This is a genomic window from Ruegeria sp. AF5, from assembly GCF_056541905.1.
The window spans coordinates 339653-397323 of sequence record NZ_JBQFYZ010000001.1 but is presented as its reverse complement, the minus strand read 5'-3'; the positions used below and the strand labels follow the sequence as shown (position 1 = coordinate 397323).

Below are 57671 nucleotides of genomic sequence, written 5' to 3'. Positions count from 1 at the left end.
ATCCTCGACCTGCTCGCGGGTCAGGCCCTGACTGACCATCATCAGCGCCATGTCACCAACAACCTTCGACGAGGGCGTTACCTTTACGATATCACCGAACATCTGGTTCACATCGGCGTACATCTGCGCGACCTCGTGCCAGCGCTCTTCCAGACCCAGGCTGCGTGCCTGTGCCTTGAGGTTGGTGAACTGACCACCCGGCATTTCGTGCAGATACACTTCGGACGCCGGGGCCTGCAGGCTTGATTCGAAGGCCGCATATTGGCCACGCACAGCCTCGAAGTAATCGCTGATCTCGCGGATCGCCTTGATGTCCAACCCGGTGTCACGGTCGGTATGGCGCAGTGCCTCGACCACAGTGCCCAGCGTTGCCTGGGACGTGTTGCCGCTGAAGCTGTCCATCGCGCAATCCACCGCGTCCACGCCCGCCTCAGAGGCGGCAAGGATGGTCGCGCTGGCGATACCGGCCGTGTCATGGGTGTGGAAGTGGATCGGCAACCCAACTTCTTCCTTCAGCGCCCGGATCAGAATCTTGGCCGAGGCAGGTTTCAGCAGGCCCGCCATATCCTTCAGACCCAGAACATGCGCGCCTGCGTCGCGCAACTCCTTGGCCATTCCGACATAGTATTTCAGGTTATACTTGGCGCGGTCAGGGTCCAGAATATCGCCGGTATAACAAACGGTGCCCTCGCAGATCTTGCCGCTGTCGATAACAGCATCCATCGCAACGCGCATGTTCTCGACCCAGTTCAGCGAGTCGAAGACGCGGAAGACGTCGATGTTTTTCGACGCCTGGCGCACGAATTCCTGCACCACGTTGTCGGGATAATTGGTGTAACCAACCCCGTTTGCGCCCCGCAGCAGCATCTGTGTCATCAGGTTCGGCATCGCCTCGCGCAGATCGCGCAGACGCTGCCAGGGGCATTCCTGCAGGAACCGGTAGGCCACGTCGAACGTCGCACCGCCCCAGCACTCGACCGAGAACAGCTGCGGCAGGTTCGCGGCATAGGTTGGCGCCACCTTGATCATGTCGATCGACCGCATCCGGGTCGCCAACAGCGACTGGTGCCCGTCGCGCATGGTGGTGTCGGTGATCAGCAGCTGCCGCTGCGCTTTCATCCAGTCCGCCACGGCCTGCGGGCCTTTCTGCTCCAGCAGGTTGCGCGTGCCCATCCGCGGCTCGGCCTTCTGCGCGGGGGGCTTGGCGACTTTCAGGTCGGCGCGCGGCTCGGGGCGGTCCTTGGTTTCGGGATGACCATTCACCGTGATATCGGCGATATAGGTCAGAACCTTGGTGCCCCGGTCGCGGCGGCGCTTGAAGGCAAACAGATCCGGCGTCGTGTCGATGAATTTGGTGGTGTATTCATTCGACAGGAAGGTTGGGTGCTTCAGCAGGTTGATAACGAAATCGATATTGGTGCTGACGCCGCGAATACGGAACTCGCGCAGGGCGCGGTCCATCCGGCTGATCGCCTTCTCGGGCGTCGGCGCCCAGGCGGTGACCTTTGTCAGCAGCGAGTCGTAATACCGCGTAATGACACCGCCCGCATAGGCCGTGCCGCCATCCAGACGAATGCCCATGCCCGTGGCCGAGCGATAAGCGGTGATCCGGCCATAATCGGGGATGAAATTGTTCTGCGGGTCTTCTGTGGTGATCCGTGTTTGCAGCGCGTGACCGTTCAGATGCACATCGGCCTGGCTGGCGGCGCCGGTGGCTTCGGCCAACGTTTTGCCCTCGGCGATCAGGATCTGCGCCTGAACGATGTCGATGCCGGTGACCTCTTCGGTGACCGTGTGTTCGACCTGCACGCGGGGGTTCACCTCGATGAAGTAGAACTTGCCCGTCTCCATATCCATCAGAAACTCGACAGTGCCCGCGCATTCATAGTTCACATGGGCGCAGATCTTGCGGCCCAATTCGCAAATCTCAGCGCGCTGTTCTTCGCTCAGGTAAGGGGCAGGGGCACGTTCGACGACCTTCTGGTTCCGGCGCTGGACCGAACAGTCGCGTTCATAAAGGTGATAAATCTCACCATGCTTGTCACCCAGAATCTGAACCTCGACATGGCGGGCACGGGTGATCATCTTTTCCAGATAGCCTTCGCCATTGCCAAAGGCGGCCTCAGCCTCGCGGCGGCCTTCCAGAACCTTTTCTTCCAGCTCATCCTCCGACTGGATCGGGCGCATCCCGCGCCCGCCGCCACCCCAGGACGCCTTGAGCATCAGCGGGTATCCGATCTCGGCGGCCTCCTTGCGGATCGCGTCCATGTCATCACCCAGAACTTCGGTGGCTGGAATGACAGGCACACCGGCCGCGATGGCCACGCGCCGCGCGCTGGCCTTGTCGCCCAATGCGCGCATGGTCTCGGCCCGGGGGCCGATGAAGGTGATGCCGTTCTTGACACAGGCATCCACGAAGTCCGGGTTTTCAGACAGCAGGCCATAGCCCGGATGGATCGCATCCGCGCCGCAATGCTTGGCCACGCGGATGATCTCGTCAATCGACAGATACGCCGCGACCGGACCCATGCCCTCGCCAATCTGATAGGCCTCATCCGCCTTGAACCGGTGCAGGCCCAGTTTGTCTTCTTCAGCGTAAACAGCGACGGTGCGTTTGCCCATCTCGTTTGCTGCGCGCATGACGCGGATGGCAATCTCGCCGCGATTGGCGATCAGGATCTTGTTGAAGTCTGTCATATCAGGTCCCGGTCTTTGGTGTTTGGGCGTCTTATTGGGCGGAGAATACGCACAGGTACATCCGTTCTTCTGGGTAGAACCGGCATGTTATCGCTCGCAAACGCCCTTTGGCCTCGGCACACTTATAGGGATGCCGCGTTGCAGCATCAATAATTTAGCGTTTCGTCTCAAACTGACATAGATCGGTCAGTCCCATCTGACCCATATTCGCGTGCAGATCCTGCCTCAGGATATCGATCACATGCGCAGGGCCTTTAGCGCCAAGTGCCGCAAGACCGTACAAAAAAGCACGCCCCAGCATGACAAAATCCGCGCCCAGCGACAGCGCACGCAGGATATCCAGCCCGCCTTCGACACCGCTGTCGAAAATCAGCGGCAGGCGGGTCGCGCTCCGGATTGCGGGAAGAACCTCGACGCTGGCCGGGGCTGCATCGAACTGCCTGCCCCCGTGATTCGACACCCACAGGGCGTCCACACCCACCTGCTCCAGCCTGTCTGCATCCTCGGGACGCAGGATGCCTTTCACGACAAACGGCCCTTCCCAATGATCGCGCAGCCATTTGACGTAATCCAGATCCGGCGAGGTTCGCAGCAGGTATCCGACATGGGCCGTTGGCGGCAGATCACCAGGGTCATCTATATACTTGTCCAGAGTGCGCATGTGCGGAACACCGCTGCGCAGCATACCCAAAGCCCAGGCGGGTCTTTGAGCGATCTGTACCAGCAGGCGCGGTGTCAGTTTCGGCGGCTGCCGCAGGCCCGAGCGCGTCTGCCGCTCCCTACGCGAGGCAACAGGGACGTCAGCGGTCAGAACCAGAGTTCGAAATCCGGCCCCGCGCGCCCGGTTCAGCATGTCCATGCGAATTTCTGGGTCCCTTGGCGGATACAGCTGGAACCACGCGTTCTCTCCCAGATAGGGGGCCAGGTCTTCGGGGCTCTGACTGGCCACCGTCGACAACGAATAGGGAATGCCTGCCTTGGCTGCGGCCTGCGCCAGCAGTCGCTCTGCATCAGGCCAGACAAGCCCGGACATCCCGATCGGCGCAATGCCGAAGGGCAAAGGGCAGGTGCCGCCCAGGATTTTCACCGACGTATCGAATTCAAGGTCCCCATGCAGGATCGAGGGGCTCAGACGGACATCATCCAGTGCCTTGCGATTGCGATGCCGCGTCGTTTCAATCCCGGTGCCACTGTCGATATATTCCCACACGAAGTGCGGCAGCCGACGGCGTGCGCGGCGTTTCAGATCGGGAATACCGGGATAGGTACTGTGCAGGTCCATAAGGATTGATCCGGCCTGCGGGGCGATTCGGCAAGGTTTTCAAGCGGCTTCCGGCGATGGGCGTTTACCCGTTGCGGGAACGCGCCTGGCCTGCTCCAGCGCCCCGGCGGCGACGTGAACCTGATTGCGCCCCTTGTCCTTGGCGACATACAGCGCATCATCCGCGGCTCGCATCAGATCCTGCGGCATGGTGCCGTGGGCGGGGTAATGCGCGACCCCGACCGAGATTGTGATACGGGGCAGGGCCTTTTCGCCATAGCGGACAATGACCGCCTCGACCGACTGGCGCAACTGCTCGGCCCGGGTCATGGCATCTTCGGGGCTGTTGTCGGGCAGGATCAGCATGAATTCCTCACCGCCGATGCGGCAGGCGATCTCGTCCCGGTCGCAGCCCTGTTCCAGCGCCGCGCCGACCGCGCGCAACACCATGTCTCCGGCGTCATGACCATGCGTGTCGTTGAATTTCTTGAAGTGATCGACGTCCACGGCAATCAGGCTCAGCGCGGCGCCGGTCTGCTGGCTGCGGCTGATGGCCTTGCGCAATGTCTCAGTCATGTGGCGGCGGTTGAACAGCCCGGTCAGCGGGTCGCGCACCGATTGGTCATGCAGCTGATCGCGCATACGGACATTGGCGATTGCCATGCTGATCTGTTCGGCGCACAGCTGCGCCAGCTTGCGGCTTTTATGGAAACAGGCCTCTCGCCCCTCAGCCGCGCGGAGATGCAACAGACCAACGGTTTCCCCGTGGGCCAGAATGGGAAAACAGAAATAGGGCCGCCCGTCATGCGGTTCGGCATGTTCGCAGACAAAATCGATCTCAGAGGCACCGAACTCATAAGTCCGGCCGCGCCTCAAACCCCAGCATCCTTCCGGATGGATATGAGATTTATGCGTTCCCCCGTTCCAGCTGGCACACCCGTCCAGCACATCGCGCGAGTTGGAATAGACGTACACGCTCCCCTCGGCCTCGGGCAGGATATGGGTCATAAAGCGCGCGACCATGTCGAAAAGCTCATCCAGTGAGCGGCTTGATTGCAGCCACTCGTTCAACTCGCCCAGCAGGCGTACCTCACGCGCCAGGCGAAGCTGCTCTCCCATCAGTTCGCGTTCTTTCACGGTGCGCTTGTGTAGATCACGCATCTGACGGCGGTTGGTGCGGTGGACAATCAGGATGACCGTGGTCAGCGCCAGCAATGCGACACTGCTCAGCAACGCCAGCGACAGGCGCACGCGCGTGATGAACAGGGTTCTGACATTGGTGATGTCCGAATAAAATTCGATAGCGCCAAGGAAAACGCCGTCCCTGACGATTGGTGTATAAACCTCGGCCACATGTCTGGTGTTTGGGCTTGCATGTCCGGCTGGGTCATTGTCGATCGAGTCAACCTCTGCCGCGGGTTTTTCCGCGTGATTGTAATAAATGCTTCCGGCGGCGACGACCGACTGGAAGTACGGTTTTGTATTCACGGCCCCCACATCGCTGGCACGGGTCGACCAGAACACCTGACCGGACGCATCAAACAGTTTGAACCGGTAGATGTCCGAGGTTTCGGGCAGCAGCATCAGGAATTCCGCGTCATGCTCGTGCAGCTCATGGTACCGAAACGTTGCATCCAGATCGTCCAGATGGCTTTCGACCTGACGGCTTAGCTGCATGGCGTCTTTTCGCAAATCCGATTCCAACATGCGGTCCACAACCGGGGCAGGGGCCGCATAGATGCCCCATCCCGCTGCTGCTGTCAGCCCGATCAGAATCAGGGTAACGCCCACAAGTTTCAGCCGTGACGACCCGCCCGTCAGTTCCTTCGCTTCCATCTGTTCCACTCCCGCAGCAATGGGGTCAGCATCCGGGCCAGGACTTGACAGAGGGTTAACAGCCCCACAGGGCAGCGGCATCTTTGTTTAGAATTGAATGCAAAAAGACGTGAAAAATCCTTGCGAACAAGCCGTGAACAAACTCTTTCCCTCGGCCTCCATCCGGCGTAGTTTGGGGTCATGAGCAGTTTTGACGAAATGGACGCCTTCGAAGGCGCATCCCTGTCGGCGCGGGCTATGGCCGTGCGCCCTTCGCCCTATCTGGATGAACTGAACCCGGCGCAACGTGACGCGGTCGAACGTCTGGACGGCCCGGTTCTGATGTTGGCCGGGGCGGGGACGGGCAAGACCAAGGCGCTGACGGCCCGGATTGCGCATCTGCTCAACACGGCGCGCGCGCGCCCGAACGAGATACTGTCGGTGACCTTCACCAACAAGGCCGCGCGCGAGATGAAGGAACGAGTGGGCCGCCTGCTTGGCCAGCCCGCCGAGGGGATGCCATGGCTGGGCACCTTCCATTCCATTTGCGTCAAACTACTGCGCCGCCATGCGGAACTGGTCGATCTGAAATCGAACTTCACCATTCTGGATAGCGACGATCAGCTGCGCCTGCTCAAGCAACTGGTTCGGGCTGCCAACATCGACGACAAACGCTGGCCCGCGCGGATGCTGGCGGGAATTATCGATGACTGGAAAAACCGGGCGCTGACGCCCGACAAGGTGCCTGCGGCGGATGCCGGGGCCTATAACAACAAGGGCATCGAACTTTATGCCCAGTACCAGACCCGCCTGCGCGAGCTGAACGCGGTGGATTTCGGTGACCTGCTGCTGCACATGGTCACGATTTTCCAGACCCACCCGGATGTTCTGGAACAATACCAGCGCTGGTTCCGCTACATCCTTGTGGACGAGTATCAGGACACCAACGTTGCCCAATATCTGTGGCTGCGCCTGCTGGCCGGGGGGCACAAGAACATCTGCTGCGTGGGCGATGACGACCAGTCGATCTATGGCTGGCGCGGGGCCGAGGTCGGCAACATCCTGCGGTTCGAAAAGGACTTTCCCGGTGCCTATGTGGTGCGGTTGGAACAGAACTACCGATCAACCCCGCATATTCTGGCGGCAGCCTCCAACGTCATTCGGGGGAACGAAAGCCGTTTGGGTAAAGAGCTATGGACCGATGCCAAAGACGGCCACAAGGTCAACCTGATCGGCCATTGGGATGGCGAGGAAGAGGCCCGCTGGATCGGCGAGGAAATCGACGCGATGCAGGGCGGGACGCGCGGTATCCGACCGATGAATCTTGATGAGATGGCGATTCTCGTCCGCGCCAGCCACCAGATGCGCGCGTTCGAGGACCGGTTCCTGACCATCGGTCTGCCCTACAAGGTGATCGGCGGCCCGCGTTTCTACGAGCGGATGGAGATCCGCGATGCCATGGCCTATTTCCGGCTGGTGACCAGCCCCGAGGATGATCTGGCCTTCGAGCGGATCGTGAATACGCCGAAACGCGGACTGGGCGATAAGGCGCAGCAGACCATTCAGATTGTGGCGCGTGAGAACGGCGTGTCTCTGGTCGAAGGTGCGCGGATCGCAGTCGACAACGGGCTGATTAAGGGCAAGGGCGGCAAAGCCCTGCGCGAATTGATCGACGGGTTGGCCCGGTGGAATGCGATGACACGCGGTCCCCGGATTGAAGTCGATGATGACACGGTTATTGATGACGGGGTTTCGCCGATCCGCTATGGCGCGCCCGAGCATACGCATATTGAGCTTGCACAGATCGTCCTCGACGAATCCGGCTACACGGCCCATTGGCAGAACGACAAGACCCCCGAAGCGCCGGGGCGTCTGGAAAACCTCAAGGAACTGGTCAACCAACTGGACAATTTCGAAAACCTGCAAGGGTTTCTGGAACATGTCAGCCTGGTCATGGATAATGAACAGGACGGTGACGGGGCCAAGGTCTCGATCATGACCCTGCACGCGGCCAAGGGGCTGGAGTTTCCCGTCGTCTTCCTGCCGGGGTGGGAAGACGGGCTGTTCCCCTCGCAACGGTCGATGGACGAAACCGGCCTCAAGGGGCTCGAGGAAGAACGCCGTCTGGCCTATGTCGGTATCACCCGCGCCGAAGAGGTTTGTACGATTTCCTTCGCCGCCAACCGGCGGGTATTCGGGCAATGGCAGAACTCGATGCCGTCACGGTTCATTGACGAGTTGCCCGAGGACCATGTCGAGGTGCTGACACCTCCGGGCCTTTATGGCGGTGGGCATCAGACGGCAGGCATAGAAACCCGCGCGGCCGAAGCCAACGTCTATAACTCGCCGGGTTGGAGACGGTTGCAGGCGCGGCAGGGCCAATATGGCATGTCGCAACCCCGCGAAAGCCGCAACACGGTGATCGACGCCACCGCACTGGCCAGTTTCACGCTGGGCGAACGGGTGTTTCACCAGAAATTCGGCTACGGCGCGGTGATCGGGATAGAAGGTGACAAGGTCGAGGTCGATTTCGACAAGGCGGGCATCAAGAAAGTGGTCTCGCGTTTTCTGACCAACAAGGATGACGTCCCGTTCTGAGGCGTCATATCCCGTCGACCAGAACCAGATTGGTGGTTGCGGTGGCCTGTCGGATCTTCGCCAGTTCGATGTAATCCGGGTCATCCTTCCAGGATTTCGCTGCTGCAAGATCCGGAAACTCCATCAACACAATCCCGCCTTCGGGCCAATCGCCTTCAATCCGTTCGACCGGTTTGGATGAGACTGTCAGCAGGCGACCGCCGTGGCGGTCGAAGATCGGCATGAAACCCGCCAGATAGGCCTGGTACCCGTCCGGGTCGTGAATGTTGATCTGTGCAATGAAATAGGCGGCCATGGCATCCTCCGCATCAGAAGTCAGGACGCCATCCTACACCAGTGTCCGAAAAACAAAAAACGGCGGTTCCCAGGGAGGAGGAGAGGGAACCGCCGTCTTGTCAACATCAGAGCAGGGAGGAGGAGAGCCCTGATGTATGCTAGCCCGGGTTGGAACCCGGTATGAGGAAGACGCGGCGATGTCAGGGAGGAGGAAGACATCGCCGCGCGCTTTCAACATCAAGGCAGGGAGGAGGACGCCCCGATGTATCCGTGTCCGGCAGGTTGAGGCCGGTATAAGGTGCGGCAACGTCAGGGAGGAGGAAGACGTTGCCGCTGATTACAGACCCTAAGGGAGGAGGAAGGGCCTGATCTCAGTATGCGTTTCGCGCTTACCGCGCGGTTTGTTCGTTTGCCGCCTGCAGCGCAACACGGCGGATCATCGAGCGGTGCAGGCCAAGATCGGCCAGCTCGCGGTTCGACAGAGCGGACAGTTCATTGACGGTCTGGCGGTACAGGCGATAGCGTACGAACCGGGTCTTTGCGTTTTCCATAACTGCGCCAAAACCGAACGCCGGTGCGTTCTTTACTGCTGTATGCGTGCTTGCGACTGCCATGCTCATCATCCGTATCTTTTTTGTCTTGCCGGTATCGTCCGGCCCTTGCTTGAGATTGAAGATAGGCAAATGCTGCAATTGCACAATAGGTCACGACATCAATGCTGCTATGCAGCAAATGCATAGATTGGCTCAGTTTTTTCTTCTTGCCGCGATGCGCCTTGAAAATATGGGGTCGACCCTAGGTAAGCTTTGTCGGCGGCATCTGGCCCTTCCCGATGGCCTGCCTTTGAATTGAGCGTACTCGGCGGGAAATTGGGCAAAACATATCCGTTCCGATGTTGACAAGGCTTGGGTGAATCGCACGTGGGAAATCATGGGGCGATGTGGTCGCGTGGGGGAGATTGCCGGAAAACGACCCGAAATTCTGAACGATTCGAAGGGTTGATTGTGCATTTGAGGCCAAAATTTCCAGTCCAAAAGAAAATCGGGCAAAATTCTTGGGAAATCGCGGGAAAAATTTAAGCTGAAAAATTCTCCTATATATAGGGGTTGCTTTTTCATCATCCGCTAAAACTGGTATCACGGGCCTCGAGTCCTTCAATGATATTCCGCTCTGGCCGTGTTCCTCATGACGCGCTGCGCAAATTTCCTATTGATTTCCATAAAATCCCATGTCATCCCTAATACATCCGATGAGGACGAGGCAGCAGGGGCACCAAACGACCCCGACCAAAAATATTCAGGTTTCATACAGGCATCTCGCTTTCATCAACCAAGAGATCCGGCGCGCGGGCGAGCAGACATCCCCCCAGGTGGCGCGCGCAGCTGGACATCCCGCAAAGCGGGTCAATGCGGCGGGTTGATCAGTGGCAGCAGATCAACCCGCCGTTTTTCATCCGGGGGGAACGTGAATTCAAGGTGGGGCGCAAGCGAAAGGGACAGTCGTCTTGGCGCGCAGGTTTAGAGGTGAAAGCCACCACAAGGTGGATACGAAGGGCAGGGTGTCGATCCCGGCCTCGTTTCGCCGTGTGCTTGAATCGTCCGATCCCAACTGGCAGCCCGGTGACAACCCCGAACTGGTGATTGTCTATGGTGACCACCGCCGCAAATACCTTGAATGTTATACCATGCAGGCGATTGACGAGGTTGATGCCAAGATCGATGCCCTGCCGCGCGGCTCGATGCAGCGGCGGATGTTGCAGCGCATGTTCCATGGTCAGTCCTTCCCGACCAACGTGGACGAAACCGGGCGCCTTGTGCTGCCCGCCAAGCTGCGCAGCAAGATCGGTCTGGAAGGCGAGGCGTTCTTTATCGCCGCAGGCGACACCTTTCAGATCTGGAAGCCCGAGACCTACGAGGTCGAGGAACTGGCCAAGACCGAAGAATGGATGGATGATCTGCCGGACGATTTTGATCCGATGCAGTTCCTAGACGGCACCGGGGATGCGTAACGGCATGGCCGGCGCTGCGTCCTCATCTGAAAAACCACATATCCCCGTTCTGCTGCGCCCCTTGCTGGCTGCGGTTGCGCCGGTCACGGGCATCTGGCTGGACGGCACGTTTGGCGCGGGCGGCTATACGCGCGGGCTGTTGGAGGCCGGGGCAGACAAGGTAATCGGTGTAGACCGTGACCCGCTGGCCTTTGAAATGGCGGCAGATTGGGCGCAGGATTACGGCGACCGGCTGGTGATGCAGCCCGGCGTATTCTCGCGCATGGACGAATACGCGCAGGATCTGGATGGCGTTGTGCTGGATCTTGGCGTGTCCTCGATGCAGCTGGATCAGGCCGAGCGCGGGTTTTCCTTCATGAAGGACGGTCCGCTGGATATGCGGATGAGCCAGCAAGGCGAAAGCGCCGCCGATCTGGTAAACACAGCGACCGAGGCGCAACTGGCCGATATCCTGTTCCACTATGGCGAAGAACGCGCCAGCCGCCGGATTGCCAAGGCGATTGTCCGGGCGCGAACCGAGGCGCCGATCACAACCACCCTGCGTCTGGCCGAGATTGTCGAATCCTGTCTGCCGCGCCCGAAACCGGGGCAATCGCATCCCGCAACGCGCAGTTTTCAGGGTCTGCGGATCGCGGTGAATGCCGAATATGAAGAGCTGTTTCAGGGCCTTATGGCCGCCGAACGTACGCTGAAACCCGGTGGGCAGCTGGCCGTTGTCACCTTCCATTCCATCGAAGACCGGATGGTCAAACGGTTCTTTCAGTCGCGCGCGGGCAAAACAGGGCGTGCGAACCGCTATGCGCCCGAGATGGAACAGGACCAGCCGCAATTCACGCTGAAGACCCGCAAGGCCGTAGGACCCGACGAACAGGAATTGCAGGAAAACCCGCGCGCGCGCTCGGCCAAGCTGCGTGTCGTGATCCGCACCGATGCTCCGGCGGGGGAAATTGAGGCCCGCGCCATTGGAATGCCTCAACTTGGGGGAAGGGCAAGATGAAGAGTGTTTTGTATGTGTTGACTGCTCTGTCCGTGTTCGGATTGGCGCTTTGGGCCTATCAGGAGAATTATCGCACCCAACAGGTGGTGAAGGAAACGCAATCCCTGCAACGCGAGATCGGCATGGCGCAGGTGCGGCTGGCGGTCCTGAACGCCGAATGGGCTTATTTGAACCGCCCCGACCGGCTGCGAGAGCTGGCGGACCTGAATTTTGAACGCCTTGGTCTGCTGCCTCTGCGGGCCGAACAGTTCGGGCGCGCCGATCAGATTGCCTTTGCCGAAGACCCGGACCTGCCCATCGTTGACCCGATTGAATTGCAGGCCATCACCGACATTCAGGCATTGGGCGAGGTGCAGATCCCATGACACGCACGCCCCTTCGTCCACTGGCCCGTATCCTTGACGCCCGCGCCCGTGGCGAAAACCCAAAGGCGATCGAGCGTGAAAACATCCGCAAGCGCCACGAAGACATGAAAGACCGCGCCCGCGCCCGCGCCGAAGGGCGTCTGCTGGTGCTGGGGCTGTTCTTCTTCTGCGCATTCTCGGTGGTTGGCGTCCGCATGGGCATGTTGGCAACGTCCGAGGTGCAGGAGCCACTGGCCAATGCGCCGGGGGCCGCGATTGCTATGCAGCGCGCCAATATCGTCGACCGCGAAGGGCGCATTCTGGCCACCAATCTGGATACCTATTCCGTCTACGCGCAGCCGCCACTGATGATCGATCCGATTGCGGCAGCAGATCAGCTGGTCGCGATCTTCCCCGATCTGGAAAAAGAGCGTCTGGTCAAGGATTTCACTGGCAAGCGCAAGTTCCTGTGGATCAAGAAACGCATTTCGCCCGAACAGAAACAGGCCGTGCACGACATCGGTGATCCCGGCATCCTGTTTGGCCCGCGCGAGATGCGCCTCTATCCCAACGGCAAGTTGGCCGCGCACATCCTGGGCGGCTCCGGTTTTGGCCGCGAGGGCGTCAGCGCCGCCGAGGTGATCGGTGTGGCCGGGGTGGAAAAGCAGTTTGACGACTATCTGCGCGACCCGGCCAATGGCAACAAGCCGCTGCAACTGTCGCTGGACCTGACCATTCAGGCCGCGGTCGAACAGGTGCTCTATGGCGGTATGAAGATCATGAACGCCAAGGGCGCATCCGCGGTTCTGATGAATGCGCATACGGGCGAGGTTTTATCCGCCGCCTCGCTGCCCTCATTCGATCCCAATGATCGTCCGCGCCCGCCGACCTCGGGGTTTGATCCCTCGGACAGCCCGCTGTTCAACCGCTATGTGCAGGGTGTGTACGAGCTGGGATCGGTCTTCAAGATTTTCACCGCCGCGCAGGCGGTTGAACTTGGGCTGGTAAACTCGAACACCATCATCGATACATCCGGCCCGATGAAGATCGGGCGCTTCCCGATCGGAGAGTTCAACGGCAAGAATTACGGCAAGATCAGCGTGGCGGATGTGATCGTCCACAGTTCGAACCGTGGCACCGGGCGTCTGGCGTTGCAGATCGGCGCGCAGCGGCAGCAGGATTTTCTGAATGCGCTTGGCATGTTCGACCCGACCCCGTTCGAGATTGTCGAGGCCACGGGCGGTGTGCCGCTGAAGCCAAAGAAATGGGGCGAGCTGAGCACTGTGACCATTTCCTACGGCCACGGCCTGTCAACCAGCCCGATGCACCTTGCAGCGGGATATGCGGCGATCGCCAATGGTGGGCACTATGTCAGCCCGACCATCCTGCGCCAGAACGGTCCACAATATGGCCCCCGCGTGATGTCGCAGGGAACCGCGCGTCAGGCGCAGAAAATGCTGCGCAAGGTGGTGACGGATGGCACCGCCAGCTTTGGCGAGGTGAAAGGGTATGACGTGGCTGGCAAGACCGGCACGGCAGACAAGCCCAAGCCACGCGGCGGGTATTACGAAGACAAGGTCATCGCCACTTTCGCAACGATCTTCCCGGCCTACGATCCGAAATATGTGCTGATCGTCACGCTGGATGAACCCTCAATCGTGGCATACGGCGAAAAACGCCGCACCGCAGGCTGGACCGCGGTGCCAGTAGCTGCCGAACTTATCGGTCGCGTGGCACCTCTGCTGGGCTTGCGTCCCCGGCTTGAGCCTGAGGCGGGCGCTGCTATAACGCTGACCTCAAACTAGGCTGTCCGGCAAGAGGTGGGTCATGGGCACAAGGACAAAGAAACTCAGCCAGCTGGCCCTGACCGCGCGAGGCGGGGTTAACCCCGAGATCACCGGTCTGGCCGTTGACAGCCGCGAGGTGAAAGACGGTTTCCTGTTTGCAGCCCTTCCCGGCACGCGGGTTCATGGCGGCACGTTCATTCAATACGCCCTGCGCATGGGGGCCGCCGCCATCCTGACAGATGCCGAAGGGGCGAAAATCGCAGCAGCTGATCTTGCGGCGTCGGACGCGGCGCTGGTGGTTGTCGAAGACCCGCGTCAGGCACTGGCCGGGGCCGCCGCCCTATGGTTCGGTGCGATGCCGCAGACGATTGTCGCGGTCACGGGAACCAACGGAAAAACCTCAGTTGCCACCTTTGTGCGCCAGATCTGGACCGAACTGGGCCATGCCGCCGTCAACCTTGGGACAACCGGTGTCGAAGGGGCATGGACCGCACCGCTGGCCCATACCACGCCCGAGCCAATCACCCTGCATCGCTGTCTGGCGGAAGCCGCCGAAAACGGTGTGACCCACGCCGCGATGGAGGCCTCGTCCCACGGCCTCGAACAGCGCCGCCTGGATGGCGTGCACCTGACCGCTGCCGGGTTTTCGAACTTCACGCAGGACCATCTGGATTACCACGAGACTTTTGAAGCGTATTTCGCAGCCAAGGCCGGGTTGTTCGACCGGGTTCTGCCGCAGGATGGCACCGCGGTCATCAATCTGAGCGATCCCAAGGGGTCTCGGGTCCGCCGGATCGCCCAGGCGCGCGGTCAATCGGTGCTGACCGTCGGGTTGGGCGACGCCGATCTGTGCCTGATCAACCAGCGGTTCGATGCCACCGGGCAGGATCTGCGATTTGCGTGGCAGGGCCGGACCTTCCAGACACGCCTGAACCTGATCGGAGGGTTCCAGGCCGAAAACATCCTGCTGGCTTGCGGGCTGGTGATTGCCGCGGGCGACAGCCCCGAACGGGTTTTTGAAACGCTGCCGCATCTGACCACCGTGCGCGGGCGTATGCAGCTGGCCGCAACCCGCGAAAACGGCGCGACGGTTTTTGTGGATTACGCGCACACCCCCGACGCCGTGGCCACCGCTCTCAAGGCGCTGCGTCCGCATGTGATGGGTCGTTTGATCGCCATTGTCGGCGCGGGCGGCGACCGCGATGCCACGAAACGCCCGCTGATGGGAAAGGCAGCTGCCAACCACGCAGATATGGTTTTCGTCACCGACGACAACCCACGCAGCGAAGACCCCGCCGCCATACGCGCCGCTGTCATGGCAGGTGCGCTCGAGGCAGCGGGCGACGTCAGCGTGACCGAGGTCGGCGACCGCGCCGAAGCCATTCTGCGCGGCATCGATGCCCTGCAACCCGGCGACGCACTGCTGATTGCGGGCAAGGGCCACGAAACCGGGCAGGTCGTCGGCGATCAGGTGCTGCCCTTCGATGATGCCGAACAGGCCAGCATTTCCGTCGCCGCGCTGGACGGGAGGGTCGCATGACGCTCTGGACAGCATCCGAGGCTGCTCAGGCAACGGGTGGACGGGTCACGACCGACTGGACCGCTGATGGTGTCTCCATCGACACGCGCACCCTTCAACCCGGTGATCTGTTTGTTGCGCTGAAAGCGGCGCGGGACGGGCATGAGTTCGTGGCCCAAGCGCTTGAGAAAGGCGCGGGCGCGGCTTTGGTCTCGCATATTCCCGACAACGTATCGCCAGACGCACCACTGCTGATCGTTGATGATGTGCAGGCGGCGCTCGAGGCTTTGGGGCAGGCAGCACGCGCCAGAACGAATGCACGTGTGGTAGGGGTGACCGGCAGTGTCGGTAAGACGTCGACCAAGGAAATGCTGGCCGTGATCCTTGAAACGCAAGGCAAAACCCATGCCAGCGTGGCCAGTTACAACAACCACTGGGGCGTTCCGCTGACCCTTGCACGGATGCCGCGCGACACTGAATTCGCGGTGATCGAGATTGGCATGAACCATCCGGGCGAGATTGCCCCGCTGGCCCGACAGGCCCGCCCGCATGTGGCGCTGGTTACAACCGTGGCGGCGGTGCATCTGGAAGCCTTCGAGTCAGTCGCTGGCATCGCCCATGAAAAAGCAGCGATCTTTGAAGGGCTCGAACCCGGAGGCGCGGCAATCGTCAACGCGGATATCGAGCACGCGGACATCCTGCGCCAAACGGCGCTTGGGCAGGGGGCCGGGATCGTGGATTTCGGCCAAGGCGCAACGGATTACCGGCTGACCGACGTTCAGCAGGGGGCGAACACCGTGACTGCCGAAGCTGCCGTTGGTGATCAGGTACTCCGCTTTGCGGTGAACTCTGCCGGTACGCATTTCGCCATGAACGCGCTGGGGGCCTTGGCTGCCTGCGTGGAACTGGGTGTCGATCTGGATGACGCTATCGCGGGGCTGCGTGCATGGTCCCCGGTCAAGGGGCGCGGTGTACGGGAAAGCATTCTTCTGCCCGGCGGCGGGCAGATCGAACTGCTGGATGACAGCTATAACGCCAACCCGACCTCGATGGAGGCCGCGCTGGACGTGCTCGCCGCCTCACAAGGCAAACGCCGCATCGCCTTTCTGGGCGATATGAAAGAGCTCGGCACGCAGGAAGAGGCGATGCACGCCGCCATGGCCGATGCCAATGCGATGGCGCATGTCGATCAGGTGCATTGTATCGGCCCGTTGATGCGGGCACTGCACCACGCGCTGCCTCCGGCGAAACGCGGCCTCTGGTCTGAAACCAGCACCGAGATGGCCGAACGGTTGCCTTCGCTGGTCGGGGACGGCGATACTGTGCTGGCCAAGGGCTCTCTCAGCATGGGATTGGCCTCGATTGTTGACGGTCTGCGCAAAATGGGGCAAGGGGGCGCGCTTGATGGGTGATCACGCCCATGCGCCTCGTGTGAGAAAGGTATTGTCATGCTGTACTGGTTGACCGCCCTGTCGGATGGCGGGGATTTCTGGAACCTCTTCCGGTATATCACCTTCCGCGCAGGCGGTGCCTTCATGACGGCACTGATCTTTGGGTTCATCTTCGGAAAACCGCTGATCAACGTACTGCGCAGAAAGCAGGGCAAGGGCCAGCCGATCCGTAATGATGGCCCCGAGGGGCATTTTTCCAAGGCAGGCACGCCAACAATGGGCGGTTTGCTGATTGTCGGGGCTCTTGTGACCTCGACCCTTGTCTGGGCGCGTCTGGATAACCCTTATGTCTGGATGGTGCTTTTCGTGACCCTGTCTTATGCGGCCATCGGATTCGCGGATGACTATGCCAAGGTGTCGAAACAGAACACCAAGGGCGTACCGGGGCGGATGCGCCTCGCATTGGGCGTGATTATTGCCGTGCTGGCTTCGCTTTGGGCGACGTTGCACCACCCCGAAGCGTTGCAGAACCAGCTGGCCGTGCCGGTGTTCAAGGACACGCTGGTCAATCTGGGCATCTTCTATATTCCGTTTGCGATTGTCGTGATCGTAGGGGCCGCCAACGCAGTAAACCTGACCGACGGTCTGGACGGGCTGGCCATCATGCCAGCGATGATCGCCGCCTCGACGCTGGGCGTGATTGCCTATGCGGTGGGCCGCGTCGACTTTACCGAATATCTCGACGTGCATTACGTGCCGGGCACCGGTGAGATCTTTATCTTTACCTCAGCGCTCTTTGGTGCGGGTCTGGGGTTCCTTTGGTACAACGCCCCCCCGGCGGCGGTCTTCATGGGCGACACCGGATCGCTGGCGCTGGGCGGCGCGCTGGGCGCCATTGCCGTTGCCACCAAGCACGAGCTGGTTCTGGCCGTCGTCGGCGGGCTGTTCGTGGTCGAGGCGCTGAGCGTGATCATTCAGGTCCTCTACTTCAAACGCACCGGCAAACGGGTCTTCCTGATGGCCCCGATCCATCACCATTATGAGAAAAAAGGCTGGGCCGAGCCGACCATCGTCATCCGCTTCTGGATCATCTCGCTGATCCTGGCGATGATCGGTCTTGCAACGCTGAAGGTGCGGTGACCAACCGCCGAATTGTTTTGTCAGGATGTTCCAGCGGAGGTAAGTCAACCCTGCTGCAGGAAATGGCGAAACGTGGCTACGCAACGGTTCCTGAACCTGGTCGACGTGTGGTCAGGGCCGAGCAGGATAGCGGTGGGAACGCGTTACCGTGGAATGACCCCGAGGCGTTTTGCAGAAAGGTGATCGGCACGGCTTTTGACGACATGGCCCATGCTCCAGCTGGTCTGGTTCTGTTTGACAGGTCGGCGCTGGATGCTCTGATCTGGTTCGAGCGCACGGGCACAAATCTTGAAAATGCACTGCGTGATAAGATTCTGCGGCTTGACTATGATTGCCGGGTGTTCCTGTTTCCACCATGGCCTGAAATCTATGTTCAGGACAGCGAGCGACAGCATGATCTGTCTGACGCTCTTGCGGAATATGAAGCTTTGTGCGACCGCTTACCGAAACTTGGTTTCCAGACAGTCCTTGTCCCGAAACGGCCCGTGGTCGAGCGGGCAGACTGGCTTGAAGCGCAGCTAGGCAAAGGACACATGAAATGATCCCGGTCAAAGGCTTTTCAGGGCAGAAAGTTGCGGTTCTGGGATTGGGCCGGTCCGGTCTTGCAACCGCACGCGCCTTGCGCGCAGGCGGGGCGGAACCGGTCTGCTGGGATGACAACCCCACAGCCCGCGCCAACGCCGAGGGCGAAGGGTTCTCCTGTGCCGACCTGCGCAAACAGGGGGCGTTTGACACCATTGCCACGCTCATCGTTTCACCGGGCATTCCGCATCTTTATCCCGAACCCAACCCCGTGGTTGCCGCAGCTTTGGATGCAGGCGTGCCGGTCGACAATGATATCGGCCTGTTCTTCCGCTCTTTTGCGGGGCCGGAATGGAGCAACTATGACACTCCGCCACGGGTCATCGCGGTCACCGGCTCGAACGGGAAATCCACCACCGCGGCGCTGATCCATCACATCCTGACCGAGGCCGGGCGCGAGGCGCAGTTGGCCGGAAATATAGGGCGCGGTGTTTTGGATATCGATCCGGGTGGCGATGGCTCGGTCGTGGTGCTGGAACTTTCCAGCTATCAGACGGAACTGGCCCGTGCGCTGACCCCGGATGTGGCGGTGTTCACCAACCTTTCGCCAGATCACCTGGATCGCCACGGTGGCATGGGCGGATACTTCGCGGCCAAACGAAGGTTGTTTGCCGAAGGCGGCCCGGACCGCGCGATCGTTGGCATCGATGAAACCGAAGGCGCCTTTCTGGCTGGCCAGCTGGCCGAAGGGCCGGCGGATGATCGGGTGATCCGTATCTCGGTAACGCGAAAGCTGACCGGGCCGGGATGGCAGGTCTTCGCGCGCAAGGGGTTTTTGTCGGAATACCGCAAAGGGCGGCAGGCCGGGTCTATCGACCTGCGCGCGATCAAAGGCCTTCCCGGTGCCCACAACCACCAGAACGCCTGTGCGGCTTATGCGGCCTGCCGGTCGCTGGGCCTAGCGCCGCGCGTGATCGAGGATGCGCTGCACGCGTTCCCGGGCCTGCCGCACCGCAGCCAGATCATCGCCGAGGCGGACGGGGTAACCTATGTCAACGACTCCAAGGCGACCAATGTCGATAGCGCCCTGAAGGCGCTGACTGCGTTCAAACAGATCCGCTGGATCTGTGGCGGGCTTGAGAAAGAAGGCGGCGTCGCAGCCCTGAACGCAGCAGCGGATCAAGTGATAAAAGCCTATGTCATCGGTCGTGAGGCGGCGGGCTTTGCGATGCAGCTGACGGTCGACGCGCAGGTCTGTACCACGATGGAGGCAGCAGTGGCGCATGCCATGGCGGAAGCCCAGGCGGGGGAGACCGTTCTGCTCGCTCCGGCGGCGGCAAGTTTCGATCAATATGACAATTTCGAACAGCGTGGCGACGATTTCACGGCGCAGGTGCAAAAACGGCTGTGCTAAGGCCGCACCTGCAACAGCCCGCCGGTAGATGTGGACATTTTTCAATCAGATTGACACTTTGTGGGAATTGAGGTTGCGTCACCTCCAGGTCAATAAAGAGGAAGCGGAAATGTCTGCACGCAAAATTCTCTCCATCCTTCCCGTCGTTGCGCTGGCCGGGGCCTGCGCCAATAGCGGGGCGAATTATGTTCCTATCATCGACGGGCCTGTGGGTCCGAACTACCAGTCCGATCTGGCCAATTGTCAGGCGCTGGCCCGGTCTCGCCCGACGCTGGACAGCAACACCGCGGGCGCTGCCGCCATCGGCGCGGCTGGTGCGGCGGCAACCACAGCGATTATCGACAACAGCGCCAGCGATCTGGGCCGTGCGGCGGCCGCCGGTGCTCTGGTCGGTGTGGGTGCCAGCGCGATCAGCAACACCCAGAACCAGGAAGTGATCGTGCGCAACTGCATGCGCGGTCGCGGGTATAACGTCGTCGGCTAATGCCGCGCAAAACGGAAGTGTAGGTTAAATCTTGGCGGCAATGGCAACACCTGCGGCATGGCCTGATGACCACGCCCATTGAAAGTTGTAGCCGCCCAGCCACCCGGTGACATCCACCGCTTCGCCAATCGCATAGAGGCCAGGGACATCCTTGGCCTCCATCGTTTTCGACGACAGATCATCGGTATCTATTCCGCCCAACGTCACCTCGGCGGTGCGGTACCCTTCGGTTCCCGACGGTACCAGCCGCCAGTCAGACAGGGCCGCGACCAGATCAGACAGTTTCGCGTCCGATTGATCGGCCAGATTGCCGGACATCGGGATGATTTGGCTTAAATACTCGACCAGCCGGGACGGCAGATGCCGCGCCAGTTCCGTTGTCAGCGCCTTGCGCCCTGCATTTTGCCGTTGTGCGCGCAGCAGATCGAACAGGGGCAGTTCGGGGATCAGGTTCACGCCGATCTCCTCGCCTTCGCGCCAATAGGAGGACAGCTGTAAAACGGACGGTCCGCTGAGGCCGCGATGCGTGAACAGCAGCGCTTCGTCAAAACTTGTGCGGTCATTCGACAGCCGCACGGGCAGGGAAACACCGGACAGGTCCTTGAACCGGCCATCCGAAAAGGTGAACGGCACCAGCGCCGCTCGGGTGTCGGTCACCCGCAGGCCAAACTGCCGGGCAATGTCATAGGCCAGCCCGGTCGCGCCCATCTTGGGGATGGATTTGCCCCCCGTGGCCAGCACCAGATTGGCGCAGGTCAGATGCAGGCGCTGCCCCTCACGCTCAACCTCCAGCGCGAATCCGGTGTCCTCCTTGCGCAGATCACGCAGCGCGGTCTGCACCCAAAACTCGGCGCCGGTGCGGCTCATCTCGTCCAGCAACATCTGGATGATCTGCTTCGAGGAGCCGTCGCAGAACAACTGCCCCAGCGTTTTCTCATGCCATTTGATGCCGTGCCGGTTCACCAGGTCAACAAAATCCCACTGCGTAAACCGGGCCAGCGCGGATTTGCAGAAATGCGGGTTTTGCGACAGGAAGTTGCCCGGCCCCGCATACATGTTGGTAAAATTGCACCGCCCTCCGCCCGAGATGCGGATTTTCTCGCCCGGCGCCTTGGCGTGGTCGATTACCAGCACCCGCCCACCGCAACGGGCCGCACACATCATGCCTGCCGCTCCGGCGCCCAATATGATCGTATCGAACCTCATGCACCGCCCTTGGCGTGGATTTTCGGCGATGACAAGGGTGAAACCCGGCGCACCGGGCCTGAGGCAAAGGATTTAGTTGTCAGGTGAATGATTCCCGGAAAATCGGGGCCTGCGGGCGGTGACACCCTTGCACGGGGGCCGGTTTGGGCTGGTTGTCGGGATTATGCGCGCGCGTCGCGGGGCGGGGTTGGAAGGGTGCAGATCACAGAAAACCACGCTCTGGTCCGGTCAAATTGCGGCACCGTTCAGGTTGTGCAGGGCACCTGGTCCCGCCAAATGTTGGGCCACCGAACAGGGTGGCGACTGGCTTGACCGGCTGAAACGGTGCGGGCCGGGCAACGTTCGGATACTTTTTGGAGAATCGATTTCCGGAACCAGTCAGCCGAAACTGTGTTGGGCCATCCGCTTGGTTCAAAAGTATCGGGCCGGTTCAATGCCAAAGGCTTGACCGGGATCAGCCCTCGCGCACTCCTAACGGGAAGTCTTGCCGCATCAGCCCGTCTTGCCCGCCAAGCACCAAGCGCCACAGGTGCCGGGTAAATTGGCCAAATTACACCGAAAAATATGTTCAAAAATAAAAATATGTCGACGGAAGTTCACTAAAACAATACAATAACCCTTATTATTTTGAACTTAACGCATTTTAGAAACCAAATCTCATCAGCGGGCCGATTAATGCCTCGTGATTTCCATTCAGGCCCGTGGCCCGTCCCGCGCAATGCAGCGCCATTCACACCCGTCGGCTGCATTTGCAATCACAACACGCCTTTGATGCGTGCCAGCCCGCCTGTTTTCGGGGTGGCACATTTCAACAAGTTAAAGAGTTCCGAGACACGATCATGGGTATTAATCTGAATTTGAACAATCCAAGCGACCTTCCCAAGGCGCGGCTCAGGGCGATCCTGTTCCTTGATGCATGTGATTACTCTGCCGCCGTCCGCGAGGCCGAGCTTGAAACACTGGCCAGAATCCGCCGCGATCTGAATTGCGTCAGCGATCTTGTTAACAGCTTTCGGGGCCGGGTGACCGGCCTGACCGGTGACGGGCTGTGCGCCGTTTTTCCAAGCGCGCGTGCCGCTGTCGAAACTGCGCTGGGGGTGCAGGATGTCCTGACCCATGCCCCCGACCGCTACGCCAAAGGGTATCGAATTGGGATACATCTGGGCGACACGTTCGAGGTTGACCAGCAGATCATCGGTGACGCTGTGAATACGGCGGCCCGGATCGAAAGCGTCGGCTCATCCGGCGAGGTTCTGGTCTCAAGCGTTGTGCGCAATGCGCTGCGCGGGCGGCAGGATTTCCTGTTCAACTCGATCGGGCGGCCCAATCTCAAGAATATCGGTGCCTCGCTTGAGCTGTTCAAAGTGGCCCGCGCAACCATCGACGTCCCCTATGAGAAGGACGGAAAAGCACAGCCGGTTCCCGTTCCCACCAAACCAACAGCCTTCCGGTCCGAACGGCTGTCGTACACCTTACCGCGCCCGAATTTCGTGATCGGTCTGTTGTCTCCGGATGTAGGGGGTGGTTCCGAAACCGCGGCATTCGTGTCCAACATCGTTGCGGAACAGCTGTCCAAATCCCTTACCGAAACCGAAGCGCTCGAGGTTCAGGATTACCGGGTGCCGCAGGTTGCGCTTCCAAAGGAACCACTGTCGGCTGGGCCTGATCTTTTCCTTCAGTGTCGCGCTTCGACCTGTGGCAGCATGTTGCAAGTGTCCGCCACCGCAATGCGGTCGGAAGACAGAAAAGTGATCTGGAGCCAGAATGTGGTGGCCGATCAGGGTGACTTTCTGGGGCAGAATTGCTCGGGTCTGACATCGTTCATCAGCTACGCCACTGACGCCTTGCTGACGGCCTTGCTGAACGGGCGTCACATGCGCGACCCGGCCGCCCATCACGCGGCGAAAACTGCCGTTGCCGCCGTGCATCACCTGTTGACCATGACCGGGCCGGGACTGGACCAGCTCGAGGCGGATATTCTGGCGGCTTACGAGCTTGATCCCAAGCCGGTCTACCTTGCGTGGCTGGCCTATGTCACGACCTTCAAGGTCGGCGAACGGTACGGAACCTGGGATGCCACACTGGAAGCGCAGGCGCGCGATCTGGCCCGCCGCGCTGTCGAGGCTGACCCGGATAACGGCACTGTTCTGGGCCTTGTCGCCCACGTGCATTCCTACGTGTTCCGAGAGTTTTCGGTGGCGCAGGATCTGGTCGACCGCGCGCTCGAGCTCAGCCCTTATCGGGCGATGAGTTGGGATTCAGCAGCCATGCTCTATTGCTACACGGATCGTCCGGCGCTGGCAGTGGAAGCTGCGCAGAAGGCACGGCTTATCGGACGGCACAGCCCGTACCGGCATCTGTTTGACGGGGCAGGATGTGTCGCCGCGCTGGTCAATGGCGAGTTCGAGAAATCCATCAGGTTCGGCGAATCCGTGATGGAGGTTCAACCGCAGTTCAAGACCGTCATGCGCTATCTGGCTGCGGCTTACGGGCACGCAGGTGACCAGCAGCGAGGCGAGTTCGCCTTGCAGCGGCTGACCAATCTGGAACCGGACATGTCGCTGGCCTGCATCCAGCAGGACCGGTTCCCGGTGCCAACACGGTTCAGCGCGCAACTGATGGAAAGCGGCCTGTCCAGGATCGGATTGCCGCAACACGCTTGAAGTAGGGGTAAAAGTAGGGGGTTTACTTATGTCTTACGTTTCCACGCTCAACGGTTTTGGCATGATGGTCCGACGTGGTGAGCTGATCTCGTGCAAAGTAATCAGATTGATGAACCTTGCCAGAAACTCCAGAGGCCTCAGCACCACATCGGGAGAGAACCGATCAGCGCTGGACAACTTCATTTACGACGCGCAGCGGAAAACCTTTATTGAATACCTCAATGTTATCCATGAACTGAATCCCGATTTGGTGGATAATAGGAAACTGCGCGACCTTACTGATTTCATGGAGAACGAAGAGTTCATTGATCCCTTCAGATCCGACAGCCGCGTAAAAGATGCAAAAGACGATGAGATCGGGAAACGTTCTGCCCTCGGCGCGGTCTCAATCGCGATGAGCGCATCTTCGGCGTTTGCTTTGAATCGAAACAGGAATCGCAACAGAAACCGCAATCGCAACAGAAACCGCAACCGAAACAGAAATCGCAATCGCAACCGGAACCGCAGCGATTTTGACTTTGGCGGTAGTGATGCCTCCTTCGGCTGGCGCGAGATGCGCGATCTGTGCCGGATCGGAATGCTGCCCGCATCCGGTCTGCTGGGCAAAATCTGGGAAAACATCGACCTTCTGCCGCCCCCGGGCCCTGACGAAAGCATGAAGGAAACCGAATACCTGCTGATCCTGCAAGGTCGGCTCAAATGGTCAAATCAGGCGACGCGGCGTGAGGAAATCGTGACGCAGGCAGGCTTTGGAATCGATGAATATCTCAGTCCGCTGGGCATTGACGAGAAGGGCGGCTTTGATGCGACCCGCGCGCTGATGACGATCCTGCTGGAACTGACGAATGAAATCGGCCTGACCTACAAGAACCGCTTCAGCCGGCCCAGACCCAATATCATCCAGCCGCTGATCCGGCCCTTCCTTCCGGTGCCTTTTCATGCGGCTTACCCCTCGAACCACTCCTACCAATCTTTCGCGATTGCCGAACTGTTCTCGCGTCTGATCCCTGAACATCCAGGCACTGTCGCTTTGTTCCACCGCGCCCAGCGGATTGCTGAAAACCGCGAATGGGCTGGTCTGCACTACCCAAGCGACACAGCCGCCGGGCGAAGTCTGGCCAGAAAAACCGTGGCTTACCTGACCGAGGTTCTGGACGAACTGATGGACGAAGCACAAGACGAATGGCTGGGCTGAGGATCAACGCGAGGTGACGAAATGACCGCAGGAAACGAAGACTACGCACGCTATTACTATCTCTGGCATCTGGTCGCGATCAAAGCCTTGACCGTCAAGGCGCCCCCGCCCGCTGATGGAGAGACCTGCCCGGAAATCGATACCGCGACCTGGGATTTCACAGGTCCCGCTCTGGCCGAGGCGAAAATCGCCCTGATCGACATGGGCGTGGCCCCGCATCACCCGAACCTGAAAGCGCCGGATATCGGACCGGTTCCGGCGGACAGGGTCATTCGCGACGACGCCCTTGATCTGGCCAGCCACCCGTTCGGCGTCAAATACATCGACCGGTCTACCGTTGGGGCAGGGGCCGAGCATATCGAAGAACAGGTGCAACATCTGTCGGGCATTCAGGACCCCTTGGGCATTCCGGGCCTGACCTCTCAGGAACGGCGGGTGATTGCCGGGCTGAGGTCGGGTTTTGGCGTCAAGCGTTACATCGATGCCTATGACGATCGCTATGCCGGGCACGGCACCAGCTGTGCCGGGCTGGCCTGCGGAACCAGCTTTGCGGTGGATCAATTCGGCAATACCGGCAATATCGCGGCGTATTATGGGGTTGATCCCAAAAGCAGGATTATTCCGATCACGACGTCTATCTCGCCCAGCCCGGAAGAATTGATTGCGGCGTTTCTTTATGCCCTCCACAAAGGCGCGCATGTCATCCTGTTTCCGCGCGATGCCGCGAACCCGGACCACTGGCCGGGATATCGATTTCGCCCTGCCACTGGCACCGAGCCGTTCTATCCGGGTCTGGACTCGCACGAAAAGACACGCCTGCACGAGACGAGGCGCGACGAACCCGACGGCGACGCGCGCGACATCTCGGTGGCATGGTTGGCGCTGGACAAGATCATCAAATGGGTCAGCACGAGAATTCCGGTGGTCTGCGCGGCTGGCAATGACGGTCGAAGTGAACTGATTTACCCTGCCAGCCTGTCCGGTGATCCAACCAACGGGATCATCTCGGTGGGGGCCGTCAACTATAATGGCACCCGGTCCGGGTATTCAAACCACTCTGCTGATCTGACCGTGTCCGCCCCCTCAGATGACGGTGAGATATACAACCGCTATCAAATACGTCTGGACCGTGACGCGGCCTCGGCGACTGACTTCCATCTGGAGGATCGGGCCGCTCTTCCCAAACATCACCTCAAACGCGATGGCAGTGGTGACGCGATCCCGATTGTCGATTTCGCACCTCAACGGTTGGTGACATTGGACGTGCCGGGCCCCCGGGGTTATGTCGAAGGCAGCCTTGCCGCGGCTGTCGAAACCCGAAAAAAGGCCGTGGACGATCCCGCCGGTCTGTATACCGAATTCGGCGGCACTTCGGGGGCTTCGGCCCTTGTTGCCGGGGCAATCGCGATGATGCAACGAAAGTCGCCCAATGTTCTCAATGGGGTGCAGATCAAAGCCATCTTCAAGAACCTCGAAACATCTGCAACGCGTTTCAATAATGCCCACTGGTATTGGTCCTCGGCCGCAGGAACCCTGCAAGCTGATGCGATCAACGGTTACACGCCTCCCCCCAGGGCCGAACTGTTCGGTGTGGCGGGGCTGCTGGATGTGCCGCTGCTGCTGACCAAAGTCTGACAGCCCGCCGCCTCCCGCCCGGTGGCCGTCGCAACACGGTTGACAGGCGGTCTGGGTCTGCGGCGCGGGTCTTGCGCGGGAAATCCCGATTTGCTCCTGAACAGGCTGGCCTGATCGCCAAATTGCATGTAGACTCTCAGCCAGATCCCGAAAACGGGGCGTTAACGAGGCAGAGAGTGGCGGTATCTCATGACTGAGATGGTGTATGGCGCGGTCCAGGACCAGCGCGGAGAACCGATTCTACCGAAATGGTGGCGTACTATCGATCGCTGGACGATGTCCTGCGTTCTGATCCTGTTTACCATCGGGTTGTTGCTGGGGCTGGCCTCTTCACCGCCACTGGCCGGTCGCAACGGGTTCGATCCCTTCCATTATGTCGAGCGTCAGGCCTTGTTCGGCGGATTGGCGCTGATCGCGATGCTGCTGACCTCGATGATGTCTCCAACCTTGGTGCGGCGTCTGGCCGTTCTTGGTTTTCTGGGGGCCTTCGTCGCTCTGGTCTTCCTGCCGGTGTTCGGAACGGATTTCGGCAAGGGCGCAGTGCGCTGGTACTCGCTGGGCTTTGCCTCGCTGCAACCGTCCGAGTTTCTGAAACCCGGCTTTGTCGTCGTGGGCGCTTGGCTGCTGGCCGCCTCACAGGAAATCAACGGCCCTCCGGGGCGGTTGTGGTCCTTTGCGCTCTGCATGGCCATCGTGGCCATGTTGGTTATGCAACCCGATTTCGGTCAGGCTTGCCTGATCCTGTTCGGCTGGGGCGTCATGTATTTCGTGGCCGGGGCCCCGATGCTGCTGTTGCTGGGCATGGCCGGTGTTGTCGTTCTGGGCGGGATGTTGGCCTATTCGAATTCTGAACACTTTGCCCGCCGCATCGACGGCTTTCTGAATCAAGAGGTCGATCCGACCACCCAGCTTGGCTATGCCACCAACGCCATCCGCGAAGGCGGGTTGTTCGGCGTCGGCGTGGGGGAGGGGCAGGTGAAATGGTCGCTGCCCGATGCCCATACCGATTTCATCATCGCCGTCGCGGCCGAGGAATACGGCCTGATCCTCGTCATGATCATCATTGCGCTTTATGCGCTGATCGTCGTGCGCTCGCTGCTGCGGCTGATGCGCGAACGCGACATGTTCATTCGTCTGGCCGGTACCGGTCTGGCCTGCATGTTTGGCGTTCAGGCGATGATCAACATGGGTGTTGCGGTGCGTCTGCTGCCCGCCAAGGGCATGACTTTGCCGTTCGTCAGCTATGGCGGCTCGTCTCTGATTGCTGGCGGTATTGCCGTTGGCATGCTGCTGGCCTTCACCCGAAACCGCCCACAGGGCGAACTAGGCGATATTCTGCGCGGACGAGGATAATGGGGAACCCTTACCTGTTGATTGCGGCTGGCGGCACCGGGGGCCATATGTTCCCCGCTCAGGCGCTGGCCGAGGCGATGCTGCACAAGGGCTGGCGTGTGCGCCTGTCCACCGATCCGCGCGGTGCGCGCTATACCGGCGGCTTTCCCCATTCGACTGAAATTGTCGAGGCGTCCTCGGCCACCTTCGCCCGTGGCGGTCTGGCGGCCAAGGCGATGGTTGGCCCGATTATCGCTGGTGGTGTCACCAGCATGGTCTTCCAGATGATGCGCGACAAACCCGATGTTGTCGTAGGCTTTGGCGGTTATCCCTCGATCCCGGCGCTGGGCGCAGCGACCCTGCTGAAAGTTCCGCGGATGATCCATGAACAGAACGGGGTACTGGGCCGCGTGAATCAGCTGTTTGCAACCCGCGTTGCACAGGTGGCCTGCGGCGTCTGGCCGACGGATCTGCCTGAAGGCGCGCATGGCATCCACACTGGCAACCCGGTACGTGCCGCGGTTCTGGACCGCGCCGCCGCCGGGTATATCCCGCCGGGTGACTATCCGATGTCGGTTCTGGTGATGGGCGGCTCGCAGGGTGCGCGCATCCTCAGCAATATGGTGCCCGGAGCGATTGCCGCGCTGCCCCAAGACCTTCGCGCGCATATCCGTGTCTCGCATCAGGCGCGGGATGAAGATGGCGAACGGGTCAGCGCATTCTACCAAGATCATGGTATCCGCGCCGACGTTCAGCCCTTCTTCGATGACATTCCCCGCCGCATGTCGGATGCGCAGCTTGTGATCTCGCGCTCGGGCGCGTCCAGCGTGGCCGATATCTCGGTCATCGGTCGCCCTTCGATCCTGATTCCACTTGCTGCTGCCGCCGGGGATCATCAGACCGCCAACGCGCGCGGGCTGGTGCAGGCCGGCGGGGCCATCATGATCCCGGAAAATGCGCTTGACGTTCCCACGCTGACACAGCAAATCACCACGGTTCTTACGAACCCCGAAGCCGCACAGAAAATGGCCCATGGCGCTCTGTCGGTCGGGGCGCCCGATGCCACCCAGCGTCTGGTCGCTCTGGTCGAGCAGCTGGCGCAGAAGGAGACCACATGAACCCAGCAACCAAACTGCCGCAGGACGTAGGGCCGATCCACTTCGTGGGCATCGGCGGGATTGGCATGTCGGGTATCGCCGAGGTGCTGCTCAATCTGGGGTATCAGGTGCAGGGCTCGGACCTGAAGGCCTCGAAGATCACCGACCGGCTGGCCAGTTTGGGGGCCGAGATTTTCGTCGGCCAGCGCGCCGAAAACCTTGAAAACGCGGCCGTTGTGGTTGTCTCGACCGCGATTAAACCGGGCAACCCGGAGCTGGACCAAGCCCGCGCCCGAGGGCTGCCGGTTGTCCGCCGCGCCGACATGCTGGCCGAACTGATGCGCCTGCGCTCGAACATTGCCATTGCCGGAACACACGGCAAGACCACCACGACGACCATGATGGCCGAACTGATGGTGGCAGGCGATTTCGATCCGACCGTGATCAATGGCGGCATCATCCACGCCTATGGATCGAACGCGCGGATGGGGCAGGGCGAATGGATGGTGGTCGAAGCCGACGAGAGCGATGGCTCGTTCAACCGCCTGCCCGCAACCATTGCCATTGTCACCAATATCGACCCCGAGCATATGGAACATTGGGGTGATTTCGACAGGCTGCGCGACGGCTTTTACGAATTCGTCTCGAACCTGCCATTCTACGGTCTGGCCGTCTGCTGCACCGATCATGCCGAGGTTCAGGCCCTTGTCGGCCGCATCACCGACCGCCGTGTGCGAACCTATGGGTTCAACGCGCAGGCGGATGTGCGGGCTGTGAACCTGACCTACAAAGGTGGCGTGGCGCATTTCGACATCCATCTGCAATACGAAGACAAGATGATCGAAGGCTGCACCCTGCCGATGCCCGGCGATCACAACGTCTCAAACGCGCTGTCCGCCGCTGCCGTCGCCCGTCATCTGGGCATGAAAGCTGCGGAAATCCGCGACGCGCTGGCCAATTTCGGCGGCGTCAACCGTCGCTTTACAAAGGTCGGAGAAATCGATGGCGTCACCATCATCGACGATTACGGCCACCACCCCGTCGAAATCGCAGCCGTTCTCAAGGCCGCCCGTCAGGCGACCGAAGGTCGCGTGATCGCCGTGCATCAGCCGCACCGCTATTCGCGCCTGTCCAACCTGTTTGACGATTTCTGCACCTGTTTCAACGACGCCGATGTCGTGGCCATTGCCGAGGTTTTTGCCGCTGGTGAAGACCCGATCGAAGGCGCGTCACGCGACGATCTGGTGCAGGGCCTGATCCGTCACGGCCACCGCCACGCCCGCGCGCTGCTGGATGAAGACGACCTTGAACGCCTCGTGCGCGAACAGGCGCGTCCCGGCGATATGGTCGTCTGCCTCGGCGCCGGTACGATCAGCGCCTGGGCCAATGGCCTGCCCGAGAGATTGCAAAGAAAACAAGCTGTTTGACGCGTCATTTGTTTGTCGCACAACTTAAAAGTGTGATACTCTGACCGCAACAGTCGCGTGTCCTCGGAGGGGCGAATGGACTATTCGATGATCTTTGCAGCGCTTTGGGTGATCTGCGCCACCATCGTGGCAATGTTGCCGATGCGGCTGCAATTCCCGCCGGGGTTTGTCCTGTTGATCTGCGCACCAGTGCTGGTCGTGTGGCTTGGGTATGTCCATGGCTGGTTCTGGTCGGTCGCGGCATTTGCCGGGTTCGTGTCGATGTTTCGCAACCCCATCCGGTATTACTGGCGCAAATGGACAGGGCACGAGGTCGCGGAATGACATGGTCTATCGCTCTGGCGGCCCTGTGGGGCTTTGCCGCCAACATCCTTGCGCTGATCCCCAGTACCGACAACCACTGGACGCGCGCCTATATCCTGATCATCGTGGGCATTCCCATCGTCGGCTATGTCACCTATGAAAACGGCCCCTGGATCGGTTTGCTGGTGCTGGCAATGGGCATGTCCGTGCTGCGCTGGCCGGTGATTTATCTGACCCGTTGGACAAAGGCGAAAATGCAGGGCATGAAGGCGGCCAAAGAATAACCGGCCAACTTCAGGAGATCTGTCATGGCGACAATCGCCACATTTGCCTATCTGCCGCTCGTTTCCTTCGTTCTGGGTGCCGCTGCCGGGTTTACGGCGGGCCGCTGGCTTGGCCTGCGCAGCCTTCTGTGGCTGATCGGGCTGACATCCGCGGTTGGTCTGGGGCTGATCGTCGTGCTGGCTGGTGTCGGAACGGGTGAAGAAGACAAGGCGTTCGGCCCGCTGGTCTGGTTGACTGCCGGCGTTCTCCCCTTCCTTTTCGCCGCAATCATGGGCGGGGTCGGTGGGCGCAGCCTGGCGGTGCGCGCGACTACATGACACGGCTTCCCCCTGTCCTTCCTGACGTCCGGGGCCGCCTGTCCAAAGCGCGTAACCTGTCTGACCTCACATGGCTCCGCGTCGGTGGGCCGGCGGATTACCTGTTTCAACCTGCCGATATCGAAGACTTGCAGGCCTTCCTGCGCGATCTGCCGGATGGTGTGCCGGTCTTCCCGATGGGGGTCGGCTCGAACCTCATCGTGCGCGATGGTGGCTTGCGGGCCGTGGTGATCCGGCTGGGGCGCGGGTTCAACGCCATCTCGGTTGAGGGCAATACGGTCATCGCGGGCGCTGCCGCACTGGACGCGCATGTTGCGCGCAAGGCCGCGGATGCGGGCGTGGACCTGACCTTTCTGCGCACCATCCCCGGCTCGATCGGGGGCGCGGTGCGGATGAATGCGGGCTGTTATGGCAGCTACACGGCGGACGTGCTGCGCAAGGCCACCATTGTCACCCGGCAGGGCGACCTGCGGGACCTGACGCCCGAGGATCTGAACTTTCGCTATCGCCAGTCCGACTTGCCCGAAGGCGCCGTTCTGATTTCGGCCACGTTCGAAGGCCCGTCCGGCGATCCCGATGACCTTCACGCCCGAATGGAAGCGCAACTGAAAAAGCGTGACGAAACCCAACCCACCAAGGACCGCAGCGCCGGATCGACGTTCCGCAACCCGGCCGGGTTTTCCTCGACCGGGCAGGCTGATGATGTGCATGACCTCAAGGCGTGGAAAGTGATCGACGATGCGGGAATGCGCGGTGCGGCACGCGGCGGGGCGCAGATGAGCCCGAAACACTCGAACTTCCTGATCAATACCGGCACCGCCACCGCTGACGACCTCGAAGGTCTGGGCGAAGAGGTGCGAAAAAAGGTTTACGAAACAAGCGGCATCACGCTAGAGTGGGAAATCATGCGGGTCGGTGATCCGCTAAAAGAATAAAGCCCCGACCGTCAGACCAAAACAGGCAAATTCAGGCGACGGATCAAAGGCATAAACGCAGTACGGGCCACCACATAAGGTCCGGGGATATTGAGGCGCACATTGGGTATGTCGAGCAGGACAAACCCCAAAGTGGCGGTATTGATGGGCGGCCCCTCGGCGGAACGCGAGGTGTCTCTCAGCTCTGGGCGCGAATGCGCGGCCGCCCTTGTGGGAGAAGGCTTTGAAGTGGTCGAACTGGACGCAGGTCCCGACCTCTATGCGCGCCTGTTGGATATTCAGCCGGATGTGGTTTTCAACGCCCTGCATGGCCGCTGGGGCGAGGATGGCTGCGTGCAGGGGATGCTGGAATGGATGCGTATCCCCTATACCCATTCGGGCGTTCTGGCCTCGGCCCTTGCCATGGACAAGCAACGCAGCAAGGACGTCTATCAGGCCGAGGGTCTGCCCGTTGTCCCCAGCGTGATCGTTCCACGGGCCGCGGTGACCCGCGCCCACGTGATGGAACCGCCCTATGTGGCCAAACCCAATAACGAAGGGTCCAGCGTCGGCATCTACATCGTCCACGAAAACGCCAATGGCCCGCCGCAGCTGTCCGAAGACATGCCCGACCAGATCATGGTCGAGAAATACGTGGCCGGGCGCGAGTTGACCGTGACCGTGATGGGCGACCGCGCCCTGACCGTGACCGAGATCATGACCGATGGCGGCTGGTACGACTACGACGCCAAGTACAAACCCGGCGGATCATGGCACGTGGTCCCCGCCGATATCCCGCAGGATATCTTTGATCGCTGCATGGATTATGCCCTGCGCGCGCATGATGCTTTGGGCTGCAGGGGCGTCAGCCGCACCGATTTTCGCTGGGATGACAGCGCGGGTGCTGATGGGCTGTTTCTGTTGGAAACCAATACCCAGCCGGGCATGACGCCCACTTCACTGGCCCCGGAACAGGCCGCGCATCTGGGCATGACATTTGGCCAGCTCTGCGCCTGGATGGTTGAGGACGCCTCATGCAACCGTTAATCGCCAGCCGCTCTCTGGAAATCCATCGCACCAAACCCCTTGCCGGGCCGGATGCCGATTTTGCCTCGGCAGATTCGGAACCGCATGACACCCAGCCCATTCTGCGTCTGCGCGGGGCGCGGGTGTTTTCCCGCACCGCACGCCGCAGCGATCCGGCCCCGTCGCGCCTCAGCTATCGTCTTCAGCGCTGGATGCTGACACCGGGCATCCGTCTGGGCGTCAAGCTTGGCCTGCCGATCTGTGCCATTGCTGCGGCAGTTGGTGTCTATTTTGCCTCTCAGGACCGGCGCGAAGCGCTTGGCACGTATATCGCCGATATTCGCACCTCGATTCAGGAACGCCCCGAGTTCATGGTTAACCTGATGGCCATCGACGGGGCAGGCACCAGCCTGTCCGATGATATCCGCGAGGTCGTGCCTCTGGATTTTCCGATCAGTTCCTGGGATTTGGATGTCGAACAGATGCGCGACACGATCACCGGGCTTGATCCGGTGAAATCGGCAACCGTACGCATCCGTCCGGGCGGCATCCTTCAGGTCAACGTGGTCGAGCGTCAGCCAGTGATTGTCTGGCGGACGCATGACGGCCTCGAACTGCTCGACGAGACCGGCGCCCATGTCAAGGAAACCACCTCTCGCAAGGACCATGCCGACCTGCCGCTGATCGCGGGCGCGGGTGCGGATGCCCATGTGGCGCAGGCGCTCGAGATCTTTCAGACCGCCCGCAGCCTGGGCAACCGTGTGCGCGGGCTTGTGCGCGTGGGTGAACGGCGCTGGGATCTGGTCCTGGACCGTGGCCAGCGCATCATGCTGCCGACCGAACGCCCGGTGCGCGCGCTGGAACGCGTGCTTGCGGTGAACGAAGTGCAGGACCTTCTGGAACGCGACGTGGCCGTGGTCGACATGCGCCTTGGCCAGCGTCCCACCATCCGAATGACCAAAGCCGCCAGCGAAGACTGGTGGAATACTAAAGTGACAATGAGTAACGGGCAGTAACGAGCATGATGACCGATCTTTATCAGTCCCAACGTGCCATGCGTCAGATGCGGCGCCAGGCATTGCAACGCGGTGTGATCGCGATTCTGGATGTGGGCAGTTCCAAGATTGCCTGCCTCGTTCTGCGTTTTGACGGATCGGGCCGGCTGAGTGAAGATAACACCATCGGCTCAATGGCGGGGCAGACGGGGTTTCGGGTGATCGGCGCCGCAACGACACGTTCGCGCGGCGTACAGTTTGGCGAAGTCACCGCCATGCAGGAAACCGAACGCGCCATCCGCACCGCCCTGCAAGCGGCGCAGAAGATGGCCGATATCCGTGTCGATCACGTCATCGCCTGTTTCTCGGGGGCCAACCCGCGCTCTTACGGGCTGGACGCGCAGGTCGATCTGGATGGCCAACTGGTGTCCGAGGCCGAAGTGGGCCGTGTTCTGAACGCCTGCGACGTGCCGGATTACGGCGACGGGCGCGAGGTGCTGCACGCACAGCCGGTCAACTTTGCGCTCGACAACCGCTCGGGCCTGATCGACCCGCGCGGGCAGATGGGCCAAAGCCTTGCGGTCGATATGCACATGCTGACCGTCGATGCGATGGCGATCCAGAACATCGTGCGCTGTATTAAGCGCTGCGATCTGGAACTCGCCGGGATTGCAAACTCGGCCTATGTCTCGGGAATTTCCGCGCTGGTCGAGGATGAGCAGGAACTGGGCGCGGCCTGTATCGACATGGGCGGCGGCACCACCAGCGTTTCGATCTTCATGAAGAAACACATGATCTATGCCGATTGCGTGCGCATGGGCGGCGATCACGTGACCGCCGATATCTCGATGGGGCTGGGCGTGCCCGCGGCAGTGGCGGAACGGATCAAGACATTCAATGGCGGCGTTCATGCGACCGGCGCTGATGACCGTGACATGATCGATATCGGCGGCGATACCGGTGACTGGGAACACGACCGCCGCACCGTCAGCCGGGCCGAACTGATCGGCATCATGCGCCCGCGCGTCGAGGAAATCCTTGAAGAGGTCCGCGTGCGTCTGGATGCGGCCGGGTTTGAACACATGCCAAGCCAGCAGATCGTTCTGACCGGTGGCGGCAGTCAGATCATGGGGCTGGACGGTCTGGCGACCCGCATCCTTGGTCAACGCGTGCGTCTGGGTCGCCCGCTGCGGGTGCATGGCCTGCCGCAATCGGCGACAGGTCCGGCGTTCTCGTCCTCCGTGGGGCTCAGCCTGTTTGCGGCGCACCCGCAGGACGAATGGTGGGATTTCGAAATCCCGGTCGACACCTACGCCGCGCGCCCGTTCAAGCGGGCCGTTCGGTGGTTCCGTGACAACTGGTAGCCCCCTGTGCCGGGCCGCTTTGTGTGCGGCCCTGTTGCCGGGATGGGTTTCGGCCCAGACCATCATCACGCCTGAGGCATTTCTGGATGCCGCCGTCGGCAAAACGCTCACCTTCCATGAGATTCGCAGCAACGATCTGGTCGGGACCGAGCAATTTCTGAACCGTCACATCTCGGTCTGGCGGCAAGAGGGGCAGGGCTGTGTCTATGGGCAGATCACCACGCCAAACGGTCAGATCTGCTTTCTGTATGACAACGATCCGGATGGTATTCCCGTCTGCTGGTGGCCCTTCCTACACGAAGGCCGTCTGATGGTGCGTCTGGCCTCGTTTGCAGATGGCGAAATCCAGGAGGTGCGCAGCATCACCGAAACCAGCCTCAACTGTCCAAGTGCACCGCTCAGTTGAAAAATCCGGTTGCAGCGCGTCGATTTATCCCTCAAGATATCCACAAGGCCCGGCAGAGGCCTGGCGGCAGGACCTGAGCAGTTTTCCGCAGTGTAAATGATGGTCGACCAAAGCGTGACGAACGGCTGAGTCCTCGCGCCGGGGTCGTCTGCCTTGTGATGGTCGCCGGCGTTTCCGCTATATCTGGCAGTACCTGCGAAATGCCGCCGGTTTCTGCCTTATTTCCTCCATATTTTGTGGTGAATCGCGATTTTTGACGTGACCTTTTCGCATCAGCCCGCTAGAATCGAGCAAGGATAGGTAAGAAAAACACCGCTTTGGCGGAACATAAATACAGGCGGACAGAGCATGACATTGAATCTTTCGATGCCCGGGCAAGACGAACTGAAGCCTCGGATTACAGTATTTGGCGTTGGCGGTGCGGGCGGTAACGCTGTCAACAACATGATTGAAAAACAGCTGGACGGCGTCGATTTTGTCGTCGCCAACACCGACGCGCAGGCGCTGCAGCAAAGCCAGTCCTCGGCGCGGGTTCAACTGGGTGTGAAGGTCACCGAAGGTCTGGGGGCAGGGGCCCGTCCGGCCGTGGGTGCCGCAGCCGCCGAAGAAAGCATCGAACAGATCGTCGACCATCTGGCAGGCGCGCATATGTGCTTTATCACTGCGGGCATGGGCGGCGGCACCGGCACCGGCGCTGCTCCGATCATCGCGCAGGCCGCACGTGAACTGGGCGTGCTGACCGTGGGTGTCGTGACCAAGCCCTTCCAGTTCGAAGGTGCCAAGCGGATGCGTCAGGCCGAAGACGGTGTTGAGGCGCTGCAAAGGGTCGTCGACACGCTGATCATCATTCCGAACCAGAACCTGTTCCGCCTCGCCAACGAAAAAACCACCTTTACCGAGGCGTTCTCGATGGCTGACGATGTCCTGTATCAGGGTGTCAAAGGCGTAACCGACCTGATGGTGCGCCCGGGCCTGATCAACCTCGACTTTGCGGATGTGCGCGCCGTGATGGACGAGATGGGCAAAGCCATGATGGGCACCGGCGAGGCAACCGGCGAAGATCGCGCCATTCAGGCGGCGGAGAAAGCCATTGCGAACCCGCTGCTGGACGAAATCAGCCTCAAAGGCGCCAAAGGCGTGCTGATCAACATCACCGGTTCGCACGACCTGACCCTGTTCGAGCTGGACGAAGCCGCCAACCGCATCCGCGAGGAAGTGGACCCCGAGGCGAACATCATCGTCGGCTCGACGCTGGATACCGCCATGGAAGGCGGTATGCGCGTATCGGTTGTTGCAACCGGCATCGACGCCACCGAAAAAACGGCTGACATTCCGGTCGCGCGCCGCTCGATGTCCGAGCCGCTGACCCGCACCGTTTCGGCCGAAGAATACGGTCGCGAAGAAGTGCCCGCAGCCGCCGAAATGGCAGAGCCCGCGCCGCAGATGGAAGAAAACCGCGAACCTTCGCTGTTTGAAGCCGCGGAAGAGCCCGCCCAGCCGCAGTTCCAGCCGCTTGACGAGCGGGATGAGGATGATCTGCCGCCCCCGGCCTATCAACCGCGCGTCGCCGAATTCGAGCCGCAGCCCGAGCAGGTCGAACCGGCGCCCGAGGCATTTGTTGCCCCACGCGCGCCTGTCGCAGGCACCCCGTCGCCCGAAGCGCTCCAGCGTTTGCAGGCAGCGGTTCAGAAGGTTCCCACGGCAGCTCAGCGCGCCGCTGCGACCCGCCCGCAAGCGGCGGTTTCGCATCACGAACCCGAAGAACGCTCGCGGTTTGGCTTCAATCGGCTGATCGACCGGATGACCGGGCATGCCTCTGATACACCGGCCCATCCGCCGCGTCAGCAGCCCGTTTTGCGCCAGTCCGAGGCCACGGCACCGATTCACGATGAGGCCGACCCGGATCAGGATCGTATCGAAATTCCAGCATTCCTGCGCCGTCAGGCCAACTGATCGCGGTAACAAAATCCACTCATGGGGTCGCCATTTGGCGGCCCTAATTCTTTTTAAAACAGTGGCTTACGAATAGGTAAGCAGGGTTTTGCCGATCTGTTACATACATGTTTCATTCGGTTACAAAGAGTGAGTTGAGCCTTGACGCGGGCTTCCTTAACTGAGTGTCCAACACAGCCCCAGAAGGCTGGACACCACTCGCCGAGGCCCATTTTGCAACATACGCTCAAATCTCCGGTCACGTTTAAAGGCGTCGGGCTGCACAGCGGCAAGCCTGCGACCATGATCCTGAAACCGGCTGCAGCTGGTCATGGCATCTGGTTCAAACGGACGGATATCCATCTGGGCGATGCGATGATCCCGGCAATCTATCACGTGGTCGAACGGACCCCGCTTTGCACCCGTCTGGTCAATGACGCCGGGGTGTCGGTATCCACAATCGAACATATCATGGCTGCTTTGGCCGGGTGCGGCGTTCACAACGCGCTGATTGAAATCGACGGCCCCGAAGTGCCGATCATGGACGGGTCCTCGATCGATTTCGTACGCGGTATCATGGCCCGGGGCGTGCGCCGTCAGGCCAGCCCGGTGCTGGCCTATGAGGTGCTGAAGACCGTCACCGCATCGCGTGAAGGGGCCAGCGCAAGCATCGCGCCCGCGGATGGGCTGATCATCGACTTTCACATCGATTTCGAAGACAGCGCAATCGGCAGCCAGACCAAGACACTGGATATGCGCAACGGGTCGTTCGCGCGCGAACTCAGCGATTGCCGCACGTTCTGCCGCCGCATTGATGTCGAAGCCATGCGTGAAAACGGTTTAGCCCTTGGCGGTACCCTGGATAACGCCGTGGTGGTGCAGGGCAGTGAGGTGCTGACACCCGGCGGGTTCCGCCGCGCCGACGAAGCCGTGCGCCACAAGATGCTGGATGCTCTGGGTGATCTCTATCTGGCAGGCGGGCCGATTCTGGGCCATTTCACGGGCGACAAGTCGGGTCATTCGCTGACCAACACATTGCTGCGCAATCTGTTTGAAACACCCGGCGCGGTGCGTCCGGTTCTGTGCACGCCGGAACAGGCCGCACGCCTGCCGGGGCAGGGCCTGATCGTAAACGAAATTCCCGAAGTCGCCTGATCAGATCAACTCTGACGACATTTGCGCCAGATGTTGCATAAGGCGTTTTGCACCGGAATTTTCTGTGCTAGACCATGGCTCAATTCGGGGCGAACCCCCTTAAGTAAGACGACAAGGATGGGCGGTATGGTTGGCAGCAAGGCGGCAGTCAGATTCGCAGGTGCGGTTCTTCTGGCAGCAGTTTTGACGGCATGTGGAAACGCAGGCGGCCTTTTTGGCAACAAGGGCGCGGACCGGGATCAGAATCTGGAAGGGTTCACACCGGAACAGATCTATACCCGTGGCGAATACGAACTGTCGCAGAATCGCTCGGATGACGCGGCCTGGTATTTCTCCGAGGTCGAGCGTCTGTATCCCTATTCCGACTGGGCCAAGCGTGCGCTGATCATGCAGGCGTTCTCGTTCCATTCCGACAAGAACTACGAAGAAAGCCGGGCCGCGGCCCAGCGGTATATCGACTTCTATCCAACGGACGAAGATGCGGCCTATGCCCAGTATTTGCTGGCGCTCAGCTATTATGACCAGATTGACGAGGTCGGGCGCGATCAGGGGCTGACCTTTCAGGCGCTGCAATCGCTGCGCACCGTGATCGAGGTTTATCCCGACAGCGAATATGCCACCTCGGCAGTGTTGAAATTCGATCTGGCCTTTGACCATCTGGCAGGCAAAGAGATGGAGATCGGGCGCTACTACCTGCGTCAGGATCACTTTGTTGCCGCCATCAACCGCTTCCGCGTCGTGGTCGAGGATTTCCAGACCACATCCCACACCGCCGAAGCGCTCTATCGTCTGGTCGAGGCTTATCTGTCCCTCGGCCTTCTGGATGAGGCGCAAACCGCAGGTGCCATCCTTGGCTACAACTACCAATCCTCGGAATGGTATGACGATGCGTATAAGCTGCTGACCTCACGCGGGCTCCAGCTCAAGAGCCGTGGCAACAACTGGCTCAGCACGATCTATCGTCAGACCATCAAGGGTGAGTGGTTGTAATCGCCATGGCATTAGGCTTGGGACGCTGAAGACCCGATGCTGCGCGCCCTTGATATCCGCGACATGCTGATCATCGACCGGCTGGAACTCAGTTTTCAGCCGGGCCTGAATGCGTTGACCGGCGAAACCGGCGCGGGCAAGTCGATCCTTCTGGATTCTCTGGGCTTTGTTCTGGGCTGGCGCGGGCGGGCCGAACTGGTGCGGCAGGGTGCGGCGCAGGGCGAGGTTGTGGCCGAGTTCGAGCTTTCCCCCGATCATCCCGCACATGCGATACTGGCCGAAGCAGGCCTGCCGGGCGGGGATGAGCTGATCCTGCGCCGGATCAACACCGCCGAGGGGCGCAAGACCGCCTGGGTCAATGACCGCCGCTGCTCGGGCGATGTGCTGCGGGCGCTGTCGGAAACCCTGATCGAACTGCATGGCCAACATGATGACCGCGGGTTGCTGAACCCGCGTGGTCACCGGGCGATGCTGGACGATTTCGCCGGGGTTTCGGACCGGCTGACATCCGTTCGTGCGGCTTGGACCGATATGGCACGCGCCCGCAAGGCTCTGGCCGAAACCGAGACCGCGCTGGCCGCTGTCCGAAGTGAGGAAGATTTCCTGCGCCACGCGGTTGCCGAGCTGGATCAGCTTGATCCTCAGCCCGGTGAGGATGCCGAACTTGATGCCCGTCGCCGCATGATGCAGGGGGCCGAGCGTATCCGCGATGATGTCGCCCGCGCCTATGCCATGCTGACCGGGGACGGTGCCGAAGGGGCGATGTCCGACGCCATCCGCTGGCTGGAAGGTGTGTCCGGCAACGCAGGTGGTCAGCTGGACGAACCGATTGCAGCGCTGGGGCGCGCCATGATTGAGCTGGGCGAGGCGCAGGATGGCGTGAACGCCTGCCTTCAGGCGCTGGACTTCAACCCCTCGGAACTGGAACAGGCCGAGGAACGCCTGTTTGCCATCCGCGCACTGGCCCGCAAACATGACGTGGCCCCGGATGATCTGGGCGCGTTTGCCGACACTCTGCGCACCCGCCTCAACCAGTTGGAAGCAGGCGACGCCGATCTGGCGGACAGGCGCGCCGCTTTGGAGGCGGCACAAAAGGCTTATGATAATGCCGCCACCGACCTCAGCGCGGCCCGCGCAGCTGCTGCAGAGCGGCTGGACGCTGCCGTCATGGCGGAACTGGCCCCGCTCAAGATGGAACGCGCTGTGTTCCGGACCGAACTCACCCCGGCGGAACCCGGCCCCGAAGGGATCGACGCGGTGGCCTTTACCGTGGCCACCAACCCCGGTGCACCTGCCGGGCCGCTGAACAAGATCGCGTCAGGGGGTGAACTCAGCCGCTTCCTGCTGGCGCTCAAAGTGTGCCTGTCGGGCGATGACAGCGCCCGCACGATGATCTTTGACGAGATTGACCGCGGCGTCGGCGGGGCCACTGCCGATGCGGTCGGTCGCAGGCTCGCGTCATTGGCGCAGGGCGGGCAGGTGCTGGTTGTCACCCATTCCCCGCAGGTCGCCGCCCGTGCGGCGCATCACTGGCGGGTGCAGAAACAGGTCACGGACGGGCAAACCCTGTCCACCGTCATCCCTCTGGCCCAACCCGACCGGGTGGACGAGATTGCGCGCATGGTGGCGGGCGACACCATCACGGACGAGGCCCGCGCCGCCGCCCGGGCTCTGCTGCAAGCCTGATGCACCCGTGGCACGAATTGGCTTCACACTGTCGCTATCTCACTTTTATTAGGATGCTCCGTGGCTTACTAAGGGTTACGTGATGATCCCCGAGGGCCAATGACCCAGTCGACCCGCACCGTTCTGCGCAACCAGCTCAATCAGGCTCTGGCCGCGATCAGGGATGCGTGGCGGGTGATGCTGCGCCGGGGACCAAGCCAGATACAGTTCTGGTTCATCGCGCTGGTCATCGGTATCGCTGCCGGTTTCATGGCGCTTGGATTCCGCAAGGCCATCCGCGCGTTGCAGGCCTATCTCTACGAAACCGACGACGTTCTGCTGCTGCACAGCCATGCCGAGAAACTGCCGTGGTTCATGATCCTGATCATCCCGATCATCGGTGGGCTGGTCGTGGGCCTGATCCTGAACCGGTTCACCAATGACGGGCGCGTCAGGTCTGTCGCTGATGTGATCGAAGGATCCGCCATCACCGACGGGCGGGTCGAGGTCAAGGCCGGCATCGCCTCGTTCTTTGCCTCGCTGATCACGCTCAGTTCCGGGGGGTCAACGGGCCGTGAAGGCCCCGTGGTGCATATGGCCGGGGTGATTTCCACCTGGGTCAGCAACCGCATCCATGCCGACGGGATCACGGGCCGCGACTTGCTGGGCTGTGCTGTCGCCGCCGCCGTATCAGCCAGCTTCAACGCCCCCATCGCCGGGGCCCTGTTCGCGCTCGAGGTCGTGCTGCGCCACTTCGCCGTGCATGCCTTTGCCCCGATCGTCATCGCCTCGGTCGCCGGAACGGTGATCAACCGGTTGGAATATGGCGACGTTACCGAGTTCACGCTGGAAACGCCCGGATCGCTGCAATTCTATGTTGAACTTCCCGCCTTCCTGATCCTTGGCCTGATCTGCGGCTTTGTTGCGCTGCTGCTGATGCGGTCGATCTTCTTTGCTGATGATATCGGCAGCCATATCCAGAACCGCCTGTCCATTCCGGGCTGGCTGCGCCCGGCTGTGTCCGGCGCGATGCTGGGGCTGATGGCGATCTGGTTCCCGCATATCATCGGTGTCGGCTATCAGACCACGATCCGCGCCCTGACCGGTGATCTGCTGCTGACTACCGCGATCCTGTTTGCGGTGACCAAGACAGTGGCTGTGGCGATCACCATGGGCGGGCGCATGGGGGGCGGGGTGTTTTCACCGTCCCTGATGATCGGCGCGCTGACCGGGCTGGCGTTCGGACTGATCGCCACTGGGCTGCTGCCGGATGTGTCCGGCACGCATACGCTTTACGCCTTTGCCGGAATGGGCGCCGTGGCTGCTGCGGTGCTGGGCGCCCCGATCTCGACCACTCTGATCGTCTTTGAACTGACCGGAGACTGGCAGATCGGCCTTGCCGTGATGGTGACTGTATCCATATCCACCGCATTGGCGTCGCGCCTTGTGGACCGGTCGTTCTTCCTGACCCAGCTGGAACGCCGCGATGTCCACCTGGCCGCCGGGCCGCAGGCTTATCTGCTGGCGATGCTGCGCGCCGGGGCGGTGATGCGCCCTATCGGGGATGACCGCTCAATCACTGCGGACGAGGCGCACGCCCTGATCGAACAGGGCCTGTGCGTTCAGGCCAGCGCCACGCTCGAGGCCGCGATGCCCTATTTCGACCGTGACGACATACCCTGCATTCCGGTTATCGTTCTGGAACAGGACGGGTCCGAGACACCCGTCGGCGCGCTCTACCATGTCGACGCGCTCAAGGCGTACAACCGGGCCCTCGCAGCCACCGCGGCCGAGGAACATTCATAAGGCTCCCGCGACCGGGACAAGCGCTCCCGAAGCCTCCGTTGAAACCCTGTCCGGTGCCCTTAAATCTGTTCCACCTTCACCGAGTCCACCGGATAAAACGCCAGGTATCCCTTGATCTCGGCCACGGCGGAAACCGGGTCTTCATAACTCCAGACCGCATTTTCGGTCACCGAGGATTTGTTGACGATGGAAAAATGCGTCGCATCCCCCATGCGGGCGCAATGCGTCACCTTGTCGGTCTGGTCCAGAAATGCCATGGCAACATCGCCGCGCGGAAAGTAAATCACCGGAGCTTTGTCGCCTTCGTGCAGTTCCAGCGCGTTGCTCGTTTCGCCCAGAATCGCGCCGCCCGAACGGACAGTCCATTTGCCCGGCGCTTTTTGGATCGTGATCTCAGTCATTTCTATTCCTTCCGTCGACGTATTGGGGCCTCTCCTCTGCCCGTTCTATGTAACAGGCGGGTGTCAGATCGGCGCAGTTGCGGCATCCAACCACAGTTGCGCGTCATGTCCCAGCCTTGGGCGGATTTTTTCCGCGACGTCGCGATGATAGGCGTTCAGCCAGCGGCGTTCGTCAGGCGTCAACATATCAACCATGATCAGCCTGCGGTCAATTGGCACAAATGTCAGGGTGCGCCAGCACAGCATCGCGCGTTCCGCATCGCCACCGGGCAGGGCCGGGGCTTCTTCCACAACCACAAGGTTTTCGATGCGGATGCCAAAGGCCCCTTCGCGGTAATATCCCGGCTCATTCGACAGGATCATGCCGGGTAGCAAGGGGACATGGCTGACCTTCGACAGGCGCTGAGGCCCCTCATGCACGCTCAGATAGGCCCCGACGCCGTGTCCGACACCATGGTTGAAATCCTGCCCCGCCGCCCATAGCGGCGTGCGGGCCACGCATTCGATATCGCGCCCGGCCAGCCCTGCGGGCCAGCGCAGCATCGACATGGCAATCATGCCCTTCAGCACGCGGGTGAAGCAGGTCTTTTCCTCCGCCCCGACAGAGCCGATGGCAAGCGTCCGCGTGATATCGGTGGTGCCATCCAGATATTGCCCGCCACTGTCCAGCACCAGCAGATGACCATCCTGCAACCGGCTGTCGGTCTCGTCTGTCACGCGGTAATGCATGATCGCTCCGTTCGGACCCGTCCCGGCAATGGTATCGAACGAGATATCCTGCAACACATTGTCCCTGCGGCGGTTTTCTTCCAGCCGCGTGACCACCTGTGTCTCGGACAGGCTGCCGGGGGGCTGTGCGTCCAGCCAGCACAGAGTTTCGACCACCGCCACCGCATCGCGCAAATGCGCCTCGGCGCTGCCCGCGATTTCGGCCGGGTTCTTGCAGGCCTTGGGCAGGGCACAGGGGTCGCCGCCATCCACCATGGCATCGCCCAACGCGTCTGCCACGATCTGCGGCACCGTGCTCAGATCCACCTGCACCGCACCGTCCAGCGCTGCCACCGCATCCAGAAACTCCGCAGGGTTGTGCACCGTTACCTTCGGGTCCAGATGATCCCGCACGTCCAACAGTTTTGCCGCAGACATGAACAGATCGACCCGGCCATCGTCATGCAGGATCGCAAACCCGTGGGCCACGGGGTTGTAAGCGATATCCGATCCCCGAATGTTCAGCAGCCACATGATCGAATCCGGCAACGTGATCACCGCGGCCTTTCGCCCGGCCTGCCGCAGGTCTGCGGCCAGTCGGGTAATCTTGCTGTCAGCGGTTTCGCCCGCAAACTCGATCGGATGCGCCTTGACCGCCTGCATCGGCGGTTCAGGCTGGTCCGCCCAAATGCGGTCCACCAGATTGTCGCAGCGCACCAGTTCGACGCCTGTGCCCTCAAGCTCGCCAAGCGTGGACGAGATTTGCCCTGCCGCGTGCAGCCATGGGTCGAAACCGACCTTGCCTCCACCGGGCAACTGCTCTTTCAGCCATGCACTCAGGCTGATGTCAGGCCACGGCACCGGCGTGAACACATCCGCAACCTGCGCCTTGACCTGCGTGCGATACCGCCCGTCGATGAACACACCAGCCATGCCGGTCAGCGCAGCACAGAACCCGGCCGATCCCGTAAATCCGGTCAACCAGGCCAGTCGTTCATCCCGCGGGGCCACATACTCGCCCTGATGCGCATCAGCACGCGGGATCAGAAACCCGTCCAACCCTTCGCGCGCCAGCTCTGCGCGCAACGCAGCCAGACGCGGCGGCCCCTGTTCGGGCCGCGCGGTCACCTCAAAGGACTGGAACATACTACACCTCCCTCAGCCGGGCGGTCGATATCGCCGCCTTTTCATCTTTTGGGAAATACTCCCGCCGGAGGCAAGGCCAGCCTAGCTGACCTTCTTCATCCCCATCACCCGCGCCCGCGCCCGCGGATCACTGTCGAACAGGGCCGCCAGTTGTTCCGTCATCGCACCGGCCAGCTGTTCCACATCGGTGATTGTCACCGCACGGTCGTAATACCGGGTCACATCATGACCGATGCCAATCGCCAGCAGCTCGACCATTTTGCGCTTCTCCACCATGGCAATCACATCGCGCAGGTGCTTTTCCAGATAGTTGGCGGGGTTCACGCTCAGGGTTGAATCATCAACCGGAGCCCCATCCGAAATCACCATCAGAATCTTGCGCTGCTCGCGCCGCGCGATCATCCGGCGATGCGCCCATTCCAGCGCCTCGCCGTCGATGTTTTCCTTCAGCAGGCCCTCTTTCATCATCAGGCCCAGATTGGGCCGCGCCCGCCGCCATGGGGCATCGGCGCCCTTATAGATGATATGGCGCAGGTCGTTCAGGCGGCCGGGTTGCTGCGGGCGGCCATCGTTCAGCCATGCCTCGCGCGCCTGTCCGCCTTTCCACGCCCGCGTGGTAAAGCCCAGAATCTCGACCTTCACATTGCAGCGCTCCAGCGTCCGCGCCAGAACATCGGCACAAATGGCCGCGATCGAGATCGGACGCCCCCGCATCGACCCCGAATTGTCCAGCAGCAGCGTGACAACCGTATCGCGGAACTCGGTATCCTTCTCGACCTTGAAACTCAGCGGAGTGGTGGGGTTCGCGACCACACGTGCCAATCGGCCCGCGTCCAGAATGCCTTCCTCGCGGTCGAACTCCCAGCTGCGGTTCTGCTGCGCCTGCAACCGACGTTGCAGCTTGTTGGCCAAACGGCTCACCGCGCCTTTCAGCGGTTCAAGCTGCTGATCCAAATAGGCCCGCAGACGTTCCAGCTCGGCCGGTTCGGCCAGATCTTCGGCCGCAATCTCTTCATCATGCGTGCTCAGATAGACCTTGTAATCCGGGTCGGCCTCGGATGCGGGCGGTGGGGCAGGTGGCTCCAGCGGCGCTTCGCCATCAGGCATCTCGGCCTCGTCACCCAGCTCATCCTCGGCCATCTCGTCCATCGAGACCTGCGCCTGAGATTGATCCTGCTGCTCTTCCTGCGTCTGCTCAGGCGTCGCATCCGCGTCCTGCTCGTCCTGATCATCCTGACCGGTGCTGTCGGGATCGGGTTGTTCCTCGGCGTCGTCCTCGGCCTGATCCTCCTGCTCGTCGTCCAACTCGTCGGGGTCATCACCCAGCTGGTCGCCATAGCCCAGATCCTTGATCATCTGGCGCGCGAATTTGGCAAACTCCGCCTGATCCGACAGCACGTCATCAAGGTTCTCCAACACGCCACCGGCCTGTTCCTCGATGAACCCGCGCCACAGGTTCATGATGTTCTCGGCCGCAGGCGGCAGATCGCGCCCGGTGGCCAGATGCCGGATCAGGTATCCCGCCGCCACCGACAAGGGCGCATCGGCAGGCTGCTTGCACTGGTCATATCCGCGCCGGATCGCCTCATGCCCGATCTTGACGTCGATATTGCTGGCAGTGCCGGGCATGTCCCGCGCGCCCATCGCCTCGCAGCGCGCCGTCTCCATCGCCTCGTACAAGTCCCGCGCCATATCCCCCGGAGGCGCATAGCGCGCATGGGTTGCGTCATCATGATACCGGCGCTGCAACGCCAAAGCGTCCGCCGTGCCGCGCGCCAGCAGAACCTCTTCCCGCGTCATACGCCGAGACACCTGCGGCAGCCGCATCGACTCACCCGACAGGCCCGATGGATCGACGGTGTACGAGATGTTCAGCTCAGGATCATCAGCCATGACCTTGGTGGCCTCGGCCAGCGCTTTCTTGAACGGATCAGCGGGGTTGTCGTTTGGTTTACTCATTCAAAAAACTGCTAGGTTTTGCGTTTCTGGGTATCTTGAAGCCAGTCTCTTGCACTTGTCAAAAAGTGAGTGCGAGATCCGACCAGTTACAGGATCCTCACGGGGGCCAAACTGCTCAAGCTCCTCGCTGGATACAGGTCGTTTCCACAGGCTTTGTAGGTCTTTCCATCCAGAACGATAGTTCATTTTTGCGAGTAACGTGTGAAACGCATTTGACGCTTTGGTTTCGTTTGCGGATTGGAGACCGTTCTTGCTATTGTACGCTGCCCAATAGTGAAAAACTGACCCACAACTGAGAGCGCCGAACGCGTCTCCACCGTCATGAGAAGATATGAAGTCCTCTTCCAAATAGGCATTTGGGTAACGGTTTTCAAATCTGACCGGTGTACAGCCAGCGCATACGGTCGCAATGAGCGCAGAGGTGATGCTTGCCTTAACCAAGGCTCGCGCTCGCGGCGCTCTCCGGCAGTTCCTCGTCGAAACAGCGCTGATAGAACTCGGCCACGGTCTGACGTTCCAACTCGTCGCATTTGTTCAGGAACGACAGGCGGAACGCATAGCCCACATTGCGGAAGATCTCGGCATTCTGCGCCCAGTTGATCACGGTCCGCGGGCTCATGACGGTGGACAGATCGCCATTCATGAAGGCGGTCCGGGTCAGGTCGGCCACGGTGACCATTTGGCTGACGGTCTTGCGCCCCTCGGCGGTGTTGTAATGCGGCGCCTTCGACAGCACGATCATCGTCTCAGCGTCATGGCTCAGATAGTTCAGGGTTGAGACCAGCGACCAGCGGTCCATCTGCGCCTGGTTGATCTGCTGGGTGCCGTGATACAGACCCGTGGTATCGCCCAGACCCACGGTGTTTGCGGTGGCAAACAGGCGGAAACACGGGTTCGGCGTGATGATCTCATTCTGGTCCAGCAGGGTCAGCTTGCCATCATGTTCCAGCACGCGCTGGATCACGAACATCACATCCGCACGGCCCGCGTCATATTCGTCGAACACGATGGCGACGGGGTTGCGCAGGGCCCAGGGCAGAATGCCCTCGTGGAATTCGGTCACCTGTTTGCCGTCGCGCAGTTTGATCGCGTCCTTGCCGATCAGGTCGATCCGGCTGATGTGGCTGTCCAGGTTCACGCGCACGGCGGGCCAGTTCAGACGGGCGGCGACCTGCTCGATATGGGTCGATTTGCCGGTGCCGTGATAACCCTGAATCATCACCCGGCGATTATGGGCAAAACCCGCCAGGATCGCCAATGTCGTTTCGGGGTCAAACTTGTAGGTCGGGTCGATGACGGGCACTCGGTCGGTGGCTTCGGCAAACCCTTTGACCTTCATATCCGTCTCAATGCCAAATACGTCACGGACCGAGATATCTTCGGTGGGTTTTGCGTTTACATCGATCGATCCGTCAGCCATTCGCCTTGTCCTTATCCTTTGGCCCGCATTGCCGGGTTTGAACCCGTGTGTGGTGCAACATATTGCGGTCAAGGGCAAGGGAAAGCCGCCCGCTCGGAAAGGTGAGCAGGTTTTTCTTTCAAACTGGCCCTATCGACGCGCGGGCGATCCGTGGTCGCGACAGGTACAAGACGAAGATCACGCCGCGTTCCTCAATGACAGCGCGGCCTGATCGGATGCAGATGCCGAACCATGTGTCCGAAATGCTGCATGCAGGTGGGCATTCGGCAAACTATATGTTGTGGAAAGTGACCTTATCAGACATATAAAATGGTCTTATGGGGCGTTTTATAAGTGATCGGGTGTTGGTGAAACGGGAATGCCGGGTGCGGCTCCGTCTGCAATGTTGCTCTGGGTCGAGTGATCAGCAGGCGTCGATATCTGCCAACATGGCCTTGGTGACGCCAGGTGGCATTTAGCGTTCTTCTCCATACGGCCAAGACAACGGGCCAGAACGATCTCATCGTCCAGAACACGACACAATCCGCGATCATCAGCGGATCGATGGTGTCGTTTGACGGGGGCGCGACTTTCCAGCCTTACACCTATCTGGGGCAAGGAAACTACCGCGGAACCGGGGAAACCGGAGAATTCATTCAGGTCGGCGGGCAAATCTACGCCTGGGATGCCAATAACCCAACCGGTCCGATGACCACTGGCAACTGGAAAATCACCCCGAGTGATCTGAACCCGACCGATCCGCCCTGTTTTGTTTCGGGCACCCTGATCGAAACGGATCGCGGCCCGCGCCCGGTCGAAGATCTGACCGTGGGCGACCGGGTTTGCGTAGCCGGCGGGACCCCGCTGCCCATCGAATGGATCGGCAAACGAACACTCAGCGCGCAAATCCTGCGCGTCTGGCCCCAATTCAACCCGGTCTGCATCCGGCGCGATGCGTTGGGCAAGGGCCTGCCGGACAGGGATCTTTACCTCTCTCCGCAACACCGGGTTGTGCTGGGGGGCTGGCGGGCCGAGCTTTATTTTGGCGCACCAAGCGTGTTCTGCGCGGCCATTCATCTGGTCAACGATGATACCATCCGGCAAGTGACCACGGGCGAGGCGGTGACATATTATCACATCGCCTGCGCCGAACATGTGATCCTCACATCGCACGGTCTGCAAAGCGAAAGCCTGTTTCCGGGTGACATGGCGCTGAAATCACTGCATCGCGACGATGTCGAGGAACTGCGCGCGCTCTTTCCGGTGTTGCGTTCAGACGCAGGACCACACCCCCAAACGCGCCTAAGCTGCCTGACCGGGCGCGAGGCACGCGCGTTGCGAGGCATGTTCGCAGGTTAGGCCCACGTTGCGGAAATCGTGGCGCCATTGTTGGTGCGCACCCGGATCACGCCGCGCTGTTAACAGCATTAGTGCAGTAGTTGCCAATCGGGGATCAACCGAACAAGGTTTGACGCCTTCATCCTCCGGGACATCAACCCAACATCATTCGCGCATGGCTCAGACCTTAGGTCGACAACCCACCCATTGCCCAATCGGCATGGGTCTCGATAACACTGGCCACGGAAAGTGCCTTTTCCGCGATATCCTCCGGAGTGTCCTCGGCGAACGCGATGCGGGTCATCCTGTCGTGCATCGCTTCCGAGGTGTAAAACTCAAAGGCCCGCGTATTGCCGGGGCTGTTCCAGAATGCGGTAATCCAGATCGAGTCCCGCCCCGGAACGCAATATGCGCACCAATCGCGCCACAGACGCAGCACCAATTCGGTATCCGGGCTTGCGGCGACCTGTTCGAACAGCGACTCCAGCGGCCATCCTGCCAGGGCAAACATGCAAAGCGTATCGTCCAGGCAGCCGCGTTCCCGTGCCATCTCGCGTTTCAGATATGCGCGCTGGAACCGGTCCAGAACCTGCCATTCCTCGGGCGACCAGTTCTTCGGGTTGCCGGTTTCATACCGGTTCAGGCTCACCTCCAGCCCAACGCTGGCGGGGTCTTCGTCCACGGCCAGAATCTCAAGGATCCGGGGCAGCAGGTATCCCCATGTGTTGCGGGCTATCCCCGCAGGATCACAAGCGGCAAAGAACCAGTCCTGAACGTAATGCAGGGGCAGCTCGGCAATGGGCGGCGTGAAGAAATCCGCCTCAATGTCGGCGTCCATGCAGCAGCCTTCGCAAACTTCGATGCTGCTCGGCTTCGGATAGGCAAAAACCCTGTACGCATCGCTGATGATGTCAGAAAACGGATGATCCGGCGGGATCTTGGCTTTTGGCGGTTTCTGCTCTTTGCGTGCCACGGTCCTTGCATCCAAAACTGTTCTGTCGGGGCAAGGCCACGTCAGTGTCATCCCTGAACGCTACGAAACCCGGATCGATGCGTAAAGCTATGGTCGCGTGGTCAAAGCGAAAACCAAAGCTCATCCTTGCGAAAACCGCCTTTCACAAGACGATCCGCTTTCAACACATCCGGAAACTCGTCCTCCCAGTCCCGGAACATGTCATTTGTAACGATACGTGCCTTGCTGTCCCGCGCCGCCTGCAAGATCAACGGATCTGCCGGCGTGCCTTTGGGCGCGACCATGACCCGCTTGGCCCGCAAGCCCAGGGCGCGGCTCAGCGCCCGGTCATTCATGTATTCCCCTTCAACCTTGTACCCGACGTTCGCATCGAACACGACGCCCGGTTTGAACCCGGCTTGCTTCAGGCTGGCCAGAACCTGCCGCAACGTTGCCAGATCCGGTGCGCCGTCTTTCCAGTGCATCACGTTCGACCCGTCCACGATGATCCATGTGTTGGCCCTGCGCCAGCCGAACCAGGCCCGGATCAGAAGGATCGTACTGGCGAACACACAAAGCAGGGCCAAAAGGAACAGCCAGTCCATCTCGGTTGGATAGAACTGCGCCACGACCAGCCCGCAAAGTGAGGCAAGCAGCAAAAAGAAAGGCATACGCACAGCGGTTGCTCCGGGAAAAGCACTGTTTCAATTCCCACTACTATTGCGGGAATTGAAACAGGTTTCCAGACAGCATCCTCACAATCCGTTCAAACTGTGTAAACAGCTGGCGACTGACGGCGGCCTTACTTGAAATTCCGGCTGTCCTTGATCTGGTCCCAGGCCCAGACGACCTCTTGCAACTGCTCTTCCTGCGACCGGTCGCCGCCGTTCATGTCCGGATGCAGCACCTTGATCAGCTTCTTGTACGCCTTGCGCACTTCGGTTTTGGACCAGCTGTCATGGGCTTCCAGAATCTCGATTGCACGGCGTTCAGTGGGGGGCAGGCGACGTCCGCCACCACCCGAGGTGCGCCCCTTGTTCTGCGTGCTGTTGGCGCCCAGAACCTGATGCGGGTCCTCAATGCCCAGACGGGCCCAGGCGCGCGCCTCCGGGTCTCCCATCGGCTTGGTCTCACGTTCCCAAACCTTGTCCTTCGAGCGTTGCGCGTTCAGCTCGGCCTCAGTGGTCCCATCGAAGAAATTCCACTTCTGGTTATACTCGCGCACGTGCTGCTGGCAGAACCAGAAATAGTCATCCAGCACATCCGGTGCCTTGGGCGCGCGGAACTTGCCCGGCTCGTCACACCCGTCGTGATCGCAGATCCGGACCGAGGTCTCGGACGCGCCCGACATGCCCCGGCGCCCACGCGGGTTCTTTTTCTTGGCGCTGGAAACGGACATATCGAATCCGAAGGGGTCTGATTTCGCCATGCTCTATCCTCACGAACGCATCTTTTCGACTCGGAGGCAGCAGTTTAGTCTAAGCAGCCGAAAGTAGAAGAGGGGGGCGGCAAAAATTTTGCCGCTGAGCAAAAAAATGAGCGTGACCGACGAAATCCGAACCTGCCTGCAAGCCGCCTTTGACCCGCATGAACTTGACGTGATCGACGACAGCGAAAGCCATCGCGGCCATGCAGGTCACAGGGAAGGCGGCGAAAGCCATTTCAACGTCCGCATCCGCGCCGCCGCATTCGCCGGTCAATCCCGCGTCGCCCGCCACCGGGCCGTGCACAAGGCGCTGGGCGACATCGTGCCCCGCATCCATGCGCTGGCGCTGGATATCGGAACCTGACGCTGCGCCCTATTCCGCGCTCATCTGTGCCGACGGGGTCGAGGCCGAGATCGCATATTCCTCATCCGTCATGACGTCTTCGACCCCTTCGAACAGAGGCGTCGACAGGTAACGCTCGCCCGTATCCGGCAGCATCACCAGCATGACCGATCCCGGCGCTGCGGTTTCGGCCAGCTTCATCGCCACCGCAAAGGTCGACCCGCCCGAGATCCCGGTGAATATCCCCTCTTCCGAGGCAAGGCGGCGCGACCACTCAATCCCTTGCGGCCCCGGAATAGGGACCAGTTGGTCGTAATAAGAATTGTCGATGGCTTCCTGAAGGACCCATGGAATGAAATCCGGTGTCCAACCCTGAATCGGGTGCGGCTCGAAATTGGGGTGGCTTTCGGTGGGCTGGTGATCGTCGTTGCGCGTATTCACATAGCCTGACGACACGATGGCGGCATTAGCCGGTTCGGTCAGGATGATTTTCGTATTGGGCCGCTCTTTGCGCAACATGCGTGACACTCCGGCGACCGTGCCGCCGGTGCCATAGCCCGTCACCCAGTAATCCAGCTGCTTGCCTTCGAAATCCGCAAGGATTTCCCGCGCGGTCGTATTCTCGTGAATATCGGCATTGGCGGCAGTCTCGAACTGGCTGGCCAGAAACCACCCGTTTTCCTCGGCCAGTTCCTTGGCCTTGGTATACATGCCGAACCCCTTTTGTGCCTTGGGGGTCAGAACAACCTTCGCGCCCAGAAAGCGCATCAGCTTGCGCCGCTCGACCGAAAAGCTTTCGGCCATCGTCACGACCAGCGGATATCCCTTGGCCGCACAGACCATGGCAAGCCCGATCCCGGTATTGCCCGATGTCGCCTCGACAACCGTCTGGCCGGGTTTCAGCCGCCCATCCCGTTCTGCCGCCTCGATGATATTCAGCGCCAGCCTGTCCTTGACCGACCCCGCCGGATTGAACGCTTCGAACTTCACATAAACGGTCACATGCTCCGGCGCGATCCGGTTGATCCGGATACAGGGCGTGTCGCCGACTGTATCAAGGATGCTGTCATACAGGCGTGCCCGCCCCTGTGTCTGCCGAATACCCATTTCAAAGTCCCTCCCGGTTTTCCGGTTAACATGCCACAGATTTCGCTGGGTTGATAAGCACATATCGCGCCCGCAGCGCCAAACCTGCCCGCGGGCGGGCTGCTCAAACTGCGGTGCACACCGTGTTGCAGGTGTAACCGCACGTCAAACCCTGATCCGTCTCAGGCGTCTTTCTTGTCGCCCGCGGTGTCAGTGTCCTGGTCAACCTGTTCCCGGCTTTTCAACGACAAAGGCGGCTCATTCGCGTCTTCCGAAATTGGTTTCGGCGCAGCCACCACATCGGGGCCGGGGATCGGTTGGGCCAATGGGGTGTCGTCAAACTCGGGTACGTCTCCGATCACCGACGCATCGACTTCCTCGGCCACGACCCGCCGGAACACCAGCACATTGCGCCAGTTTGTGGTCGATCCGGTCAGGCCCGAGCGTTCCTCGCTGGGCAGCAGCTCGGCGCGCTGGTATTCCCAGCCGTCCTGCGCCATCTGGTTCAGAACCTGTTCGACCGAGACCGCAAAGCGGCCCTCGGCCGTTTTCACGCCCTTGGCTTTCACGCCCTTTTGCGGCGCGGGGACGACCTTGTATTCAAAAAGCTGCATCAAGTGTTCCTAAATACCTGTTCGCGCCAACTTACCACGCTGACCCCGGGGTGAAAGGGCCGTCGCCCGAGCGGCGGTTTTCAGCCCTGATTATTGCCGCCAGCCTGTGCCGCCTTGGTCACAACCGACAGGCACAGCTCGGTCGCCACTGCCATGTCCTGCACCGAAATCCACTCCAGCGGCCCGTGAATGCACTGCATTCCGGTGAACAGGTTGGGGCAGGGGGTGCCGAACTCGGTCAGGCGCGACCCGTCGGTGCCGCCGCGGATCGGCACCGACAGCGGCTCGATCCCCAGCTCGCGGCAGGCGTCGCGCGCCAGATCAACCGGTGTCATGTCGTTTTCCAGCCAATAGCGCATGTTCCGGTACTGGTGGCTGATATCGCAGGTGATGGTCGCGCGCGGTTCCGTGGCCTGTACGGCCGCACAGACCTGCCGCACGATGTCACGTTGCGCCTCAAGGCCCTCCATCTCGAAATCGCGCAGGATCAGCTTGATTTCCATCTCGGACGACCCGCCGCTCATGTCGGTGACATGGATGAACCCGTCGCGGCCATCGGTTGTTTCGGGCGTCATGGTGGCCTGCGGCAAGGTCTGCACGATCTTTGCCGCCAGATGGGCTGCGTTCACCATCTTGTCCTTGGCCAGTCCGGGATGGATCGATACCCCCTCGATCCGGATCACGGCACGGTCGGCCGAAAAGCTTTCATATTCGATCTCGCCCACTTCGGCACCGTCCAGAGTATAGGCGAAATCCGCCCCCAGATCCTTGGGCAGCTGTTCGGTAACGCCGCGCCCGATCTCTTCATCCGGGGTAAAGGCAATGCGGATAGGCCCGTGCGGGATATCCGGGTTTTCGATCAGATGCCGGGCCATGGTCATCAGGATCGACACCCCGGCCTTGTCATCCGCGCCCAGCAGGGTGGTGCCCGATGCCGTGATCAGATCATGTCCGATCTTTTCGGCCAGATAGGGGTTCTCGTCCGGGGACAGCACCAGATCCGGGTCATCCGGAAAGGAAATGTCACCACCGTTATATCCCTTGATCACCCGCGGCTTGACGCCCGTTGCATTGAACTGGGGGGCCGTATCCACATGCGCCAGAAAGCCTACCGTCGGGCCGGGTGCGGTGCCGGGGATGGTCGCGACGACCACGCTGTCACCCGTCAGCGTCACATCCTTGGCGCCGATCTCGGTCAGTTCCTGCTTCAGCAGGTTCAGCATGTCGAACTGTATCGGGGTGCTCGGCGTGGTCGCCGAGGTCTCGTCGCTCTGACTGTCGATCGCCGCGTAACGCACCAGCCGATCTTCGAGTTCCTGATCAAATCTGTTCTGCATGATACCTCACCTCTCTGGGGCGGAAGAAAGGGTGCAATCACGGGCGAAGTCAAGCCGATGAGCTGACCTCATTTCTTAAGAAATCGTGGAAATCTGGTTGTACAAACCTGACAATTGCCACTGGCAGGCTTGTACAAAATGTAAGGTTCAGGAACTCAGCTTCTTGCTGACCAAATCGTTAACGGCCTTCGGGTTGGCCTTGCCGCCGGTGGCTTTCATCACCTGACCCACGAACCAGCCAGCCAGCTTGGGGTTTACCTTGGCCTTCTCGACCTGCGCCGGATTGGCCGCGATGATCTCGTCCAAAGCGGCCTCGATCGCGCCGGTGTCGGTGACCTGTTTCATTCCGCGATCCTCGACGATCTGCGCCGGGTCACCGCCTTCTGTATAGACGATTTCAAACAGGTCCTTGGCGATCTTGCCCGAGATGGCATCAGAGGAAATCAGGTCGATGATCCCACCCAGCTGCACCGGAGAAACCGGCGACTCCGTGATGTCGTGGTCTTCTTTTTTCAGACGTCCGAACAGCTCGTTGATCACCCAGTTCGCGGCCAGTTTGCCATTGCGGCCCTGCGCGACCTCTTCGAAATAGGCCGCCGATTCCACTTCGGCAGTCAGCACCGAAGCGTCATAGTCGGTCAGGCCGAACTCACTGATAAAGCGCGCTTTTTTGTCGTCAGGCATCTCTGGCAGATGGGCGGCGATATCGTCCACCCATGCCTGTTCGATCTCCAGCGGCAGCAGGTCGGGATCGGGGAAATAGCGGTAATCATGCGCTTCTTCCTTGGACCGCATCGACCGGGTTTCGCCCTTGTCCGGATCATACAGGCGGGTTTCCTGCTCGACCTTGCCACCGGCTTCGACAATAGCGATCTGGCGGCGGGCTTCGACCTCAATGGCTTGCTGGATGAACCGCATCGAGTTCATATTCTTGATCTCGCAACGGGTGCCTAGATGCGAAAAGTCCTGTGTTTCCTGATACTTCTCATACGCGCC

Annotated in this window: 49 protein-coding genes (2 of these 49 running past the window's edge); 32 read left to right on the top strand and 17 right to left on the bottom strand. The window is 60.8% G+C overall.

Annotated features, from left to right (window positions below; all coding sequences use genetic code 11):
• The 3 genes from ACR0DS_RS01905 to ACR0DS_RS01895 all read right to left on the bottom strand — a co-directional run.
• Window positions 1–2697, bottom strand: the 5' portion of a protein-coding gene (locus ACR0DS_RS01905) for a pyruvate carboxylase (RefSeq protein WP_480557586.1). It extends 741 nt beyond the left edge of the window; the window shows 2697 of its 3438 coding nt (coding positions 1–2697); it begins with the start codon at window positions 2695–2697; its stop codon lies off the left edge, out of view.
• 154 nt (window positions 2698–2851) lie between these two features.
• Window positions 2852–3979: an alpha-hydroxy acid oxidase gene (locus tag ACR0DS_RS01900; RefSeq protein ID WP_480557584.1), complete on the bottom strand. Its 1128-nt coding sequence runs from the start codon at window positions 3977–3979 to the stop codon at window positions 2852–2854.
• A 39-nt stretch (window positions 3980–4018) separates the two neighbouring features.
• Complete coding sequence (locus ACR0DS_RS01895) at window positions 4019–5794, bottom strand: sensor domain-containing diguanylate cyclase (protein WP_480557582.1); 1776 nt, start codon at window positions 5792–5794, stop codon at window positions 4019–4021.
• Between the two features lie 180 nt (window positions 5795–5974).
• Between ACR0DS_RS01895 and ACR0DS_RS01890 the strand changes: the two genes are divergently transcribed.
• Window positions 5975–8371, top strand: coding sequence for an ATP-dependent helicase (locus ACR0DS_RS01890; RefSeq protein ID WP_480557580.1), 2397 nt, complete (start codon window positions 5975–5977; stop codon window positions 8369–8371).
• A gap of 4 nt (window positions 8372–8375) precedes the next feature.
• Here ACR0DS_RS01890 and ACR0DS_RS01885 read toward each other — a convergent pair whose 3' ends face one another.
• Together ACR0DS_RS01885 and ACR0DS_RS01880 are read right to left on the bottom strand one after the other, a co-directional pair.
• Window positions 8376–8666: a DUF1330 domain-containing protein gene (locus ACR0DS_RS01885; protein ID WP_480557578.1), complete on the bottom strand. Its 291-nt coding sequence runs from the start codon at window positions 8664–8666 to the stop codon at window positions 8376–8378.
• A gap of 370 nt (window positions 8667–9036) precedes the next feature.
• Window positions 9037–9261: a DUF1127 domain-containing protein gene (locus ACR0DS_RS01880; RefSeq protein WP_480557576.1), complete on the bottom strand. Its 225-nt coding sequence runs from the start codon at window positions 9259–9261 to the stop codon at window positions 9037–9039.
• Window positions 9262–10151: 890 nt separating this feature from the next.
• Here ACR0DS_RS01880 and mraZ point away from each other — a divergent pair.
• The 10 genes from mraZ (at window position 10152) to ACR0DS_RS01830 (ending at window position 20253) form a co-directional block, all read left to right on the top strand.
• A complete protein-coding gene (mraZ, locus tag ACR0DS_RS01875) occupies window positions 10152–10655 on the top strand; it encodes a division/cell wall cluster transcriptional repressor MraZ (protein WP_267363323.1) in 504 nt (167 codons plus the stop codon).
• Between the two features lie 4 nt (window positions 10656–10659).
• The gene (gene rsmH / locus ACR0DS_RS01870) at window positions 10660–11652 is read left to right on the top strand and encodes a 16S rRNA (cytosine(1402)-N(4))-methyltransferase RsmH (RefSeq protein ID WP_480486300.1); all 993 of its coding nucleotides are present in this window, start codon (window positions 10660–10662) and stop codon (window positions 11650–11652) included.
• Window positions 11649–12017 (top strand): cell division protein FtsL, encoded by a 369-nt coding sequence (gene ftsL, locus ACR0DS_RS01865; protein WP_209504535.1) that lies wholly within the window; start codon window positions 11649–11651, stop codon window positions 12015–12017. The genes rsmH and ftsL overlap by 4 nt, the downstream gene beginning before the upstream one ends.
• Complete coding sequence (locus ACR0DS_RS01860) at window positions 12014–13801, top strand: peptidoglycan D,D-transpeptidase FtsI family protein (RefSeq protein WP_480557574.1); 1788 nt, start codon at window positions 12014–12016, stop codon at window positions 13799–13801. The genes ftsL and ACR0DS_RS01860 overlap by 4 nt, the downstream gene beginning before the upstream one ends.
• Before the next feature lie 22 nt (window positions 13802–13823).
• Entirely contained in the window at window positions 13824–15323 is a 1500-nt protein-coding gene (locus ACR0DS_RS01855) for a UDP-N-acetylmuramoyl-L-alanyl-D-glutamate--2,6-diaminopimelate ligase (RefSeq protein ID WP_480481877.1), read from the top strand.
• Window positions 15320–16714, top strand: coding sequence for a UDP-N-acetylmuramoyl-tripeptide--D-alanyl-D-alanine ligase (locus ACR0DS_RS01850; RefSeq protein WP_480557572.1), 1395 nt, complete (start codon window positions 15320–15322; stop codon window positions 16712–16714). The genes ACR0DS_RS01855 and ACR0DS_RS01850 overlap by 4 nt, the downstream gene beginning before the upstream one ends.
• Before the next feature lie 36 nt (window positions 16715–16750).
• Window positions 16751–17833 carry a phospho-N-acetylmuramoyl-pentapeptide-transferase gene (mraY, locus tag ACR0DS_RS01845; RefSeq protein ID WP_267363338.1) on the top strand — a complete coding sequence of 361 codons (1083 nt, stop codon included), beginning with the start codon at window positions 16751–16753 and terminating at the stop codon, window positions 17831–17833.
• Window positions 17830–18375, top strand: coding sequence for an AAA family ATPase (locus tag ACR0DS_RS01840; protein WP_480481873.1), 546 nt, complete (start codon window positions 17830–17832; stop codon window positions 18373–18375). Before mraY ends, ACR0DS_RS01840 begins: the two co-directional genes overlap by 4 nt.
• Window positions 18372–19769: a UDP-N-acetylmuramoyl-L-alanine--D-glutamate ligase gene (gene murD / locus ACR0DS_RS01835; protein WP_480537417.1), complete on the top strand. Its 1398-nt coding sequence runs from the start codon at window positions 18372–18374 to the stop codon at window positions 19767–19769. The genes ACR0DS_RS01840 and murD overlap by 4 nt, the downstream gene beginning before the upstream one ends.
• Before the next feature lie 109 nt (window positions 19770–19878).
• A complete protein-coding gene (locus tag ACR0DS_RS01830; protein ID WP_480475937.1) occupies window positions 19879–20253 on the top strand; it encodes a glycine zipper family protein in 375 nt (124 codons plus the stop codon).
• Window positions 20254–20277: 24 nt separating this feature from the next.
• Here the strand turns inward: ACR0DS_RS01830 and ACR0DS_RS01825 are convergent, their stop codons facing one another.
• Window positions 20278–21459 (bottom strand): BaiN/RdsA family NAD(P)/FAD-dependent oxidoreductase, encoded by a 1182-nt coding sequence (locus tag ACR0DS_RS01825; RefSeq protein WP_480537418.1) that lies wholly within the window; start codon window positions 21457–21459, stop codon window positions 20278–20280.
• 839 nt (window positions 21460–22298) lie between these two features.
• On the opposite strand from ACR0DS_RS01825, the gene ACR0DS_RS01820 reads away from it, so the two are divergent.
• The 19 genes from ACR0DS_RS01820 to ACR0DS_RS01730 all read left to right on the top strand — a co-directional run bounded on the left by ACR0DS_RS01820 (window position 22299) and on the right by ACR0DS_RS01730 (window position 43966).
• On the top strand, window positions 22299–24122 hold the full coding sequence (locus ACR0DS_RS01820) for an adenylate/guanylate cyclase domain-containing protein (RefSeq protein ID WP_480557569.1): 1824 nt from the start codon (window positions 22299–22301) through the stop codon (window positions 24120–24122).
• A 28-nt stretch (window positions 24123–24150) separates the two neighbouring features.
• Window positions 24151–25317, top strand: a complete 1167-nt coding sequence (locus ACR0DS_RS01815) for a phosphatase PAP2 family protein (protein WP_480557567.1) — start codon at window positions 24151–24153, stop codon at window positions 25315–25317.
• 21 nt (window positions 25318–25338) lie between these two features.
• On the top strand, window positions 25339–26952 hold the full coding sequence (locus tag ACR0DS_RS01810) for a S8 family serine peptidase (protein WP_480557565.1): 1614 nt from the start codon (window positions 25339–25341) through the stop codon (window positions 26950–26952).
• Between the two features lie 189 nt (window positions 26953–27141).
• Complete coding sequence (gene ftsW / locus ACR0DS_RS01805; protein ID WP_480557563.1) at window positions 27142–28305, top strand: putative lipid II flippase FtsW; 1164 nt, start codon at window positions 27142–27144, stop codon at window positions 28303–28305.
• A complete protein-coding gene (locus tag ACR0DS_RS01800) occupies window positions 28305–29402 on the top strand; it encodes a UDP-N-acetylglucosamine--N-acetylmuramyl-(pentapeptide) pyrophosphoryl-undecaprenol N-acetylglucosamine transferase (protein ID WP_480557561.1) in 1098 nt (365 codons plus the stop codon). The genes ftsW and ACR0DS_RS01800 overlap by 1 nt, the downstream gene beginning before the upstream one ends.
• Window positions 29399–30808 (top strand): UDP-N-acetylmuramate--L-alanine ligase, encoded by a 1410-nt coding sequence (murC, locus tag ACR0DS_RS01795; RefSeq protein ID WP_209504522.1) that lies wholly within the window; start codon window positions 29399–29401, stop codon window positions 30806–30808. Before ACR0DS_RS01800 ends, murC begins: the two co-directional genes overlap by 4 nt.
• A gap of 75 nt (window positions 30809–30883) precedes the next feature.
• A complete protein-coding gene (locus ACR0DS_RS01790) occupies window positions 30884–31132 on the top strand; it encodes a DUF2484 family protein (protein WP_480516296.1) in 249 nt (82 codons plus the stop codon).
• Entirely contained in the window at window positions 31129–31395 is a 267-nt protein-coding gene (locus tag ACR0DS_RS01785) for a DUF2484 family protein (RefSeq protein ID WP_480475955.1), read from the top strand. The genes ACR0DS_RS01790 and ACR0DS_RS01785 overlap by 4 nt, the downstream gene beginning before the upstream one ends.
• Window positions 31396–31419: 24 nt before the next feature.
• The gene (locus tag ACR0DS_RS01780) at window positions 31420–31713 is read left to right on the top strand and encodes a hypothetical protein (RefSeq protein ID WP_209504519.1); all 294 of its coding nucleotides are present in this window, start codon (window positions 31420–31422) and stop codon (window positions 31711–31713) included.
• Window positions 31710–32648, top strand: a complete 939-nt coding sequence (gene murB, locus ACR0DS_RS01775; RefSeq protein ID WP_480557559.1) for a UDP-N-acetylmuramate dehydrogenase — start codon at window positions 31710–31712, stop codon at window positions 32646–32648. The genes ACR0DS_RS01780 and murB overlap by 4 nt, the downstream gene beginning before the upstream one ends.
• A 102-nt stretch (window positions 32649–32750) precedes the next feature.
• Window positions 32751–33674 carry a D-alanine--D-alanine ligase gene (locus ACR0DS_RS01770; protein WP_480557840.1) on the top strand — a complete coding sequence of 308 codons (924 nt, stop codon included), beginning with the start codon at window positions 32751–32753 and terminating at the stop codon, window positions 33672–33674.
• Entirely contained in the window at window positions 33662–34669 is a 1008-nt protein-coding gene (locus ACR0DS_RS01765) for a cell division protein FtsQ/DivIB (protein WP_480557557.1), read from the top strand. The genes ACR0DS_RS01770 and ACR0DS_RS01765 overlap by 13 nt, the downstream gene beginning before the upstream one ends.
• 8 nt (window positions 34670–34677) lie before the next feature.
• Complete coding sequence (gene ftsA, locus ACR0DS_RS01760) at window positions 34678–36012, top strand: cell division protein FtsA (RefSeq protein ID WP_209504922.1); 1335 nt, start codon at window positions 34678–34680, stop codon at window positions 36010–36012.
• The gene (locus ACR0DS_RS01755) at window positions 35999–36418 is read left to right on the top strand and encodes a hypothetical protein (RefSeq protein WP_480481847.1); all 420 of its coding nucleotides are present in this window, start codon (window positions 35999–36001) and stop codon (window positions 36416–36418) included. The genes ftsA and ACR0DS_RS01755 overlap by 14 nt, the downstream gene beginning before the upstream one ends.
• 348 nt (window positions 36419–36766) lie before the next feature.
• Complete coding sequence (gene ftsZ / locus ACR0DS_RS01750; protein ID WP_480557555.1) at window positions 36767–38371, top strand: cell division protein FtsZ; 1605 nt, start codon at window positions 36767–36769, stop codon at window positions 38369–38371.
• Between the two features lie 213 nt (window positions 38372–38584).
• Window positions 38585–39505 (top strand): UDP-3-O-acyl-N-acetylglucosamine deacetylase, encoded by a 921-nt coding sequence (gene lpxC / locus ACR0DS_RS01745; protein WP_267363883.1) that lies wholly within the window; start codon window positions 38585–38587, stop codon window positions 39503–39505.
• 126 nt (window positions 39506–39631) lie between these two features.
• The gene (locus ACR0DS_RS01740; protein ID WP_267363885.1) at window positions 39632–40495 is read left to right on the top strand and encodes an outer membrane protein assembly factor BamD; all 864 of its coding nucleotides are present in this window, start codon (window positions 39632–39634) and stop codon (window positions 40493–40495) included.
• A 36-nt stretch (window positions 40496–40531) separates the two neighbouring features.
• Entirely contained in the window at window positions 40532–42181 is a 1650-nt protein-coding gene (recN, locus tag ACR0DS_RS01735; protein WP_480557553.1) for a DNA repair protein RecN, read from the top strand.
• 99 nt (window positions 42182–42280) lie between these two features.
• Window positions 42281–43966, top strand: a complete 1686-nt coding sequence (locus ACR0DS_RS01730; RefSeq protein ID WP_480557551.1) for a chloride channel protein — start codon at window positions 42281–42283, stop codon at window positions 43964–43966.
• Between the two features lie 59 nt (window positions 43967–44025).
• Here the strand turns inward: ACR0DS_RS01730 and ACR0DS_RS01725 are convergent, their stop codons facing one another.
• The 4 genes from ACR0DS_RS01725 to cobS form a co-directional block, all read right to left on the bottom strand.
• Window positions 44026–44367: a DUF427 domain-containing protein gene (locus tag ACR0DS_RS01725; protein ID WP_209504510.1), complete on the bottom strand. Its 342-nt coding sequence runs from the start codon at window positions 44365–44367 to the stop codon at window positions 44026–44028.
• A gap of 63 nt (window positions 44368–44430) precedes the next feature.
• Complete coding sequence (locus ACR0DS_RS01720; RefSeq protein ID WP_480557549.1) at window positions 44431–46221, bottom strand: aminopeptidase P family protein; 1791 nt, start codon at window positions 46219–46221, stop codon at window positions 44431–44433.
• Window positions 46222–46302: 81 nt separating this feature from the next.
• Window positions 46303–48180 carry a cobaltochelatase subunit CobT gene (gene cobT, locus ACR0DS_RS01715; RefSeq protein ID WP_267363892.1) on the bottom strand — a complete coding sequence of 626 codons (1878 nt, stop codon included), beginning with the start codon at window positions 48178–48180 and terminating at the stop codon, window positions 46303–46305.
• 433 nt (window positions 48181–48613) lie between these two features.
• Window positions 48614–49600, bottom strand: coding sequence for a cobaltochelatase subunit CobS (gene cobS / locus ACR0DS_RS01710; protein WP_209504507.1), 987 nt, complete (start codon window positions 49598–49600; stop codon window positions 48614–48616).
• Window positions 49601–50047: 447 nt separating this feature from the next.
• Here cobS and ACR0DS_RS01705 point away from each other — a divergent pair, with 447 nt between their 5' ends.
• Window positions 50048–50938 (top strand): Hint domain-containing protein, encoded by an 891-nt coding sequence (locus ACR0DS_RS01705; RefSeq protein WP_480557546.1) that lies wholly within the window; start codon window positions 50048–50050, stop codon window positions 50936–50938.
• A gap of 166 nt (window positions 50939–51104) precedes the next feature.
• On the opposite strand, the gene ACR0DS_RS01700 is transcribed toward ACR0DS_RS01705, so the two are convergent.
• The 3 genes from ACR0DS_RS01700 to ACR0DS_RS01690 form a co-directional block, all read right to left on the bottom strand.
• Window positions 51105–51890: a hypothetical protein gene (locus ACR0DS_RS01700; protein WP_480557544.1), complete on the bottom strand. Its 786-nt coding sequence runs from the start codon at window positions 51888–51890 to the stop codon at window positions 51105–51107.
• Window positions 51891–51991: 101 nt separating this feature from the next.
• Window positions 51992–52540, bottom strand: coding sequence for an NYN domain-containing protein (locus tag ACR0DS_RS01695; protein ID WP_480517720.1), 549 nt, complete (start codon window positions 52538–52540; stop codon window positions 51992–51994).
• Window positions 52541–52671: 131 nt separating this feature from the next.
• The gene (locus tag ACR0DS_RS01690) at window positions 52672–53298 is read right to left on the bottom strand and encodes a J domain-containing protein (RefSeq protein WP_480475989.1); all 627 of its coding nucleotides are present in this window, start codon (window positions 53296–53298) and stop codon (window positions 52672–52674) included.
• Window positions 53299–53404: 106 nt separating this feature from the next.
• Here ACR0DS_RS01690 and ACR0DS_RS01685 point away from each other — a divergent pair, with 106 nt between their 5' ends.
• Entirely contained in the window at window positions 53405–53659 is a 255-nt protein-coding gene (locus ACR0DS_RS01685; protein WP_267365906.1) for a BolA family protein, read from the top strand.
• 9 nt (window positions 53660–53668) lie between these two features.
• On the opposite strand, the gene ACR0DS_RS01680 is transcribed toward ACR0DS_RS01685, so the two are convergent.
• From ACR0DS_RS01680 to gatB, 4 genes are all read right to left on the bottom strand, one after another.
• The gene (locus ACR0DS_RS01680) at window positions 53669–54745 is read right to left on the bottom strand and encodes a PLP-dependent cysteine synthase family protein (protein ID WP_480557540.1); all 1077 of its coding nucleotides are present in this window, start codon (window positions 54743–54745) and stop codon (window positions 53669–53671) included.
• Window positions 54746–54906: 161 nt separating this feature from the next.
• Window positions 54907–55338: a DUF4177 domain-containing protein gene (locus ACR0DS_RS01675; protein ID WP_480557538.1), complete on the bottom strand. Its 432-nt coding sequence runs from the start codon at window positions 55336–55338 to the stop codon at window positions 54907–54909.
• Between the two features lie 80 nt (window positions 55339–55418).
• Window positions 55419–56675, bottom strand: a complete 1257-nt coding sequence (gene pepT / locus ACR0DS_RS01670; RefSeq protein WP_480557536.1) for a peptidase T — start codon at window positions 56673–56675, stop codon at window positions 55419–55421.
• A 147-nt stretch (window positions 56676–56822) separates the two neighbouring features.
• Window positions 56823–57671, bottom strand: partial view of an Asp-tRNA(Asn)/Glu-tRNA(Gln) amidotransferase subunit GatB gene (gatB, locus tag ACR0DS_RS01665; RefSeq protein ID WP_480557534.1) — the 3' portion only. It continues 663 nt past the right edge of the window; the window shows 849 of its 1512 coding nt (coding positions 664–1512); the start codon falls outside the window, past its right edge; its stop codon occupies window positions 56823–56825.

What these genes read in the sequence shown, in the direction of transcription:
- ACR0DS_RS01730 (WP_480557551.1), top strand. Translation starts at nt 42,281, where the DNA reads ATGACCCAGTCGACCCGCACCGTTCTGCGCAACCAGCTCAATCAGGCT.
- ACR0DS_RS01740 (WP_267363885.1), top strand. Translation starts at nt 39,632, where the DNA reads ATGGTTGGCAGCAAGGCGGCAGTCAGATTCGCAGGTGCGGTTCTTCTG.
- ACR0DS_RS01900 (WP_480557584.1), bottom strand. Translation starts at nt 3,979, where the DNA reads ATGGACCTGCACAGTACCTATCCCGGTATTCCCGATCTGAAACGCCGC.
- cobT (WP_267363892.1), bottom strand. Translation starts at nt 48,180, where the DNA reads ATGAGTAAACCAAACGACAACCCCGCTGATCCGTTCAAGAAAGCGCTG.
- ACR0DS_RS01685 (WP_267365906.1), top strand. Translation starts at nt 53,405, where the DNA reads ATGAGCGTGACCGACGAAATCCGAACCTGCCTGCAAGCCGCCTTTGAC.
- ACR0DS_RS01890 (WP_480557580.1), top strand. Translation starts at nt 5,975, where the DNA reads ATGAGCAGTTTTGACGAAATGGACGCCTTCGAAGGCGCATCCCTGTCG.
- ACR0DS_RS01855 (WP_480481877.1), top strand. Translation starts at nt 13,824, where the DNA reads ATGGGCACAAGGACAAAGAAACTCAGCCAGCTGGCCCTGACCGCGCGA.
- ACR0DS_RS01695 (WP_480517720.1), bottom strand. Translation starts at nt 52,540, where the DNA reads ATGCCTTTCTTTTTGCTGCTTGCCTCACTTTGCGGGCTGGTCGTGGCG.
- ACR0DS_RS01820 (WP_480557569.1), top strand. Translation starts at nt 22,299, where the DNA reads ATGGGTATTAATCTGAATTTGAACAATCCAAGCGACCTTCCCAAGGCG.
- ACR0DS_RS01830 (WP_480475937.1), top strand. Translation starts at nt 19,879, where the DNA reads ATGTCTGCACGCAAAATTCTCTCCATCCTTCCCGTCGTTGCGCTGGCC.
- ACR0DS_RS01825 (WP_480537418.1), bottom strand. Translation starts at nt 21,459, where the DNA reads ATGAGGTTCGATACGATCATATTGGGCGCCGGAGCGGCAGGCATGATG.
- cobS (WP_209504507.1), bottom strand. Translation starts at nt 49,600, where the DNA reads ATGGCTGACGGATCGATCGATGTAAACGCAAAACCCACCGAAGATATC.
- ACR0DS_RS01725 (WP_209504510.1), bottom strand. Translation starts at nt 44,367, where the DNA reads ATGACTGAGATCACGATCCAAAAAGCGCCGGGCAAATGGACTGTCCGT.
- ftsA (WP_209504922.1), top strand. Translation starts at nt 34,678, where the DNA reads ATGACCGATCTTTATCAGTCCCAACGTGCCATGCGTCAGATGCGGCGC.
- ACR0DS_RS01680 (WP_480557540.1), bottom strand. Translation starts at nt 54,745, where the DNA reads ATGGGTATTCGGCAGACACAGGGGCGGGCACGCCTGTATGACAGCATC.
- ACR0DS_RS01885 (WP_480557578.1), bottom strand. Translation starts at nt 8,666, where the DNA reads ATGGCCGCCTATTTCATTGCACAGATCAACATTCACGACCCGGACGGG.
- ACR0DS_RS01860 (WP_480557574.1), top strand. Translation starts at nt 12,014, where the DNA reads ATGACACGCACGCCCCTTCGTCCACTGGCCCGTATCCTTGACGCCCGC.
- ACR0DS_RS01780 (WP_209504519.1), top strand. Translation starts at nt 31,420, where the DNA reads ATGGCGACAATCGCCACATTTGCCTATCTGCCGCTCGTTTCCTTCGTT.
- ACR0DS_RS01785 (WP_480475955.1), top strand. Translation starts at nt 31,129, where the DNA reads ATGACATGGTCTATCGCTCTGGCGGCCCTGTGGGGCTTTGCCGCCAAC.
- mraY (WP_267363338.1), top strand. Translation starts at nt 16,751, where the DNA reads ATGCTGTACTGGTTGACCGCCCTGTCGGATGGCGGGGATTTCTGGAAC.
- ACR0DS_RS01690 (WP_480475989.1), bottom strand. Translation starts at nt 53,298, where the DNA reads ATGGCGAAATCAGACCCCTTCGGATTCGATATGTCCGTTTCCAGCGCC.
- ACR0DS_RS01790 (WP_480516296.1), top strand. Translation starts at nt 30,884, where the DNA reads ATGGACTATTCGATGATCTTTGCAGCGCTTTGGGTGATCTGCGCCACC.
- ftsW (WP_480557563.1), top strand. Translation starts at nt 27,142, where the DNA reads ATGACTGAGATGGTGTATGGCGCGGTCCAGGACCAGCGCGGAGAACCG.
- ACR0DS_RS01720 (WP_480557549.1), bottom strand. Translation starts at nt 46,221, where the DNA reads ATGTTCCAGTCCTTTGAGGTGACCGCGCGGCCCGAACAGGGGCCGCCG.
- murD (WP_480537417.1), top strand. Translation starts at nt 18,372, where the DNA reads ATGATCCCGGTCAAAGGCTTTTCAGGGCAGAAAGTTGCGGTTCTGGGA.
- rsmH (WP_480486300.1), top strand. Translation starts at nt 10,660, where the DNA reads ATGGCCGGCGCTGCGTCCTCATCTGAAAAACCACATATCCCCGTTCTG.
- ACR0DS_RS01810 (WP_480557565.1), top strand. Translation starts at nt 25,339, where the DNA reads ATGACCGCAGGAAACGAAGACTACGCACGCTATTACTATCTCTGGCAT.
- murB (WP_480557559.1), top strand. Translation starts at nt 31,710, where the DNA reads ATGACACGGCTTCCCCCTGTCCTTCCTGACGTCCGGGGCCGCCTGTCC.
- ACR0DS_RS01850 (WP_480557572.1), top strand. Translation starts at nt 15,320, where the DNA reads ATGACGCTCTGGACAGCATCCGAGGCTGCTCAGGCAACGGGTGGACGG.
- ftsL (WP_209504535.1), top strand. Translation starts at nt 11,649, where the DNA reads ATGAAGAGTGTTTTGTATGTGTTGACTGCTCTGTCCGTGTTCGGATTG.
- ACR0DS_RS01800 (WP_480557561.1), top strand. Translation starts at nt 28,305, where the DNA reads ATGGGGAACCCTTACCTGTTGATTGCGGCTGGCGGCACCGGGGGCCAT.
- recN (WP_480557553.1), top strand. Translation starts at nt 40,532, where the DNA reads ATGCTGCGCGCCCTTGATATCCGCGACATGCTGATCATCGACCGGCTG.
- pepT (WP_480557536.1), bottom strand. Translation starts at nt 56,675, where the DNA reads ATGCAGAACAGATTTGATCAGGAACTCGAAGATCGGCTGGTGCGTTAC.
- ACR0DS_RS01895 (WP_480557582.1), bottom strand. Translation starts at nt 5,794, where the DNA reads ATGGAAGCGAAGGAACTGACGGGCGGGTCGTCACGGCTGAAACTTGTG.
- ACR0DS_RS01815 (WP_480557567.1), top strand. Translation starts at nt 24,151, where the DNA reads ATGTCTTACGTTTCCACGCTCAACGGTTTTGGCATGATGGTCCGACGT.
- ftsZ (WP_480557555.1), top strand. Translation starts at nt 36,767, where the DNA reads ATGACATTGAATCTTTCGATGCCCGGGCAAGACGAACTGAAGCCTCGG.
- murC (WP_209504522.1), top strand. Translation starts at nt 29,399, where the DNA reads ATGAACCCAGCAACCAAACTGCCGCAGGACGTAGGGCCGATCCACTTC.
- ACR0DS_RS01765 (WP_480557557.1), top strand. Translation starts at nt 33,662, where the DNA reads ATGCAACCGTTAATCGCCAGCCGCTCTCTGGAAATCCATCGCACCAAA.
- ACR0DS_RS01675 (WP_480557538.1), bottom strand. Translation starts at nt 55,338, where the DNA reads ATGCAGCTTTTTGAATACAAGGTCGTCCCCGCGCCGCAAAAGGGCGTG.
- ACR0DS_RS01880 (WP_480557576.1), bottom strand. Translation starts at nt 9,261, where the DNA reads ATGGCAGTCGCAAGCACGCATACAGCAGTAAAGAACGCACCGGCGTTC.